This is a genomic window from Solidesulfovibrio alcoholivorans DSM 5433 (assembly GCF_000702665.1).
GTDB classification, from domain to species: domain Bacteria; phylum Desulfobacterota; class Desulfovibrionia; order Desulfovibrionales; family Desulfovibrionaceae; genus Solidesulfovibrio; species Solidesulfovibrio alcoholivorans.
On record NZ_JNJA01000014.1, the window covers coordinates 1 to 55018 of the forward strand.

The 55018-nt window shown below is 66.0% G+C and carries 59 protein-coding genes, 1 other RNA gene and 1 pseudogene; 17 read left to right on the forward strand and 44 right to left on the reverse strand.

What is annotated here, in order from left to right; genetic code table 11:
- Positions 1–302 precede the first annotated feature (302 nt).
- The 24 genes from tyrS to Q368_RS0118275 form a co-directional block, all read right to left on the reverse strand.
- Positions 303–1577: a tyrosine--tRNA ligase gene (gene tyrS, locus Q368_RS0118165; RefSeq protein ID WP_029460469.1), complete on the reverse strand. Its 1275-nt coding sequence runs from the start codon at positions 1575–1577 to the stop codon at positions 303–305.
- Between the two features lie 56 nt (positions 1578–1633).
- Positions 1634–1999 (reverse strand): SPOR domain-containing protein, encoded by a 366-nt coding sequence (locus Q368_RS0118170; RefSeq protein WP_029460470.1) that lies wholly within the window; start codon positions 1997–1999, stop codon positions 1634–1636.
- 10 nt (positions 2000–2009) lie between these two features.
- Positions 2010–2483, reverse strand: a complete 474-nt coding sequence (locus Q368_RS0118175; RefSeq protein ID WP_029460471.1) for a hypothetical protein — start codon at positions 2481–2483, stop codon at positions 2010–2012.
- Entirely contained in the window at positions 2480–3289 is an 810-nt protein-coding gene (locus Q368_RS0118180) for a TIGR00282 family metallophosphoesterase (protein WP_052360283.1), read from the reverse strand. The genes Q368_RS0118175 and Q368_RS0118180 overlap by 4 nt, the downstream gene beginning before the upstream one ends.
- Positions 3290–3316: 27 nt before the next feature.
- Positions 3317–4045 (reverse strand): DnaJ domain-containing protein, encoded by a 729-nt coding sequence (locus Q368_RS0118185; RefSeq protein WP_029460473.1) that lies wholly within the window; start codon positions 4043–4045, stop codon positions 3317–3319.
- A gap of 66 nt (positions 4046–4111) precedes the next feature.
- The gene (gene rny / locus Q368_RS0118190; protein WP_029460474.1) at positions 4112–5671 is read right to left on the reverse strand and encodes a ribonuclease Y; all 1560 of its coding nucleotides are present in this window, start codon (positions 5669–5671) and stop codon (positions 4112–4114) included.
- A gap of 166 nt (positions 5672–5837) precedes the next feature.
- Positions 5838–6019, reverse strand: a non-coding RNA gene (gene ssrS / locus Q368_RS24910) — 6S RNA.
- Positions 6020–6049: 30 nt separating this feature from the next.
- On the reverse strand, positions 6050–6304 hold the full coding sequence (locus Q368_RS0118195; RefSeq protein ID WP_029460475.1) for a cell division protein ZapA: 255 nt from the start codon (positions 6302–6304) through the stop codon (positions 6050–6052).
- A gap of 45 nt (positions 6305–6349) precedes the next feature.
- The gene (gene zapB, locus Q368_RS0118200; RefSeq protein WP_029460476.1) at positions 6350–6529 is read right to left on the reverse strand and encodes a cell division protein ZapB; all 180 of its coding nucleotides are present in this window, start codon (positions 6527–6529) and stop codon (positions 6350–6352) included.
- 43 nt (positions 6530–6572) lie between these two features.
- Positions 6573–7934: a bifunctional UDP-N-acetylglucosamine diphosphorylase/glucosamine-1-phosphate N-acetyltransferase GlmU gene (glmU, locus tag Q368_RS0118205; RefSeq protein ID WP_029460477.1), complete on the reverse strand. Its 1362-nt coding sequence runs from the start codon at positions 7932–7934 to the stop codon at positions 6573–6575.
- Between the two features lie 47 nt (positions 7935–7981).
- Positions 7982–8428 carry a F0F1 ATP synthase subunit epsilon gene (locus Q368_RS0118210; RefSeq protein ID WP_029460478.1) on the reverse strand — a complete coding sequence of 149 codons (447 nt, stop codon included), beginning with the start codon at positions 8426–8428 and terminating at the stop codon, positions 7982–7984.
- A 133-nt stretch (positions 8429–8561) separates the two neighbouring features.
- On the reverse strand, positions 8562–8987 hold the full coding sequence (locus Q368_RS0118215) for a F0F1 ATP synthase subunit epsilon (RefSeq protein ID WP_029460479.1): 426 nt from the start codon (positions 8985–8987) through the stop codon (positions 8562–8564).
- A gap of 5 nt (positions 8988–8992) precedes the next feature.
- Positions 8993–10405: a F0F1 ATP synthase subunit beta gene (gene atpD, locus Q368_RS0118220; RefSeq protein WP_029460480.1), complete on the reverse strand. Its 1413-nt coding sequence runs from the start codon at positions 10403–10405 to the stop codon at positions 8993–8995.
- 18 nt (positions 10406–10423) lie between these two features.
- Positions 10424–11308 carry a F0F1 ATP synthase subunit gamma gene (locus Q368_RS0118225; RefSeq protein ID WP_029460481.1) on the reverse strand — a complete coding sequence of 295 codons (885 nt, stop codon included), beginning with the start codon at positions 11306–11308 and terminating at the stop codon, positions 10424–10426.
- Between the two features lie 63 nt (positions 11309–11371).
- Entirely contained in the window at positions 11372–12880 is a 1509-nt protein-coding gene (atpA, locus tag Q368_RS0118230) for a F0F1 ATP synthase subunit alpha (protein WP_029460482.1), read from the reverse strand.
- 4 nt (positions 12881–12884) lie between these two features.
- Positions 12885–13436 (reverse strand): ATP synthase F1 subunit delta, encoded by a 552-nt coding sequence (atpH, locus tag Q368_RS0118235; protein ID WP_029460483.1) that lies wholly within the window; start codon positions 13434–13436, stop codon positions 12885–12887.
- Positions 13433–14017: a F0F1 ATP synthase subunit B gene (locus tag Q368_RS0118240; protein ID WP_029460484.1), complete on the reverse strand. Its 585-nt coding sequence runs from the start codon at positions 14015–14017 to the stop codon at positions 13433–13435. Before Q368_RS0118240 ends, atpH begins: the two co-directional genes overlap by 4 nt.
- 46 nt (positions 14018–14063) lie before the next feature.
- Positions 14064–14483, reverse strand: a complete 420-nt coding sequence (locus tag Q368_RS0118245) for a F0F1 ATP synthase subunit B family protein (protein ID WP_029460485.1) — start codon at positions 14481–14483, stop codon at positions 14064–14066.
- A 142-nt stretch (positions 14484–14625) separates the two neighbouring features.
- Positions 14626–15018: a bactofilin family protein gene (locus tag Q368_RS0118250; protein ID WP_052360284.1), complete on the reverse strand. Its 393-nt coding sequence runs from the start codon at positions 15016–15018 to the stop codon at positions 14626–14628.
- A 62-nt stretch (positions 15019–15080) separates the two neighbouring features.
- Positions 15081–16193, reverse strand: a complete 1113-nt coding sequence (rodA, locus tag Q368_RS0118255; RefSeq protein ID WP_029460487.1) for a rod shape-determining protein RodA — start codon at positions 16191–16193, stop codon at positions 15081–15083.
- 21 nt (positions 16194–16214) lie between these two features.
- On the reverse strand, positions 16215–18074 hold the full coding sequence (gene mrdA / locus Q368_RS0118260) for a penicillin-binding protein 2 (protein WP_029460488.1): 1860 nt from the start codon (positions 18072–18074) through the stop codon (positions 16215–16217).
- A complete protein-coding gene (locus Q368_RS0118265) occupies positions 18064–18534 on the reverse strand; it encodes a hypothetical protein (protein ID WP_029460489.1) in 471 nt (156 codons plus the stop codon). The genes mrdA and Q368_RS0118265 overlap by 11 nt, the downstream gene beginning before the upstream one ends.
- Positions 18531–19472, reverse strand: coding sequence for a rod shape-determining protein MreC (gene mreC, locus Q368_RS0118270; RefSeq protein WP_245611393.1), 942 nt, complete (start codon positions 19470–19472; stop codon positions 18531–18533). Before mreC ends, Q368_RS0118265 begins: the two co-directional genes overlap by 4 nt.
- A gap of 154 nt (positions 19473–19626) precedes the next feature.
- Positions 19627–20667 (reverse strand): rod shape-determining protein, encoded by a 1041-nt coding sequence (locus tag Q368_RS0118275; RefSeq protein ID WP_029460491.1) that lies wholly within the window; start codon positions 20665–20667, stop codon positions 19627–19629.
- A 107-nt stretch (positions 20668–20774) separates the two neighbouring features.
- Here Q368_RS0118275 and mnmL point away from each other — a divergent pair, with 107 nt between their 5' ends.
- From mnmL to Q368_RS0118290, 3 genes are all read left to right on the forward strand, one after another.
- Positions 20775–21692, forward strand: coding sequence for a tRNA modification radical SAM protein MnmL/YtqA (mnmL, locus tag Q368_RS0118280; protein ID WP_029460492.1), 918 nt, complete (start codon positions 20775–20777; stop codon positions 21690–21692).
- A 98-nt stretch (positions 21693–21790) separates the two neighbouring features.
- A complete protein-coding gene (locus Q368_RS0118285; protein ID WP_029460493.1) occupies positions 21791–22279 on the forward strand; it encodes a methylated-DNA--[protein]-cysteine S-methyltransferase in 489 nt (162 codons plus the stop codon).
- A gap of 7 nt (positions 22280–22286) precedes the next feature.
- Complete coding sequence (locus Q368_RS0118290; protein ID WP_029460494.1) at positions 22287–22940, forward strand: riboflavin synthase; 654 nt, start codon at positions 22287–22289, stop codon at positions 22938–22940.
- A gap of 86 nt (positions 22941–23026) precedes the next feature.
- Here the strand turns inward: Q368_RS0118290 and Q368_RS0118295 are convergent, their stop codons facing one another.
- The 11 genes and pseudogenes from Q368_RS0118295 to Q368_RS0118345 form a co-directional block, all read right to left on the reverse strand.
- Positions 23027–25123: a hypothetical protein gene (locus tag Q368_RS0118295; RefSeq protein WP_029460495.1), complete on the reverse strand. Its 2097-nt coding sequence runs from the start codon at positions 25121–25123 to the stop codon at positions 23027–23029.
- Positions 25068–25883 (reverse strand): tRNA pseudouridine(38-40) synthase TruA, encoded by an 816-nt coding sequence (truA, locus tag Q368_RS0118300; protein WP_029460496.1) that lies wholly within the window; start codon positions 25881–25883, stop codon positions 25068–25070. Before truA ends, Q368_RS0118295 begins: the two co-directional genes overlap by 56 nt.
- A 41-nt stretch (positions 25884–25924) precedes the next feature.
- A complete protein-coding gene (locus tag Q368_RS0118305; protein ID WP_245611394.1) occupies positions 25925–26548 on the reverse strand; it encodes a MotE family protein in 624 nt (207 codons plus the stop codon).
- 67 nt (positions 26549–26615) lie between these two features.
- The gene (gene fliJ / locus Q368_RS0118310; RefSeq protein WP_029460498.1) at positions 26616–27059 is read right to left on the reverse strand and encodes a flagellar export protein FliJ; all 444 of its coding nucleotides are present in this window, start codon (positions 27057–27059) and stop codon (positions 26616–26618) included.
- A gap of 72 nt (positions 27060–27131) precedes the next feature.
- On the reverse strand, positions 27132–27812 hold the full coding sequence (locus tag Q368_RS0118315) for an adenosylcobinamide-GDP ribazoletransferase (protein ID WP_052360287.1): 681 nt from the start codon (positions 27810–27812) through the stop codon (positions 27132–27134).
- Positions 27813–27869: 57 nt separating this feature from the next.
- Entirely contained in the window at positions 27870–28631 is a 762-nt protein-coding gene (locus Q368_RS0118320) for an SAM hydrolase/SAM-dependent halogenase family protein (RefSeq protein WP_342665715.1), read from the reverse strand.
- Positions 28632–29118: 487 nt separating this feature from the next.
- Positions 29119–29799, reverse strand: a pseudogene (locus Q368_RS0118325) (redox-sensing transcriptional repressor Rex); the annotation flags it as partial.
- Positions 29800–29887: 88 nt separating this feature from the next.
- Positions 29888–30229, reverse strand: a complete 342-nt coding sequence (gene atpE / locus Q368_RS0118330) for an ATP synthase F0 subunit C (RefSeq protein ID WP_029460502.1) — start codon at positions 30227–30229, stop codon at positions 29888–29890.
- A 62-nt stretch (positions 30230–30291) separates the two neighbouring features.
- On the reverse strand, positions 30292–31008 hold the full coding sequence (gene atpB / locus Q368_RS0118335; protein WP_029460503.1) for a F0F1 ATP synthase subunit A: 717 nt from the start codon (positions 31006–31008) through the stop codon (positions 30292–30294).
- A 3-nt stretch (positions 31009–31011) separates the two neighbouring features.
- Positions 31012–31464 carry an ATP synthase subunit I gene (locus tag Q368_RS0118340; RefSeq protein WP_029460504.1) on the reverse strand — a complete coding sequence of 151 codons (453 nt, stop codon included), beginning with the start codon at positions 31462–31464 and terminating at the stop codon, positions 31012–31014.
- A complete protein-coding gene (locus Q368_RS0118345) occupies positions 31448–31720 on the reverse strand; it encodes an AtpZ/AtpI family protein (protein WP_029460505.1) in 273 nt (90 codons plus the stop codon). Before Q368_RS0118345 ends, Q368_RS0118340 begins: the two co-directional genes overlap by 17 nt.
- A gap of 314 nt (positions 31721–32034) precedes the next feature.
- On the opposite strand from Q368_RS0118345, the gene Q368_RS0118350 reads away from it, so the two are divergent.
- Positions 32035–32460: a hypothetical protein gene (locus Q368_RS0118350; protein WP_029460506.1), complete on the forward strand. Its 426-nt coding sequence runs from the start codon at positions 32035–32037 to the stop codon at positions 32458–32460.
- A gap of 339 nt (positions 32461–32799) precedes the next feature.
- Here the strand turns inward: Q368_RS0118350 and Q368_RS0118355 are convergent, their stop codons facing one another.
- The 4 genes from Q368_RS0118355 to Q368_RS0118370 form a co-directional block, all read right to left on the reverse strand.
- Complete coding sequence (locus tag Q368_RS0118355) at positions 32800–34404, reverse strand: SidJ-related pseudokinase (RefSeq protein WP_029460507.1); 1605 nt, start codon at positions 34402–34404, stop codon at positions 32800–32802.
- Positions 34401–34778 carry a response regulator gene (locus Q368_RS0118360; RefSeq protein WP_029460508.1) on the reverse strand — a complete coding sequence of 126 codons (378 nt, stop codon included), beginning with the start codon at positions 34776–34778 and terminating at the stop codon, positions 34401–34403. The genes Q368_RS0118355 and Q368_RS0118360 overlap by 4 nt, the downstream gene beginning before the upstream one ends.
- A gap of 171 nt (positions 34779–34949) precedes the next feature.
- Positions 34950–36299 carry a C4-dicarboxylate transporter DctA gene (gene dctA / locus Q368_RS0118365; protein WP_029460509.1) on the reverse strand — a complete coding sequence of 450 codons (1350 nt, stop codon included), beginning with the start codon at positions 36297–36299 and terminating at the stop codon, positions 34950–34952.
- Between the two features lie 450 nt (positions 36300–36749).
- The gene (locus Q368_RS0118370; protein WP_029460510.1) at positions 36750–37622 is read right to left on the reverse strand and encodes a transaldolase family protein; all 873 of its coding nucleotides are present in this window, start codon (positions 37620–37622) and stop codon (positions 36750–36752) included.
- 171 nt (positions 37623–37793) lie between these two features.
- Between Q368_RS0118370 and rpiA the strand changes: the two genes are divergently transcribed.
- A complete protein-coding gene (gene rpiA, locus Q368_RS0118380; protein ID WP_029460511.1) occupies positions 37794–38519 on the forward strand; it encodes a ribose-5-phosphate isomerase RpiA in 726 nt (241 codons plus the stop codon).
- Here the strand turns inward: rpiA and Q368_RS0118385 are convergent.
- From Q368_RS0118385 to Q368_RS0118405, 5 genes are all read right to left on the reverse strand, one after another.
- Positions 38516–38956 carry an arsenate reductase ArsC gene (locus Q368_RS0118385; RefSeq protein ID WP_029460512.1) on the reverse strand — a complete coding sequence of 147 codons (441 nt, stop codon included), beginning with the start codon at positions 38954–38956 and terminating at the stop codon, positions 38516–38518. The genes rpiA and Q368_RS0118385 overlap by 4 nt on opposite strands.
- The gene (locus Q368_RS0118390) at positions 38953–39423 is read right to left on the reverse strand and encodes an arsenate reductase ArsC (protein ID WP_084158894.1); all 471 of its coding nucleotides are present in this window, start codon (positions 39421–39423) and stop codon (positions 38953–38955) included. The genes Q368_RS0118385 and Q368_RS0118390 overlap by 4 nt, the downstream gene beginning before the upstream one ends.
- A 131-nt stretch (positions 39424–39554) precedes the next feature.
- Positions 39555–40268, reverse strand: a complete 714-nt coding sequence (locus tag Q368_RS0118395; RefSeq protein ID WP_029460514.1) for a cytochrome c biogenesis CcdA family protein — start codon at positions 40266–40268, stop codon at positions 39555–39557.
- Positions 40269–40274: 6 nt separating this feature from the next.
- Positions 40275–40643, reverse strand: coding sequence for a thioredoxin family protein (locus tag Q368_RS0118400; RefSeq protein ID WP_029460515.1), 369 nt, complete (start codon positions 40641–40643; stop codon positions 40275–40277).
- A gap of 313 nt (positions 40644–40956) precedes the next feature.
- On the reverse strand, positions 40957–41418 hold the full coding sequence (locus Q368_RS0118405) for a sll1863 family stress response protein (RefSeq protein ID WP_029460516.1): 462 nt from the start codon (positions 41416–41418) through the stop codon (positions 40957–40959).
- 634 nt (positions 41419–42052) lie between these two features.
- Between Q368_RS0118405 and Q368_RS0118410 the strand changes: the two genes are divergently transcribed.
- The 12 genes from Q368_RS0118410 (at position 42053) to Q368_RS0118465 (ending at position 54829) form a co-directional block, all read left to right on the forward strand.
- A complete protein-coding gene (locus Q368_RS0118410; RefSeq protein ID WP_029460517.1) occupies positions 42053–43234 on the forward strand; it encodes an iron-containing alcohol dehydrogenase in 1182 nt (393 codons plus the stop codon).
- 485 nt (positions 43235–43719) lie between these two features.
- Entirely contained in the window at positions 43720–44280 is a 561-nt protein-coding gene (locus tag Q368_RS0118415) for a 4Fe-4S dicluster domain-containing protein (RefSeq protein ID WP_029460518.1), read from the forward strand.
- On the forward strand, positions 44277–45176 hold the full coding sequence (locus Q368_RS0118420) for a CoB--CoM heterodisulfide reductase iron-sulfur subunit B family protein (RefSeq protein ID WP_029460519.1): 900 nt from the start codon (positions 44277–44279) through the stop codon (positions 45174–45176). Before Q368_RS0118415 ends, Q368_RS0118420 begins: the two co-directional genes overlap by 4 nt.
- Before the next feature lie 3 nt (positions 45177–45179).
- Positions 45180–47138, forward strand: coding sequence for a CoB--CoM heterodisulfide reductase iron-sulfur subunit A family protein (locus tag Q368_RS0118425; protein ID WP_029460520.1), 1959 nt, complete (start codon positions 45180–45182; stop codon positions 47136–47138).
- Complete coding sequence (locus tag Q368_RS0118430) at positions 47126–47617, forward strand: hydrogenase iron-sulfur subunit (RefSeq protein WP_029460521.1); 492 nt, start codon at positions 47126–47128, stop codon at positions 47615–47617. The genes Q368_RS0118425 and Q368_RS0118430 overlap by 13 nt, the downstream gene beginning before the upstream one ends.
- Positions 47604–48575 carry a 4Fe-4S dicluster domain-containing protein gene (locus tag Q368_RS0118435; protein ID WP_029460522.1) on the forward strand — a complete coding sequence of 324 codons (972 nt, stop codon included), beginning with the start codon at positions 47604–47606 and terminating at the stop codon, positions 48573–48575. The genes Q368_RS0118430 and Q368_RS0118435 overlap by 14 nt, the downstream gene beginning before the upstream one ends.
- A complete protein-coding gene (locus tag Q368_RS0118440; protein ID WP_029460523.1) occupies positions 48575–49630 on the forward strand; it encodes a 4Fe-4S dicluster domain-containing protein in 1056 nt (351 codons plus the stop codon). The genes Q368_RS0118435 and Q368_RS0118440 overlap by 1 nt, the downstream gene beginning before the upstream one ends.
- 11 nt (positions 49631–49641) lie before the next feature.
- Positions 49642–50478 (forward strand): FAD/NAD(P)-binding protein, encoded by an 837-nt coding sequence (locus Q368_RS0118445; RefSeq protein WP_029460524.1) that lies wholly within the window; start codon positions 49642–49644, stop codon positions 50476–50478.
- Positions 50479–50605: 127 nt separating this feature from the next.
- Entirely contained in the window at positions 50606–51097 is a 492-nt protein-coding gene (locus Q368_RS0118450) for a ferritin-like domain-containing protein (RefSeq protein WP_029460525.1), read from the forward strand.
- A 108-nt stretch (positions 51098–51205) separates the two neighbouring features.
- Positions 51206–52054 (forward strand): hypothetical protein, encoded by an 849-nt coding sequence (locus Q368_RS0118455; protein WP_029460526.1) that lies wholly within the window; start codon positions 51206–51208, stop codon positions 52052–52054.
- A gap of 14 nt (positions 52055–52068) precedes the next feature.
- Positions 52069–53505, forward strand: coding sequence for a two-component system sensor histidine kinase NtrB (locus Q368_RS0118460; protein WP_245611395.1), 1437 nt, complete (start codon positions 52069–52071; stop codon positions 53503–53505).
- On the forward strand, positions 53498–54829 hold the full coding sequence (locus Q368_RS0118465) for a sigma-54-dependent transcriptional regulator (protein ID WP_029460528.1): 1332 nt from the start codon (positions 53498–53500) through the stop codon (positions 54827–54829). The genes Q368_RS0118460 and Q368_RS0118465 overlap by 8 nt, the downstream gene beginning before the upstream one ends.
- Positions 54830–55018 lie beyond the last annotated feature (189 nt).

A 55018-nucleotide genomic window follows, 5' to 3' on the forward strand; every position in this document is an offset into this window, starting at 1 on the left:
CTCTCCCCCCAGACCCCCCTCACCTTCCCCAAAAACTTTCAAAGGGGGGGATAAAGAGTCCTTTCGAAAAATTCTTCCTTCGCCGAAGGCGACGGGCCTGCGGTGCCGGAATCGGGCCGGCGAGCCAGGAGCGTAGCGACGGCATCGCCGGCCCGATTCCGGCACCGCCGACGCACTCCCGCGAACCACCACGCCTCCACCCGCTTCCCCAATTCCCCGTCCAGGGGGCCCGGGGGGGATGATCCCCCCCGGCCGCCGGAGGCATCTTCCCTCTTCTCTTGATTTTCTCTCCCCTACTCGCCCTACCCCAGCGTCACGACGCCGTAGTGCTTCTTGCCCTTGCGCAGGATGAGCAGATCGCCGCCGAGGAAGTCTTCGGGAGCGAGCGCCCGGTCTTCGGCGGTGACGCGCACGTTGTTGATGGAGATGGCGCCGGCCTTGATGTCCTTGCGCGCCTGGGAGTTGGAGGGGCAAAGGCCCATGTCGGCCAGGAGCCTGGGCAGGGGCGGCATGTCGGCCAGGGATTCGAAGGAGAGGCCCGGGGCGGCTTCCAGGGCGGCCTTGAGAGTCTTGGGATCGACGGAGGCCAGGTCGCCGCCGCCGAAGAGCGCTCCGGTGACGGCCTCGACCTTGGCCAGTTCGGCTTCGCCGTGGATCATGGCCGTGGTTTCGCGGGCGAGGCGTTTCTGGGCGGCGCGCAGGTGCGGCGCGGCCTCGGTCTGGGCAGCCAGGGCGTCGATCTCCTCCCGGGTCAGGAAGGTGAAGTAGCGCAGGTAGTTGACGACATCGCGGTCGTCGGCGTTGATCCAGTACTGGTAGAAGGCGTAGGGCGAGGTGAGCTCGGGGTTCAGGTAGATGGCCCCTTTCTCGCTTTTGCCGAATTTCGCGCCGGTCGCCGTGGTGATGAGCGGGAATGTCAGCGCGTAGGCCTGGTTGCCGGACTTGCGGCGGATGAGTTCGAGGCCGGCGGTGATATTGCCGAACTGGTCGCCGCCGCCGATCTGCAAGGTGCAGCCGAGGGTGCGGTTCAGGTGCTCATAATCCATGGACTGGAGGATCATGTAGCTGAATTCGGTGTAGGAAATGCCGGTTTCCTCGCGGCCGATGCGCGATTTCACGGAATCCTTGGCCATCATGTAGTTGATGGTGAAGTGCTTGCCGATGTCGCGCAGGAATTCGATGACGGAAAGCGGCCGTGTCCAGTCGAGGTTGTTGACGGGCGTGACCTCGCCCGCGACGCCGAGGTTCTCGAAGAAGGCCATGGCCTGGGCGCGGATCTTGGCGGCCGAGGCGGCGACGAGGTCGGCGGTCTTGAGCTGGCGCTCCTTGTCCTTGCCGCTGGGGTCGCCGATGAGGCCCGTGGCCCCGCCGAGGAGGAACAGCGGCTTGTGCCCGGCCTTGGCGAAGCGGGCCAGGGCGAGCAGCGGCACGAGATTGCCGATGTGCAGGCTGTCGGCCGTGGGGTCGAAGCCGCAGTAGAGCACGCGGCCGGGCGTCTCGAGGTGTTCGCGCAATCCGGCCTCGTCGGAAGTCTGGTGCACGAGGCCGCGCCAGGAGAGTTCGTCGTAAATATTCAAGGCGAATCCTTTTGCCGCAGGGGCGGTTGTACGGAGACGACGGGGACGGCGGCCGGTCAGATGTCCTTGGCGGGCACGGCCTGAACGGCCTTGGCCGGCGCGGCCTTGTCGGACTTGGGACCGCGCAGGTAGGGCTTGACGCCGCTGATGCGTTCGAGCCGCGTCAGGGTGTCCGGCGCGTGGTCGTACACGTCCACAAGCACGTTCAGGTAGAACTGGCCGTTTTTGATCTCGGTCTCGATACGGCTGTCGAAGCCATTTTTCTGCAATTTGCCTTTGAGCTCTTCGGCATTCTGGTATTTGCTGAACGAGCCCACCTGGTAGGTGTCGTGGGGGCGCTGCCAGTCGTAGACCGTTTCGTCGGCGCAACCGGCCAGACTCAGGGCGGCAAGGATCACGGCAAGCGCGAGCAGACGTCGCATGGAGACTCCCTTAAGGTTTGCCGGAACGACGCTGCTTGTCGTTGTATTCGATGATTTCGGTGCGGCCGTTCTGCTTTTCGGTGACGAGCAGCAGCTTGTCGCCGTCCACATTGATGTTGACCAGGCGCGAGCACTTGTTGATGCCCGGCACGACGGCGAAGTTCTTGTCCGCGCCCACGGTCACCAGGTCGTAGGTGATGGGGCATTCGGCGTTGCCCACGCCGTGGCGCAAAAGCAGCGCGTCGAAGCCGTCGCTCGGTTCGCCCACGCTCATGTAGGACTGGGCTGTGAGCGCCGCGCCGGGGGCCTGGTGGATGGGCCGGCCGTTCAAGGTAATGGAGGAGGACCCGCCGTCGCGGATGACCTCCAAGGGCCCGGCCACGGTCATGTAGATGGCCATGCGTTCGGGCGCGGCCCAGGCGGCAACAGCGACGAGGCTCAGGCAGACGGCGGCGACGAGGGTCGCGGCGCGGCGCAAGTTCATGGCGATTCCTCCGTTTGCCGGCGGCCGTTTTCCGGATGCCGCCAAGCAGCGATAGTTACGACCTTGCCCGTGGCCGCGTCAACATCCAGCAGCGCGCCCTCGAAGCGCGGCGCGGCGCGCGATACCGTAAAGCGCGCGGGCAGGCCCGTCAGGTAGCGGGCGATGACCTCCTCGGGGTCCATGCCGAGGGCCGAATCCGCCGGACCGGTCATGCCGCAGTCGGAGAGAAGCGCCGTGCCCCGGGGCAAAAGCTGGGCATCCGCGGTCTGGACATGGGTGTGGGTGCCGAGCACGGCGCTCACCCGGCCGTCCAGGTAGTAGGCCAGGGCCTTTTTCTCGGAAGTGGCCTCGGCGTGAAAATCCACGAGGCGCACGCGCACGTCGGCCGGCAGTTCGGCCAGGATGGCGTCCGCGGCGCGAAACGGGCAGTCCACGGCCTGCATGAAGACCCGGCCGAGCAGATTTATGACCGCGTACGGCGGCTTGTCCTTGGGGCGGTAGACCTGCCAGCCGCGCCCCGGCGCGCCCGGGGGATAGTTGGCCGGGCGCAGCATGCGCTCCTCGGTTTCCAGGAAGGCCGCAACGTCCTTGTGGCGAAAGGAGTGGTTGCCTCCGGTGAGGACATCGATGCCGGCGTCCAGCAACTGGCGCGCCGCCTTGGCCGTGACGCCGATGCCGCCCGAGGCGTTTTCGCCGTTGGCGACGACGAGGTCGCAGTCGCAGTCCCGGCGCACCTGGCGCAGGCGCTCGAAAACGATGCCCCGGCCCGGCCGGCCCACGATATCGCCGAGAAACAAAATCCGCATGGCGCGTGTGTCCCTTCTTTCCGTACCTCAATCCCGCCCGGCCCGGTTAAGGACCCTGGCCGCGAGCAGCAGGTCGCCGGATGGCGCGCCGCCCCGGCCCGGCTCCCCCGCGCCCGGGACCACGAGGGTGTCGCCCGTGGCCGTGCCGGCGGGCACGTGGACCACCACGACGCCCGGACCGAACGCCCTGCCACTCCCCCGGCAACTGGTGCAGGGTGTGCGGTCGAGCCCCTTGCCGGCGCAGGCCGGACAGGTGCGCAGGAGTGTCACCGGACCGGAGGGCTCGGCGATGCTCCCCCGGCCGCCGCAAACCCAGCAGACGGCCAGTCGCACGCCCGTGCCGGCGCAGGCCGGGCAGGTCAAGGCCGACGCGGCGCCGATATACAAGCGGCCGCCATCGTCGGCCACGTTTGCCGGAATGTCGAGGGTCCAGCGCACGTCGGCCCCGCGCCGGGGCAACGACGGCGCGACCACGAAAAAGCCGTCATCGACAGGGGGGGGCGCTCCGTCTTGCGCCGCTTCGAAGCGCACGACCGGGGCAGGCAGGCCACGCTCCATGTCGTAGGCGGCCCGGCGCAACGGATCGGCGAGCATGGCGTAGGCTTGCCCCAGGGCAAGGAAGCGTTCCACGGCCCGGGGATCGTCCGGGTGGACGTCGGGATGGCAGGCAAGCGCCCTGGCCCGGTAGGCCCGGCGAATGGTGGCGGCGTCGGCGTCGGCCGCTACGCCGAGCAGCGCATACGGGTCGTCCGGCACCCCATCCCCTTGCACCGACCCGGGAGACGCGGCCGCGCCCCCCGGGGATTGCGGCCTGCGGCCGGGTTATTTTGCGAATCCCACCGCGCGTTTCTCGCGGATGACCGTGACCCGGATCTGGCCGGGATAGGTCAGGTTGTCCTCGATGCGCTTGGCGATATCCTTGCAGAGCAGGAACGTCTTGTCGTCGTCCACGTTCTCGGAATCGACGACCACGCGGATCTCGCGGCCGGCCTGGATGGCGTAGGCCTTGGCCACGCCGTTGAAGTCCATGGCCAGGTTCTCGAGTTCCTCCAGGCGCTTGACGTAGCTTTCGAGCAGTTCCTTGCGCGCGCCCGGACGCGCGCCGGAGAGGCTGTCCGCGGCCTGGACCAGGGTCGCCAGCACGGACTTGGGCGGCACGTCCTCGTGGTGGGCCTGGATGGCGTGCAGGATGTCGGCGGGTTCGCCGTACTTCTTGGCGAGGTCCGCGCCGATCATGGCGTGGGGGCCTTCGATCTCGTGGTCCACGGCCTTGCCGATGTCGTGGAGCAGGCCGGCGCGCTTGGCGCGTTTGACGTCGAGACCGAGCTCGGCGGCCATGATGCCGGCGAGAGTGGCCACCTCGAGGGAGTGCTGGAGCACGTTTTGCGAATAGCTGGTGCGGTACTGGAGCTGGCCGAGCAGACGCACGAGTTCGGGATGGATGCCGTGGACGCCGCTGTCGAAGGTGGCCTGTTCGCCGATCTCGCGAATCTTGATGTCGAGCTCCTGCTCGCACTTTTTCACGATGTCCTCGATGCGCGCGGGATGGATGCGGCCGTCGGTGATGAGGCGTTCGAGCGCCATTTTGGCGATCTGGCGCTTGAGCGGCGAAAAGGCCGAAAGAATGACGGTCTCGGGGGTGTCGTCGATGATGAGGTCCACGCCCGTGGCGGCTTCCAGGGCGCGGATGTTGCGGCCTTCGCGGCCGATGATGCGGCCCTTCATTTCCTCGGAGGGCAGGGTCACGGCGGTGACGGTCTGCTCGGCCACGAAATCGCCGGCATAGCGCTGGATGGCCAGGGCGAGGATCTTCTTGCCGCTCTTGTCCGCGGTCTCCTTGGCTTCCATTTCGATCTGGCGGATCATGCGCGCGGCGTCGTGGCGGGTCTTGGACTCGATCTCGGCCATGAGGCGTTTTTTGGCCTCTTCCATGGTGAGGCCGGAAATTTCCTGCAGGCGCTTGTCGTGTTCCTCGGCCAGGCGGCCGAGTTCCTCGTTTTTCTCGTCGAGTTCGCGCTCCTTGCCGGTGAGGCGTTTTTCCACGGCGAGCAGCTCGGTTTCCTTCTGGACGATCTGTTCCTGCTTTTCCTCCAGGCGTTCGCGGCGGCGCAGCACCTGCTCCTCTTTTTCCTCCACGGAGGCGATCTTGTCGCGGAACTCCTTTTCCAGGTCCTGCTTCTGGCGGAACAGTTCGTCCTGGGCGGCGAGCACGACTTCCTTCTTGTGGGCGGAAGCCTCCTTGCGCGCCTCGTCGAGGATGCGGTCGGCGAGCGTTTTGGCCTCATTGAGGGTTTTCTGGGAAATCCACTTGTCGAGGTAGTAGCCGGCGGGGAGGCCGAGGCCCACGCCGAATATGCCCATGAATATGGTCGAGAATTCCATAGGTTCTCCCGAAGCGGGGAGAGGAAAGGGCACGCATGAAAAGAGTCGGATCCCGGGGGAATCCTGAGAGCAGGCCTTTGGTGGCCGCACGGGGAGTGGCGCGCTTCCAGGTGCCGCGTCCGCCGGCCGCCGCAAAGGCCGGGGTGCGGGGGTTCCTGGTTTATATAAAAGCCCCGGAGCGCCGTGTCGTTAATTCTTTTGAACCTTGGCAACCAAGGTGGACGCCCCTGTTTGACCTTCAGGCCACCCGGACGAAGCCGGGCACGCTCACCGGCCACGCGTCGCGGCATCCTATTTTTGAGTATCGGCTCAAAAATAAATTAACGATCACGCACACCCCAGGGAACTTTTCCCTGTAGCGCCGCCGTCCGGCGGCGTTCAATCTATCTTTGTCAGCAGCCTGGAGACCCGGGATTCCAGGTCGCCGAGCTGCCGGTGCGACATGAGCACATCGTCGGCCAGACCCAATGCGACAAAGGCCAGCAATTTCTCCTTGCCGAGAGCTTTCCCGCCCGCCTTCAACATGTTGTATCGTTGTTCCACCAATTCCTTGGCGGAATCGACGCGCTCCTGCGGCGCGTCCGTCTTAAACGACAAATCTAGGCCCAAAATGGACAAATTGTAGCTGGGCATCGACGTACCGGGAAGACCCACCCGACCGGCCTGCCGGCCTGGCGCTTACGAATCGAGTTCCGTCTGGAGCTTTTCCAGGAGGCTGTCGATCCTTTGAGCCACGGCTTTTTTCTCTTCGGCAAGCCGCGACGCCTCGGCTCGAAGCGCGGCGTTTTCCTCTTCCAGGGCCTTTTTACGGGCCAGAAGCTGTTCCACCCGATCTTCAAGCGTATCGAAAATGTCCATGTCCCTTCCTACAACGCAATGTCCCGAAAAGCAAGCAGCGGCCTCAATTGCGGGGTTTCGTCACCTGCCTGCCGCGCCCCAGGGCCAGCGCGCCTTCCGGCACATCGGAGGTAATCACGGAACCGGCCCCGACAAGGGCCCGGGCGCCAATGGTCACCGGCGCGACCAGGGCGCTGTTGGAACCGATGAACGCCCCCTCCCCGATGACCGTCTTGTGCTTGTGCGCGCCGTCGTAGTTGCAGGTGATGGTGCCGGCCCCGATGTTGCTTCCCGCGCCCACCTCGGCGTCGCCGAGGTAGGTCAGGTGGCTGGCCTTGGCGCCCTTGCCCAGGGTGGACTTTTTCATTTCCACGAAATTACCGACGCGCGCATCCTCTTCGAGCACCGCTCCCGGCCGCAGCCGGGCGTAGGGGCCGACCTGCGCGCCGCGCGCCACGCGGGCGTTTTCCAGGTGACAAAACGATTGCACGGTGACGTTTTCGCCGATTGCGGCGTCGATGAGGACATTGTGTGACCGCAAGATCGCGCCGGCGGCCACGGTCGTCGCGCCGTAGAGCTCGAGCGGCCCGCACAGTTCCACCCCGGGCGCGACGGAGGCTCGCGGCCCCACGCGCACGCTGTCCGCCGCGCGCACGAGGACGCCCGCGTCCAGCAGCCCGGCCACGATGCGCCTGCGCAGGCACTCTTCGGCCGCGACGAGCTCCGCCGGGCTGTTGATGCCGAGGTAGGCTGGATCGTCGCCCCGGTTGACGGCCAGCACCTTGCCGCCGGCGGCCTGGGCCAGGCCCACGAGGTCGGTGATGTAGTATTCGCCGCTTTTGTTGTCATTACCGAGTTGCGACAGCAGCGGCGCGATGGCGGCAAGGCGCAGCAGATAGACGCCGGCGTTGATCTCGCCGGTCGCCGGCCCGTCGCGGGAAGCGTCGTAGTCCTTGGCCTCGACGATGCGCACGGTTTCGCCCTGGCGCACGACACGGCCGTAGGCCCCGGGTTCGGGCAACTCGATGGAGACGAAGGCCACGTCGCTTGCGGCGGCTAGGGCGGCGTCGAGGAATGCGGCCAGGCTTTCCGGCGTGACGAGCGGCGCGTCACCGTTGACCACGAGCACGTATTCGTGGCCTTCCTGCGCAAGACGCGGCATGGCGGCCATGAGCGCATGCCCGGTGCCGCGCTGCTCTGCCTGGAGCACGAAACGCTCGGCGAGCTGCGGAAAAGCCGCCGCGACCATGTCCGCGCGGTGGCCGACCACGGTCAGCACGCGCGCCCCGCAAAGCGCGTGAAGCGCCTGCTGGCCGTACCACAGCATGGGCTCGCCAAGCAGGGTCTTGAGCACCTTGGGCGCGTCGCTCTTCATGCGCGTGCCCTTGCCCGCGGCCAGGATCAATGCGCCGATACGCTCGTACATGTCATTCTCCGAATGCTGTTGAACTGCTCGAAAAGGAGGGGAACCGCCTAGGCATGCCGGGGGAGACGCACCGCGCCCAGGCCCGAGGCGGAAAGTTCGTGCACCTTGATGCGGGTGACGGCCCGCTCGAGGGCGGCCTTGGCCCGGGCGTAGTCGACCTCTTCCTTGTGCATGGCCAGAATCCTGGCCAGAGCGCGCTCGCGGGCCTTGCGGGCGCGGTCCACGTCGATCTCCTCGGGAAGCTCGGCCACCTCGGCCAGGATGAGCACCTTGTCGCGCGTAACGTCGGCGAAGCCGCCGCTGACGAACACCGAGCCGTTTTGTGCCGCGTCTCGGTAGTGCAGGGACCCGATGCGCAGGGCGCTCAGAAACGGAATATGCAGGGGCAGGACCGTGAATTCGCCGACGACGCCAGGGGCGGTCACTGCGACGGCGTCACACTGGAGCACGACCTTGTCCGGCGTCACGATTTCAAGGCGTAGCGTCAGGGGCATAACACACCTTCGGGTGGATTCATTTCCCGCACGCTAACAGGAAAAGGAGGCGGACAAAAGACGGCGCGACCCCGAAAAAAACGGGCGGATCCGAAGATCCGCCCGTTGTCGACGCGTATTTTGCCCGATGCGGCTAGTGGGCGGTGGAGGCGATCGTGCCGGCGGTTTCCCGCACTTTCATGCGGTAGAACGCGCGCTGCATGGCGGCCTGCGCCCGGGCGAAGTCGACCTTCTCCTTCTCGCGTTCCAGGCGCTGCTTGGCGCGATCCTGGGCTCTGCGGGCGCGTTCGACGTCGATGTCCTCGGGACGCTCGGCCACTTCGGCCAGGACCGTCACCTTGTTGCCGGACACTTCCGCGAACCCGCCGGAGACGAAGACATAGTTCGCCTTGCCGCCGACCTTGTACATCAGGCTGCCGATGCCAAGGGCGGACAGAAACGGGATGTGGTTGGCCATGACGCCGAATTCGCCAAGCAGACCCGGCGCGCCCACGTACTCCACGTCCTGGGACAAGACGAGCTTGTCCGGAGTGACGATTTCAAGGAGAAGTTGGGCCATGGCGTTTATCCTTTGCTGGCTTTTTCAACGGCCTCGTTGATGTCGCCAACCATGTAGAAGGCACCCTCGGGGATCTCATCGTGCTTGCCTTCGATGATTTCCTTGAAGCCCTTGATGGTGTCCTCGAGCTTCACGTAGCGGCCTTCCTTGCCGGTGAACTGCGCGGCGACGAAGAAGGGCTGCGACAGGAAGCGCTGGATCTTGCGGGCCCGGGAGACGGTGAGCTTGTCCTCGTCGGAAAGCTCGTCCATGCCCAGAATCGCGATGATGTCCTGGAGGTCCTTGTACTTCTGCAGGATCTGCTGGACTTCGCGGGCCGTTGCATAGTGGTCGGCGCCAAGGACCAGCGGGTCGAGGATGCGCGACGTGGAGTCGAGCGGGTCCACCGCGGGGTAGATGCCGAGCTCGGCGATCTGGCGCGAAAGGACGAGCGTGCCGTCCAGGTGCGAGAACGTCGTGGCCGGCGCGGGGTCGGTCAAGTCGTCGGCGGGCACGTAAACGGCCTGCACCGAGGTAATGGAGCCCTTCTTCGTGGAGGTGATGCGTTCCTGCAGGGCGCCGAGGTCGGTGCCGAGCGTCGGCTGGTAGCCGACCGCGGAAGGCATGCGGCCGAGAAGCGCGGACACCTCGGAACCGGCCTGGGTGAACCGGAAGATGTTGTCAATGAACAGCAGCACGTCCTGGCCTTCCTCGTCGCGGAAGTATTCCGCGCAGGTCAGGCCGGTCAGGGCGACGCGGGCACGGGCTCCGGGAGGCTCGTTCATCTGGCCGTAAACAAGGCAGGCCTTGCCCAGGATGTCGGCTTCCTTGAACTCGTTGTAGAGGTCGTTGCCCTCACGGGTGCGCTCGCCGACGCCCGCGAAGACCGAGAGGCCGCCGTGGTGCTTGGCGATGTTGTTGATCAGCTCCATGAGAATAACGGTCTTGCCGACGCCGGCACCGCCGAACAGGCCCATCTTGCCGCCCTTGGGGAAGGGAATCAGCAAATCGACGACCTTGATGCCGGTTTCGAGCAGCTCGATGCTCGTGGACTGGTCGACGAAGGACGGGGCCGGGCGGTGAATGGGCAGATAGGTGGTCGTTTCGACCGGGCCCATCTCGTCCACCGGGCGGCCGACGACGTTGAGGATGCGGCCGAGAGCGGCCTTGCCGACGGGCACGCTGATGGCCGCGCCGGTGTCGACGGCGGGCATGCCGCGCACGAGACCGTCGGTGGAGTCCATGGCGATGCAGCGCACGACGTTGTCGCCGAGGTGCTGCGCCACTTCGACCACGAGGTCCTCGGCGTAGGGATTGTTGGTGTTCTTGATTTCGAGGGCGTTCAAAATACTCGGCAGCTTGCCCTCAGGAAACTCGACGTCGAGAACGGCGCCGATGACCTGCACGATTTTACCGACATTACCGCTTGTCGCGCTCATGTTATGGGGCCCCCTTGGTTATCCCTTGAGTGCTTCGGAACCGCCGACGATGTCCATCAGTTCCTTGGTGATGGCCGCCTGCCGGGCCTTGTTGTAGACCAGGGTCAGCGAACTGACGAGGTCGTCGCAGTTCCTGGTGGCATTGTCCATGGACCGCATGCGGGCGGCATGCTCGCTGGCCGAGGTGTCAAGCAGCCCACGGTAGAGCTGGACATTGATGAACCGGGGCAGCAGTTCGGCCAGCAGGCCTTCCACCGACGGTTCATACAGGTACTCGGCCTTGGGTCCGCTCGGCTCCGCCGCCACCTCGCCGGCCTCGGCCGGGGACAGGGGCAAAACCGGCAGCAGGGTGGCTTCCTGCCGGGCAAGGCTCACGAACTTGCCGAAGGCCATGATCACTTCGTCGTAGGTGCCGCCGACGTACCCGCCTATGACATCGCTGCCGATGCGGGTGGCCAGCGAGAAGTCGAACGAACCCATCTCGTTGACGTAGGCGGTCACGATCTCGAACTCGCTGTGGCGGAACACGTCGCGGCCCTTGCGGCCCACGCACAGCACCTTGACGGTTTTGCCTTCGGCGGCTTTGGCCTTGGCCACCTTGAGGGCGGCCGAAGCGATGTTGTGGTTGAAAGCGCCGCACAGGCCGCGGTCGGAGGTGATGACGACCATGAGGACGGTCTTCACTTCCTCGCGGGCTTCCAGCAGCGGATGGACCGAGGGATCGGCCCCCTTGGCCAGTTCGCCGAGCATTTCGTAGAACTTGTCGGCATAGGGGCGAAACCGCTCGATGCGCGCCTGGGCGCTGCGCAGCTTGGCCGAGGCCACCATGTTCATGGCCTTGGTGATCTGCTTGGTCTTTTTGACCGCGGTGATCTTGTTTTTTACGTCTTTGAGCGCAGGCATGGCTCCCCCTTTAGGCCTGTCGTTGCGTTGCGAAAAACGCGCTTGTTTTCGGCAACAGCCCGATTAAGCCTTGAAGCCCTTCTTGAACTCTTCGATGGCCGCGCCGATTTTGGCGATCAGGCCGTCGTCGAGTGCCTTCTTGTCCCGGATTTCAGCCAGGATGTCGCTCTTGGCGTTGTGGAAGTACTCCAGCATGGCTTCCTCGAACTTGCGCACCGACTCGACGGGCACTTCGTCCATGAAGCCGCGGGTGCCGGCGAACAGGGACAGCACCTGCTCCTCAACGGCCATCGGCTTGTACTGGGGCTGCTTGAGCAGCTCGACCATGCGCACGCCGCGGTTGAGCTTGAGCTGCGTGGCCTTGTCCAGGTCGGAACCGAACTGGGCGAAGGCGGCCAGTTCGCGGTACTGGGCGAGATCGAGGCGCAGCGTGCCGGCGACCTGCTTCATGGCCTTGATCTGGGCGGCGCCGCCGACGCGGGAGACGGACAGGCCGACGTTGATGGCCGGGCGGATACCGGCGTTGAACAGGTTCGGCTCGAGGTAGACCTGGCCATCGGTGATGGAGATGACGTTGGTCGGGATGTAGGCCGACACGTCGCCCGCCTGCGTTTCGATGATGGGCAGCGCGGTCAGGGAGCCGGCGCCGAGCTTGTCGGACAGCTTGGCGGCGCGCTCGAGCAGGCGCGAGTGCAGGTAGAAGACGTCGCCCGGGTAAGCCTCACGTCCGGGGGGACGGCGGAGCAGCAGGGACATCTGGCGGTAGGCCACGGCCTGCTTGGAAAGGTCATCGTAAATGATGAGGGCGTGACGGCCGTTGTCGCGGTGGTACTCGGCCATGGTGCAACCGGAGTAGGCGGCGATAAACTGGAGAGAGGCCGGTTCGGACGCGGTGGCCGAAATGATCGTGGTGTAATCCATGGCCCCGTAGCGGCGCAGGGTCTCGGCGACGAGGGCGACGGTGGATTTCTTCTGGCCGATGGCGACGTAGAAGCAGTACACGCCCTGCCCCTTCTGGGCCAGGATGGCGTCGAGGCAGACGGCGGTCTTGCCGGTCTGGCGGTCGCCGATGATCAGCTCGCGCTGCCCGCGGCCGATGGGCGTCATGGCGTCGATGGCCTTGAGGCCCGTGTTCATCGGCTGATGGACCGACTTACGGGCGATGATGCCGGGCGCCTTGATTTCGACCTCGCGGGTCTCCTTGGCGTCGATGGGTCCCAGGCCGTCGATGGGATTGCCCAGGGGGTCGATGACGCGGCCGGATACGGCTTCGCCGACGGGCACCGAGAAGATCTTGCCGGTGCGCTTGACCGGGTCGCCTTCCTTGATGTGGGTGTCCTCACCGAGAAGGGCCACACCGACGTTGTCCTCTTCCAGGTTGAGCACCAGACCCATGACGCCGCCCGGGAATTCCAGCAGCTCCATGGCCATGGCGTTCTGCACGCCATAGACGCGGGCGATCTGGTCGCCGACGGACAGCACCGTGCCGGTCTCGCTCATTTCCACGCGAGACTCGTAGTTTTGGATCTGCTGTTCGATGATCTGGCTGATCTCTTCCGCTTTGATTTGCATGGCCCTACTCACCCCTCTTGATTTGTTCTTTCAATATTTCAAGTTGGGCGCGAAGGCTCGCGTCCAACACCTTGTCGCCGACCTTGAGGAGCACGCCGCCGAGGATGGCGGGATCGACGCCGAAGGACAGCACCAGCTTCTTGCCGGACTGTTTCTCGAGCTTGGCCTTGATCTGGTCCTGACGCTGATCGGACAGCGTGTAGGCGGTGACGAGCTGCCCGCGCAGCACGCCCTCTGCCTCGTCCAGCAGGGTCCGGTAGTAGGCGGACACCTCGAGGACGATCGCCAGACGCTCCTTGTCGGCCAGAAGCGACAGGAAGTTGACCACCATGGGCTTCAGGCCCAGCTTGCCCACCACACCGGCCAGCACCGCCTTCTTGTCTTCGGCGGCAACGACGGGGTTGGCAAAGACCTTCAGCAGGTCCGGGGACGCCTCAAGGACGGAGGCGAACGCCTCCATGTCCTTGCCGTACTCCGCCGGAGCCTTCTTGCCGGCCTTCTTGGCCAGCGCGAAGAGCGCCTTGGCGTAACGGCGCGCGACGATGTTGCCGGTCAATTGAACACCACCTTTGTTAAGTATTCATCCACAAGCTTTTCCTGGTCCTTGGCAGTCAGCTTCTTCTCGAGCATGGCGCTGGCGGCACCGACCACGGCGTCGGCCAGCTCGGCGCGCAGCTTCTGCGCGGCGACGCGGCCTTCGGCCTCGGCGGCGGCGACGGCCTGCTCGCGGATCTGCACGGCCTTGGCTTCGGCGGCGGCGATGATGGAGTCGCGAAGGGCCTCGCCCTGCCGGCGATACTCTTCCTCGATCTTCGCCTTCTCCTCGGCCAGGTTGCTGATGGAAGCCTCGATGTCGGCCAGGCGCTTGGCAGCGTCGGCCTTGCGGACGTCAAGGTCGGACAGCTGGTTCTCGATGCCCTGGCTGCGCCCGCGGAAGAAGCCCACGATCTTCTTGCCCGCCAGCTTGGCGATGACGCCGAACACCAGCACGAAGTTGATCACCCGAAACAGGAAGTCCTTCCAGTTGAGCCCGTGATGTGCCGCTTCCGCGCCGCTCTCGGCGTCCCCCGAGGCGTAGGCCACGGCGGCCACGCCGAGGACGAGGGCCACGACGGCGATGAGGTGGAGCCTTTTCAATTGAACCCTCCCTTTCCTTGAGAAATCCACGTAAACCCCCGGAACCCTAGGCCGCCAACACTTTGGCCACAGCCTTGGAAGCCAGACCCGACACTTTGCCCTTGAGCGCCTTTTCCGCGGTCTCCGACTGGGCGGCGATGTCCGCCCGGGCGGCCTGCACCTTGGAGGCCGCTTCGGCGGCCGCGGCGTCCAGAATCGCCTTTTCCTTGGCCTGTCCCTCTTCCTTCATGGCCATGCGCCCGGCCGTGGCGGCCGCGCGCGCGGCGTCAAGGGCCGCTTCGTAGTCCCTGAGCTTGCCATCGGCGGAGGAGGTGAACGATTCGATGCCTTCCAGCTGGGAGGCCATGAATTCGGCCCGTTTCTTGAGCATGCGACGGATGGGCCCGATGAGGATGACGTTGAGCAGGATCAGGATGAGCAGAAAATTGACGACTTGGACGAAAAACGTGGCGTTTAAGTCAATCATCGGCACCCTCCGGGAGGTTGTGAAAATTTTTGCAAAGTCAGCAAGCGGCTGTAGCGAATTTGGCCCGACCTGTCCAGCCCTTTTTGACAAAATTCGCGACGGCCCCCGGCCGCTAAACCCGTATCCTGCAAGCCTTTACGACTTATTCTTCAAGGGGTTGCGGCGTTCCGGCGGGCAGGGACGCCTCCGGCGCGGACGCCGTCCGGCGAGCCGCATCCATGACAACGGCCCCCTCCAGGAAACCGCCTTCCTCCACTTCCAGAACCGGCGTGCGCACCGACCCTGTGAGCCGGCCCGTGCGCGTGACCGTGACCTTGGCCGCGGCGGCGACCTCGGCCGCGACGTCGCCGCCGCAGGACAGACGCCCCACCGCGACGCTGCCCGTGACCCTGGCGCTGCTGCCGACGATGAGCGTGCCGCCGGAGACGATCTCCCCGTCGAACACGCCGTCCAGACGCACCACGCCCTCAAACGCCAGCCGGCCCGTGAAAAACGTCCCGGCGCCCAGAAAGGCGTTGATGTCGTGCTTGCCCACGGAGGTCCTCCGGCAGCCGGCGTGGCGAACCACCCCGTGCGCCGTGCCGGACCCCTCCCGTGCTAGCTTTTCTTGAAAAGAAAACGCCGCATGGAGACGTTGACGACGATGCCCACGAGGGTGAAGTTCACGATGGTGGCGCTTCCCCCGTAACTGATGAACGGCAGGGGGATGCCAACGACCGGCATGATGCCGAGCACCATACCCATGTTGATGAGGATTTGCCAGAAGAAATAGAAAAAGACCCCGGCTGCGAGATAGCTGCCGAAACGGTCTTTCGCGTTCCTGGCCGTCATGTAGAACTGAAGCAAAAACAGGCAGAAAAGCGTGAGCAAGACAATGCCGCCGATAAAACCCCATTCCTCGGCGAAGACGGCCACGGCGAAGTCCGTGTGTTTTTCCGGCAGGTAGCGCAACTGGCTCTGCGTACCTTCCAGAAAGCCCTTGCCCCACATCTGTCCCGAGCCGATGGCGATCTGGGACTGGATGATGTGGTAGCCCGCGCCGAGCGGGTCGCGCTCGGGATCGAACAGCGTCAGGATGCGGCCCTTCTGGTAGGGCTTGAGGAAGAACCAGCCGCAGGGGATGAGGATCGGCCCGGCTATGGCCAGGGTCTTGAACACCGGCCCGGTCAGGCCGCGGTAGAGGATCAGGCCGCACACCAGCAGCAGGACGTTGAGGCCCGTGCCGAGGTCGGGCTCGACGATGATGAGCCCGGCAATCGGCAGCGACGCGGCCAGAATGCCGGCCAGCTCCAGCCAGCCCAGGCGCTCGGAGCGTTTGGAAAGCAGCTTGGCCGCCAGCAGGAGCATGGCAATCTTGGCCAGCTCGCTCGGCTGGAAGGCGTAGCCGCCGATCGGCAGCCAGCGCTTGGCCCCGGACACGGTCTTGCCGAAGATGAGCACCATGGCCAAAAGCACGGCCACGGAGAGGGCCAGGGGCCAGGCGATGGTGCCAAGGTGCCGGTAGTCGAACAGCACCATGCCGACCATGCAGCACAGCCCTCCGAGACCCCAGATAAGCTGCTTGTTGTAGAAGGGCTGGAGCGACAGCTCGTCACCCATGCGGAAACCGCTGGCCGAATAGAGGTTGAGCACACCCACGCCGAAGAGCAGCGCGGTCAGCCCCAGAAGCGGCCAGTTGATGCAAAAGATGAGTCGTCTGTCGAACGGCATGGGTCTTCCTGAAAAAGGCGGCTAATCGCCCACGTCGCCGGGTTCGGCGGCTGCCGGCTGGGCCTCCGGGGCCGGCGCGGCGGCGCGGGATCTGGCCGGGGCCGGTCCGAACAGCTGCTCGAAGATCTTGCGCTCGATGGGGCCGCAGATCTCGCCGCCGTGGCCGCCGCCGTGCTCCACGATGCAGACCACGACGTACGTCTTGCCGTCCTTCTTGCCCCAGCTCGCCATCCAGGCGTGGTCGCGCTGCTCGTAGGGCATGAACTTGCCCTTGATGCGCACGTCGGGGTTGATGAGCTTGACCACCTGCGCCGTGCCGGTCTTGGCGCCGGTCACCACGTCGGAACGGTAGAGCGACTTGCCCGTGCCGCGCTCGACCGTGGCGACCATGGCGTCGAGGATGAACTGGCGGTCGCCCTCCTTGAGCGGCAGCAAGGCGTCCACCTTGGGCTCCTCGGTTTCCACCAACTCCGGCTTGCGCAGCTTGCCGTCGCCGACCAGGGCCGAGAGATAGCGCGCGACCTGCAACGGCGAAGTGAGCACGTAGCCCTGGCCGATGGAGGCGATGACGGTCTCGCCCCGGGACCAGGCCGCGCCGAAACGCTTGCGCTTCCATTCCTTGGACGGGATGAGCCCGGCCTTCTCGTGGGGAAGGTCGATGCCCGTGCGCGCGCCGAAACCGCTGGCCAGGGCGTACTCGTGGAGGTTGTCAATGCCCATCTTGTCGCCGAGCTTGTAGAAATACACGTCGCAGGAGTGCACCAGGGCGTCTTTCATGGCCAGCGCGCCGAACCCGGACTTCTTCCAGTCGTGGAATTCCCGGTTGCCGACCTTGTACGCCGGCGGGCAGCTCACGACGTCGCCCGGTTTGATGAAGTTGCCGGAAAGCCCGGCCGCGGCCATGAGCAGCTTGAACACCGACCCGGGCGGATACACGCCCTGGGTGACGCGGTTCTGGATGGGATGGCGCGGGTTGTCGCGCAGTTCCTTCCACTTGTCGACCGGCACGCCGAGCACGAACATGTTGTTGTCGTAGCTCGGTTCGCTGACCATGGCCCGTATCTTGCCCGTGTCGGGCTCCATGACGATGATGGCCCCGGCCTGGCCTTCGAGGAGCTTGGCGCACTCGCGCTGGAGGTTGATGTCGATGGCCAGGCGCACGTCGCTGCCGGCCTGCGGCGGTTCCAGGATCTGTTCGTTGTGCTGGCGGCCGAAGGCGTCCACCTCGACCTGCTTGCGGCCCTTGGACCCGCGCAATTCGTCCTCCAGAGTGTACTCCAGGCCCTGCTTGCCCACGGAGTCGCCAAGGGAGAGGTCCGGGCGCTTTTCCAGCTCCTCCTCGTTGGCCTCGGCCACGTAGCCGAGCACGTGGGCCATGAGCGGACCGGTGGGATAGAAACGCTTCTGGCGGATGACGATCTCGAGGCCCGGGTAGAGCATGGCGTTGGCCTCGATGTGGGCCAGGGCCTCGTAGGAGAGGTCGGTGATGAGCGTGAGCGGCTCGAAGGGTTTGACCCGCTTCTTGCCGCGGCGAAACGTCTCGAGCAACTGCGCCTTGTCCACGCCGGTCCACTCCGAGACCTTGGCCAGGGTGGCGTCCACGTCGGCGCAGTCCTCGCGCACGAGGCCCAGGGCGAAGGAGGGCTCGGACACGGCCAGGGGCACGCCGTTGACGTCCACGATGCGGCCCCGGGCGGAATTGATGCGCACCTGGCGCAACTGGTTGTCCCGGGCCATTTCCGCGAACTTGCCCCCTTTGTGCACCTGCAGATACCACAGGCGCAGGGTGAACAGGCAGAAAAGCCCGAGCACCAGCACCTGGAGCAGGATGAGCCCGGAACGGGGGGCGTGTTGTTGCGGGGTTTCGGTTTCAAGCCGCATGTGCGCTGTCCGGCAGGTAGTGGTGGATGAGATAGACGACACCCCATTCCACCGGGAAAATCAAGGCTTGCAAGGCGCTCTCCGTCAGCAGCCGCTCGACCGGCACGGTCTGGTCCTGGAGCAGGACCATCACACCGATGAGCAGGAAATGCATCGCCCCGAGGCTCGCGCCGAGGATGAACACGAACAGGAAGTTGCGCGCCTCGAACAGGCAGTGGCCGAAGAAATACAGCCCGGCCAACGTCCCGTACCACAGCAGGCTCGCCCCGAACGGCAGACTGCCCGTACCCTCCTGGAGAAAAAGCCAGAGCACGCCCAGCCACAGGGGCACGGTCCATTTCTCTTCCTGCATGGCGAGGATAAGGCCGGGCGCCAGGAAGTCCACCCCCGGCATGACGTTTTGGAGCCACAGGCCGCACAGGGTGAAGACCGCCCAGAAGGTGATGCGGGCCGGCTTCATTGTGCCTCGGGGCGGGGACGTTTGCGGCTTTTCTTCCGCTCCGTCCCGTCGGCGGGGGGCGCTTCGCGCTTTTGCCCCGCACTCACGGCTTCGCGCTTTTTCGGGGCCGGCGCGGGCTGGACCGCCGGGGGCGCGGTCACGGCCGGGGCCGGCGCGGGCGGGGCCGGGCGCTGGGGCGGGGCCATGGCCGCCGGGGTCTTGGGAAATTTGCCGGGCTTGCCCGGGGCGCTGGCCGGTTCGGGAGTGCCGTCCGCGCCGGGCTGGGGCAGCGGCGCAGGCGTGCCCTTGAAAAGCAGGGCCACTTCCTCCAGGCGCATGGAGCCGAAAAGCGGCGCGGCATGGACGACCTGAAACAGCGACGAGCCCGAGCGGCCCACGGACGTGACCCGGGCCACGGGCAGGCCCTTGGGAAAAATCTCCTCGAGGCCGGAGGTGACGAGGATCTCCCCCTCCTCCACGGGTACGCCCTGGGGCACGTATTGCAGGGAGAGCTCGCGGTCCGGGCCTTCGCCCTTGAGGATGCCCTGCGCCCTGTTTTTTTGCGAAATCACGGGGATGCGGCTATTGGGGTCGGTGATGAGCAGGACCGTGGCCGCGCTCGGGGAATAGCGCAGCACCCGGCCGACCACGCCGTCGGGAGAGACGACCGGGGTGTTGGTGGACACGCCCGAGGCGCTGCCCTTGTCGATGACGAAGGTCTCCAGCGCGGCGTTGGGGCCCAGGCGGTGGGAAATAACCCGCGTCCCCTGGCGCGTCCATTCGTCCGGCGGGACGATGGAAAGCAGCCGGCGCAGCCGTTCCACCTCCGCGGCGTTCTCGCGAAGCTGGGACAGTTCGTCTTTCGCGGAGGCGAGCTCCCGACGCAGCACGTCGTTTTGCTCCCGGATGCCCACGAAATACAGATAGCGGTTCCAGAACGACGACGTCTGCTCGCTCACCCATCTCCCCGGCGCAAGCGCCCACCTGGCGAATTCCAACCCGGTATGGCTCGCCAGCGTATCGACGTAGCCTGTCCGGATGTTCCAGGTAAAAAGGCCGAGATAAAGGAAGAGGACGACGAGCAGGCCTATCGCGATCCGCTGGGGGGACGGTTTAATCTATCGTGACCTCCTTCAGCACGTCCAGGTTGTCCAGGGCCCTGCCGGACCCGAGGACAACCGTCGACAAGGGGTCCTCGACGACGGTGATGGGCAGCGAGGTTTCCTCGCGAAGGAGCTGGTCGAGCCCGCGCAAAAGCGCGCCGCCGCCCGTGAGCACGATGCCCCGGTCCACGATGTCCGCGGCCAGTTCCGGGGGGGTCTGCTCCAGGGCGATGCGCACCGCCTGCACGATGCTCTCCACCTGCTCGGATATGGACTTCTGCACTTCCTCGGCGCTGATGGTGATGTTCTGGGGAATGCCCGTGACGAGGTCGCGGCCCTTGACTTCCATTTCACCCTGGCTGGTCGAATGGTGGGCCGAGCCGACCTGGATCTTGATCTGCTCCGCCGTGGATTCGCCGATGAGCATGTTGTACTTGCGCTTGACGTACTGCATGATGGCTTCGTCCATCTTGTCGCCGCCCACGCGCACGGACTTGGAGTAGACCACGCCGGAAAGGGAAATGACGGCCACTTCGGTCGTGCCGCCGCCGATGTCCACCACCATGTTGGAGGTGGGCTCGGTGATGGGGAGGTTCGCGCCGATGGCCGCGGCCATGGGCTCCTCGATGAGGTAGACCTCGCGCGCGCCGGCGCTTTCCGCCGATTCCTTGACCGCGCGCTTTTCCACCTGCGTGATGCCCGTGGGCACGCAGATGATGATGCGGGGCCGCACCAGGCGCCGGGAATTATGCACCTTGGAGATGAAATGGCGCAGCATGGCCTCGGTCACCTCGAAGTCGGCGATGACGCCGTCCTTCATGGGCCGAATCGCCACGATGTTGCCCGGGGTGCGCCCGAGCATCCGCTTGGCCTCGAGCCCCACGGACAGCACCTTGTTGCCCCCCCGGGGGTCCTTTTTCACCGCAACGACCGATGGCTCGGACAGGACGATGCCCTTGCCCTTGACGAATACCAGCGTGTTCGCCGTCCCCAGGTCGATGGCCAGATCGTTGGAGAAAAGGCCCAAAATCCTATCCAAAATCCTGGACATACCGCCTCGCTTGCCGCAAACTCGGCCAACTTGATCTCGCAAACGCGTTGTGTTTGCCGATTCGCCCCGTGTTGTCAACGGTTGATTTCGCCCCCCGCCGCGACGCCATGAATGCGCGCTACCTGACACTCGCCGCCGCCTACCGAAAGCGTTTCGGATGCCGCGCCAAAAAGATTCCCCTGGATGCGGGCAGCGCCTGTCCCAACCGGGACGGCACGCTGTCCAGGGGGGGCTGCGCCTTTTGCAACGCGGCCGGATCGGGGACGGGCCTGTACCATAAGGGCTTCGGCCTGCGGGCGCAATGGGACCGGCTGGCCGCCCCTGCGCGTGCGCGCGGCGAAGCCCTTGTGGCCTATCTCCAGTCCTTTTCCAACACGTACGGGCCGCCTGCGCGCCTTGCCGGGCTTCTGGCGGAGCTCGCCGCCTTGCCGGACGTCGCCGGCATCTGCCTCGGCACGCGGCCGGACTGTCTGGACGCGGAAAAAATCGCCCTGCTCGCCACCGCGCCCGTGGCCCACGTGCAGCTCGACCTCGGGCTGCAATCGGCCTGCGACGCCACGCTTGCCCGCATCCACCGCGGCCACGACGCCGCATGTTTCGCCCGGGCCGCGCAGGCCGCCGCCGCCGCGGGCATCCGCGTCACGGCCCACCTCATGGCCGGGCTGCCCGGCGAGGGCGTGGAAGATTTCCTGACCAGCGTCGATTTCGTCAGCGCCCTGCCCGTGACCGGCGTCAAATTCCACAATACGCTGGTCGTGGCCGGCGCGCCGCTGGCGGCCCTTTATGGCACTGGCGACTATGTCCCCATGGCGCGCGAAGACTTCATCGCGGCCGTGTGCCAGGGCATCGCCCGGCTGCGGCCGGGCATCGCCGTGGAACGCCTGAACGCCGACCCGGCCCCTGGCGAACTCGTGGCCCCGGCCTGGGCCGCGGACAAGCAGGGGCTTTTGCGCGACATCCGCGCGCGCCTCGATGCCGAGGACCTCCGCCAGGGTTGCCGGTTGGCCCCTGACGGGCTTTCCTGAGCGAAGGGGACCGTTCCCTCCCTGGCGCGCCGGGACGAAGTCGCGTAAGCTGTATCCAGCTGCCTGTCGCAACCGCAACGGCGGCACCGGAGGCCGACATGACCCACGCGACCGAAACCTGTCTGGCCGGTCCCCTGGCCCTGACCATTCAGTGGCGGGACGGGGAAGTCGCGAACATGTCCTTAACCTGGTCCAAGGGGAAAACCCGCACCCTGGCCACGGAAGACGGCGAGGCGATGCAGGCGGCGCTCGAACGCTACGTCGCGGGCGAGGAACCGCGCTGGCCCGATCTCCCCTACCGCTGGCAAGGGCTGTCGGAGTTCGCCCGCACGGTGCTGGACGCGCTTTCCCGCGTGCCCCGGGGACAGATGGTCAGCTACGGCTGGCTGGCGGCCAAGGCGGGACGCCCCAAGGCGGCCCGGGCCGTGGGCCGGATCATGGCGCAAAACCCCTTTCCGCTCGTCATCCCTTGCCACCGGGTCGTGGGCGCAAACGGCGCGCTTACGGGATTCGGTCCGGGGCTCGACATGAAACGCTATCTGCTCGGGCGCGAGGGCGCGCCGACGGACAAGCTGCAAAAGGATTGACCCGACGATGTTTACCGGACTGGTGATGGGACTTGGCCGCATCCTGGAGGCGAAAGCGCGCGGCGGGGAGACCCGCTTCCGCATCCGCACGCTTTTCGACCTCGACACAATTGTCCTTGGAGAATCCATCGCCGTAAACGGCGCCTGCCTGACCGTGGAAACGGCGGGCAAAAACGAGTTCACGGCCTACGCCTCGGCCGAGACGCTTTCCAAGACGGGACTCGGAGCGCTGCGGCCCGGGGACACGGTCAACCTCGAACGCGCCCTGGCCCTGGGCGACCGGCTCGGCGGACATCTGGTCGCCGGGCACGTGGACTGCCAGGCCGTGATCGAATCCGCCGTGCCCGACGGCCAGTCCACGCGGTTCCGCCTGACCTTTCCGGAGGAATTCTCGGCCTACGTCGTGCCCAAGGGCTCGGTGGCCCTGGACGGCATCAGCCTCACGGTCAACGACTGCGGCGAGGGCTATCTCACGGTCAACATCATTCCTTCGACCATGGGCGCCACGACCATCGGCTCCTGGAAGCCGGGCCTCACGGTCAACATGGAGACGGACATGCTCGGCAAGTATGTGCTGCGCATGCTCGGCCCCTGGCGCGCGGCCGGCGAGGACAAGACCTCGCGCATCACCGAAGACTTCCTGCGCGACAACGGCTTCTAACTCCCGCCTCTATCTCTTTCCCTTTCGGGGTGGGCCAGGAGGGGCCCTCGGCCCCTCCTGGCCGCCGGAGGCATTCTCCCCTCCCCCTACGCTCTGCCATCGACCAGCCAGTTCGTGCGTTCGAGGTCCGCGGCCGTGCGGCGCACGGCGACGCGGCCGAGGTGCGTCGTCTCGGGCGTAAGATACTGCGACGCCCCGTCCGCGCGCAGGCTTGCCACCGTGCGTTTCCAGGCCGGCACGAGGCTTTCCGGCGTGCCCGCGAGCGTTTGCCCGGTCCTGTCGGCCTCGTTGTAAAACGCCCGCCAGAATTCGCTCGACGACACCCAGAGCAGATCCGCTTTGCCAATTTTAGCAAAACCCATGGCGGCAAGCCCGTCCCAGTTCGCGATCACGGGTTGGGCGAGGCTTTCCGCTATCGTCCCGGAAAACACGTCGGCATTGGCGGCAAGGTATTTGCGCAGGTCGTTGTAGGCATCGACCACCGCATCGAGGCGCGAGGACACGGCGTCCATGGAGCGGGTGACGGCAAGGGGCAGCGCCACGCCCGTTTCCGCCTGGGCCGATAGCGCCACACGGCCGGATTGCAGGCCGTAGGCGTCGTTTTCCGAAGCCTGCGCCTTGCCGTTGACGGTAATCTGTCCGTCCTGCCCGGGCAGGCCGACGTCCATGCCTAGGGCTTCGAGCAATCCCGAGGGGCCGTCGGTAAGCGTCATGGATTCGCCCAGGCGGCGATTGAGCAGCGTCAGCGAGGCGACGAGGTCCCGGGTTGGCAGGCGCGCCCCGGCCACGGCGTACGACGGCACGGTGGCTTCCTGCGCCGTTGCCGCAACGCGCGCCGTGGTTAGCGCCGTCTCGCTTTTCACCGTGCCGAGCACGTCCTCCCAGGTGTCGCCGGCGGCCACGGGCACGGACACGACCCGCCCCGTATACGCCGTGGTCAGGCCCAGGGCCGCAAGCAGGCCGCCGGAACCGTCGGCAAGGCGCAGCGGCTGGTCCGTATAGTCCGAGGCCGTGGTCACGGCGAGTTCGCGCGCGGACACGGTCTTTCCGTCCGCCGTGGGCAGCGTCACGGCGTGCAGCGACGACGTAAGCCCCGGCAGGGAAAAGCCCGACGTGCCCACGAGTTCCGTGGACTGGCCGTCCGCCGCCCAGACGCCCGTCGGCTGCCCGTTGAGCTGGGCATTGACCGCGGCGAGCACGCTGCCCCAGGTCCAGCCGGATTTCACGGTGACAGCAAGCTCCCGCGACGCGTCGCCGACGCTCGCGGTAAACGTGTATTTCCCCGGCGCAAGGGTCGTTGCCGTATCGGGATCGAGGGCCGTGGACACATAGGACGTGTGCTGCGCGCCGGTTCCTGTGGCCACGGAAAAGCGGTGCAGGCCCACGTCCGGGGTCGCGGCCGCGCCGGAATCGAAGGACGAGGAATGGACGAAGGCCGGCTGGGCCAGCCGGTCCACGGACGTTTCGTAGACGGCCTGCGCCGCCGGCGCGGCCACGTTCGCCGCAGCGCGCATATCGAGCGTCTCCAGGAGATCGCCCTTGACGTCGGCGAGCCTCACGTCCTGCGCAAGGTGCGCCCGGTTGACGGAGAGCGCGAGCACCGTGCCCGTGGCGGCAAGCGACGGGTCCAGGCTGAAGGCCTGCTGCTGCCGCGTGACCGTTGCGCGCACGCTGAGCGCTTCCGAGCCGTTTACGGCGTCGGCCACCTTGCCGAGCACCGTGCGCCAGGTGTCGTGCGCACCGACCGTGACGGAAAAATCCTCGCTGACCGAGCCCTGCCGCACGCGGAAGCGGTAGGTGCCGGCATCGACTCCCGAGGCGGCGAGGCCGCTTTTGCCCGTGGAGAAAAACTTGTTCGGATTGACCGCCGTGCCGGCATCGACGGTTGCGACGCCCAGGCGACCGGTCAGGCCGTCGTCGCGCAGGGCCAGACGGGCATTGAAAAGCGACGAGGTGTCGGAAGGCCAGACGAAGCGCGCCAGCGCCGTCTCGAAGCGGGCCAGACGTGCGTCCAGGCCGGCGGCCAGGGCGCTGACAACCGCCTCATGACCGGTGGAAGTGTCACTTGTGGAAATCGTCGCAGCGGCACGCCGCAGGCGCGCCGGCGCGGCAGCCTCCGCGACGGATTCACCCTTGGCCAGCCGCAAGCTGGTGAAGTAGATGTCGCTTACGCCCCCGGCCATCGTTTCCGTACTCCACGGCGACGAGGCACAGCCCCCGTGCCGGCGCGGTCCCCGGGGCGAGCCTTCTTTGCCCTGACGTCAATACGGATCGGATGTCCTCGGGGGAAACTTTACCGCTGCCCACGGCCACGAGCGCCCCGGTCAGGTTGCGCACCATCTGCTTGAGAAAGCCTTCGGCGCGAAATTCCCAGACCATCTCCCCGGGCGACGCGGACGGGATGCGGCAGACGGCATGGACCTGCCGCGCGGTGGTGCGCACGGCAGAGCCGGCGTTCTGGAACGCGGCGAAGTCGTGAAAGCCGACGAACAAGGCGGCGCAGGCGTCCATGGCCGCGACGTCGAGGGGGCAATAGCGCCCCACGTCCCAGACATAGGCCCGCCGCCAGGGCAGGATATGCCCGGGCGCGATCCAGAGCGTATAGCGGTAGATTTTGCCCGTGGCTGAAAAACGGGCGTGGAAATCGTCGGCAACCGGCGCGGCGTCCACGACGGACACGTCGTCCGGGAGCAGGGCGTTGAGCGCGCGCTGCCAGGGGATGGCGGCACGGTGTTCGGGCACGTCGCAGTGGGCCACCTGGGCCATGGCGTGGACGCCGGAATCGGTGCGCCCGGCCCCGTGCACGCGCACGGGTGCGCCGCAAAGCCGTTCCAGAGCCTCTTCCAGGCAGCCCTGGACCGTGCGGCCGCCGCCCGGGGCCTGCAACTGCCAGCCGGCGAACTGCGTGCCGTCGTAGGCAAGGGTCAGGCGAAGGCGCGGCATGCGCTGCTTCTATCCGCGCCTTCGCCGTAGTGCAACCGGTGCTACCCGTTGGGCCCTGCGGGATTGTCCGTCGTGGGCAGTTGCAGCTTGGTGAGCATTTCCGTGAGCCCGGCCGCCTTCTTGGCTTCCATGTTGTTGAGGATGTCGCCGGCCTGACGCCCGCGCATGCCCGCCAGAATTTTGACCGCGATGGTGTTGTCGAGGGTCTCCAGCACCTTGGCCGCCTGCTTGGCGTTCATGTTGGAGTAGACGTCGATCAGGTGCTTGAGCTTCTGGTCCTTGACGCCCTTGGCTTCTTCCAACAGCTGCTTGATGCTCGTCTCCATCTCCTTGAGCTTGGCCACGCGCGTGTTGAGGTCGGTTTCCAGGGCCTTGAGCGCCTGTTCGCGCTGGTCGAGCTCATCCTGGCGTTTGAGCAGCGCCTGGGCGTCGGGGGTTGCCGCAACGGGCGCGGCCTTGGCCGGAGCGGCGGCGGGCGCGGCGGCCGGAGCCTGTTGGGCCAGGGCCGTCGCCGGGCCGGGCAGGACCACGGGCAGGGTCACGGACGGCGCGGCGGCAACCTGCGCGACGTTCCGCACCGGCGGTTCGGGCAATAGCATGTCCAGGCCCATGAAAACGAGGATGCCGATCTTGACCGCGGCGATCATGACGAAAACGCCCAGCACCTTGGTGGCCCGGGGCGCGATACGCCCGGCCAGGCTGTCCCAGCGCGAATGGAGCCCCGAAAACAGCTTAATACGCGGGCGGCTGGTAACGAACCGAAGCCATTTCGTCGTTTTCGTTTTGTTCCGCGATGTTTTGTTCGATGACATGGCGGGCCGCCTTCTTGGTTTTGAGTTTGTCGAGGAGCTTGCGTTCCTTGGACCGGGCCACGGCCGCCTCGCGGCAACGCTCACGGGCTTGGGCCAGTTTTTCCAGCTTCAATTCCGCCTGGGCGATGTCGTAGACCAGCCGTTCGCGGTAGGCCCGCCACAGCCAGAAATCCCCGGGCGTGGGGTCCTTTTTCTGCGCCATGGACGCCTCGCGCGCGGCCAGTTCGTTTCTAAGGCGCTGGACTTCGCGCTCCTGGGCGTGATGCGCGGCAATGGCCTTGCCAAGCTCCATCCTGGCCCGCTCCTCAAGCTGGGTGCGGATGTCCAGGATGCGTTCGAGATTGAAGCGAAACGGCTTGGCCATGCGCGGTCGGTCTCCCTGTGGCGACGGTTTTCCGTCGGTCGGGCGGTAAACAGCAATTCCCGGGCCAGTCCGTCAGAAGAGGCACCCGGCCGTCAACGCCGCCAGCTCGCAGCCGACGATGGCCGCGCCCAGGAAATCGCCGTTGACGCCGCCGTTTCGCCGCGCAAGCCGCGCGAGCTTCCAGACGACCACCGAGCCGATAATGCACGCGGTTACGGTCGTCGCCGCCCCGGCCCAGAAAAAACCCAGCACCAGCGCCACGGTGCAGGCGACCAGCGTATTGGCCCAGGTCGCGCCGGGCAGGCACAACGACCCGAGCCCGGGCCGCGCCAGATCGCGACAGGCGCGCATGAGCGCCACCGCTCCGGCCCGGCCGAACACAGGCGCGAAAGCCAGCGTCCACACCCGGCCCGCGGCAAGCAGCTCCGCTCCGAGCAGAAACGCGCCGCCCATGGCCGCAACCAGCGCCATGCCGCCGAACGCCCCGATGCGGCTGTCCTTCATGATGGCGAAAAACCGCTCCCCACTCGTGAAACTGCCCCAGGCGTCGGCCACGTCGGCAAAACCGTCGCAGTGCAACCCCCGCGTCAGCCAGACATTGGCCAAGCCGTAGTAGAAGCCGCCGGCCAACGGATGCCCGGCGAAAAGCCCGAGCGCCAGCGGCGCGGCCAGCACCAGTCCCAGCGTCGCGCCGACCACCGGGAAAAGCGGCACGCACGCCGCCATGTCCGGGTCGCGCACAGCCGGCCCCATGCGCGTGAGAAACCCGAGTGCGGCAAGATAATGACGGAAAATCAAACGTCTTCCTCCCTATGGCCAGGCGAGCGTCACCGCGTCGCGCACGCCGAGTCCCAGTCGTGCCGCCGCCGAGCCGCCATTGACCGCCAGTTCCAGATAGCCCTGGCTGCCGGCCAGTATGCCCACCGCGCCGGACGGAATCTCGCCATACGTGCGCGACGGCGCAAGAACCTGCCCCACGGGCGCAACCAGCGCAACCCCCTGCGGCACCTCGCCGAATCGCCCGAGATCGAGACTCAAAATGCAGTTGCCGAACCGGTCCACGGAAAGCACCCGCGCAGTCACCCGCCCGCCTTCGCGCACCGGCTCGAGCCCCTCGAGCAAGAACGGCTCCACGCCATCGAGCACCGTGGCCACGTCGCGCGCCTCCTCGCCCATAGCCAGCCGCGCGGCCAGAGGCGCGAACACGTCGCGGCCATGAAACGTGGCGCTCGCCGGCACGTACCGCGGCGTGGCGTCAAGGATGCGGCACCCCTCCGCCCGCCCGAACACCAGCGTCAGCAAGCCGTTGTCCGGAGCCAGTATCCGCCGCGACGCCGTCTCCACGAGCAACACCCGGCGCTGCGTGCCGACGCCCGGGTCCACCACGGCGCACACCACCGAACCCGGCGGCAGCCAGGGCAATGTCGCGGCCAGGAAAAACCCCGCCTGCCAGACATCCCCGGGCGCGACCTCGTGGCTGACGTCGAGCAGCGGCACCCCGGGCGCGGCCGCCAGCAGCACCGCACGCATCTGCGCCACGTACGGGTCCGCACGGCCGAAGTCGGTGAGCAAGGCGATCAGCGGTGCGGGGGAGGAGGAAGAGGGATGAGGGGAGGACGATGGGCGGGAGTTGGGTGTAGGTATGGGTATGGGCATAGGAAAGATGCCTCCGGCGGCCGGGGGGGATAATCCCCCCCCGGACCCCCTTGATGGGGACGTGCGGGGGAACGTCGGGACCGTCAGGCGGCGTTGCGGCGGACCATGTGGTCGCCAGCGGCGAAACGCCGCATTTTAAGAAATAAGGTCAGTAAAATTCCTTCAAACTCGCCCCGGAGGGGCGACGGGCCTGCGAGGCCGGAATCGGGAAGGCGAGCCAGGAGCGCAGCGACGGCATCGCCTTCCCGATTCCGGCCTCGCCGACGGACTCCCGCCCGCGCCGACACTTCCGCCCGCCTCCCGCTCCCCCGTCCAGGGGGTCCGGGGGGGATGATCCCCCCCGGCCGCCCGAGGCGTCTTCACTTCGCCTCGCCTCGTCTCGCCTCGCCTCGCCGCGATTCGACTACGCGTCGTCGTCGGACGGGTCTGCGCCGGGGCGGTCCTGATTGCGGTCGATGGTAATGGAGAAGGCGACGGAATAGAAGTGGTGAAAGAAGTCGACGTATTCGACGAAGACGTCGCTCGGCACGGAGAGCATGGCCGGGGAGTAGTTGATGATGCCTTTGACGCCGGCTTCGATGAGGAAATTGGCGGCGCGCTGGGCGCGGTTGACGGGCGTGGTGATGAGCCCGATTTCGATGCCGAGTTCCTTGACGGCGTCCTTGAGACGACGGGTACAGACGACTTCGAGGCCGGAGACTTCCTCGCCGATCTTGAAGGGGTCGCAGTCGAAGGCACCGACGATGTCGAAGCCGCGAAATTTGAAGTCCTGGTGGCGCAGGAGGGCCTTGCCCAGGTTGCCGACGCCGACGAGGGCGCATTTCCAGACGCGATCGACGCCGAGGGAGTGCTTGATGGAGTAGATGAGGTCCTGGACGTGGTAGCCTACGCCGCGCACGCCGAATTCGCCGAAGTATGCAAGGTCCTTCCGGATCTGGGAAGGATTGACGCTGCAGGCCCGTGCGAGGAGTTCCGAGGAGACGACCTGGGAGCCTTCGCGCTTCAGGGTTTCCAGCACTTGCACGTACATGGCCAGGCGCTTGATGGTGGCCTTTGGGATGTGCTCGCTCTTCAAGGCGTCATCCTTTGGTGCGTGCTGGTGAGGCGGGTTCTTCCAAAAAGAAAGGAGGCCGGAAACATGGCCCGGCCTCCTTTCCGGGACGAGTCGTTACTTAGCCGGTGATGATCTTCGCGAACGGGTGGGCGAAGAGCAGGATCAGGCAGACGACCAGGGCGTAAATGGCCAGGGATTCGATGAAGGCCAGACCAAGGATCAGGGTGACGGTGATTTTACCACCGGCCTCGGGGTTGCGGGCGGTGCCTTCGCAGGCGGCCTTGAGGCCCAGACCCTGACCAAGACCGCAGCCGGCGGCGGCCAGGCCCATGCCGATGGCGGTGGCCCAGGAGATGGTGCCGATGGCGCCCATGGCGCCGGCGGTGTCGGCGGCGAAAGCGACGGAGGCCAGGGCCAGCAGGGCGGCGGTCGAGAAGATGGTCATGAAAGCCTTACGCATGTCGATCCTCCTGAGAACAGGTGTTTAAAGTTACGGTCCTAAGGACCATTTCCCCCGGAATTCTAGTGGGCGTGTTCCAGCGAGCCCTTGAGGTAGATCATGGCCAGCATGAAGAACACGAAGGCCTGGATGCAATCGGCCAGCGAGAACAGGAAGTACATCGGGAAGGTGCCGACGACAGGAGCCAGGGCAAAAAGGAGCACCAGGACGATTTCCTCACCGCGCACGTTGCCGAAAAGACGGAGCGTGAGCGAGAGCGGCCGGGCCAGGTGCGAAATGATTTCGATGGGCAGCATCAGCGGCACGAGCCACCAGAACGGGCCCATGAAGTGTTTGATGTAGCTCGGGCCCCACATACGGATGCCCCAGAAGTTGTAGTAGACGAACACGGTCAGCGCCATGGCGGCGTTGGTGTTCACATTGTTGGTCGGGGAGTCGAGGCCGGGCACGAGGCCGATCAGGTTGCCCGTGATGATGAACAGGAACAACCCGCACAGGAACGGGAAGACCTTGCGGCCTTTCTCGCCGATGTTCTCGACGACGAAGGATTCGAGACCGCCGACCACGACCTCGAAGAAATTCTGGAATCCGCCGGGAACCATCTCGAGCTTGCGGGTGGCCAGCATGCCCAGGATGATGAGCAGGATCATGGCGAACCAGGCGTAGATGACGTTGGAATCGATGACCTGGGCGTGGAAAGCGTCGTTGAGCTTGTAGAGCCCAACGGCCTTCGCGGCCTCGTCGACGAGAAGAACCGGATGCGGCAACCCACCAGCCATGTCCTATGCCTCCTTTCCCGTAAGCGTTTGGTGCGTCTTGGAGCCGGCATGGCGCCACACGCCCCAGACGAGGAAGTTAACCACCACCGTCGTGATGCCGGCCAGAAGCGGCAACGGCGCAGCCCCGAACCATACGATGCAGGCGAAAAGCGCCGCTCCCGAGAGGGCCAGCCGGAAATAGAACCGAGCCAGCACGGCCGCCACGGCTTCGCGCCTGTTTGCGTATCCCGTGATCCGCTGGCCGAACTTGGCCAGGGAGCAGAAATTGGCCGAGATGATGACCGTGCCCGCGGCCAGCGACCAAGCCGCCACGGACACTCCCGCGAACGGCAAGGTGGCCACGAGCACCAAAGCGGTCAGGAGCAGCTGGTTGCGCACAAGCTCCCGCACCTCAGGGTGGACATACCCCCGGCGCAGCAGCCAGCGATCCAGCTTGTCCCTAAGATTTTTCATCATCCCCGCCCTGCTTTTCCTGTTCGCCCGCGTCGGCCTTCTGGATCTTCCTGACTTCCACAATCACGTTCTTGAATCCCGCGACGATGCCCAGGATCAGAAACGCAAGCAAAAGCCATGGCTTGGTATCCAGCCATTTGTCCAGCCACCAGCCGATGAAAAGACCGACGAACGTGGCCGACACGAGATTGAGCCCCACCACCGAAGCCGAGGCGATGGACTCGCGAACGCTTTTATCCTTGATGAGTCGGCCGAACACCCTGTCCCTCCCGTCCTGCGACAGTCCCCGGACCCGCCTGGGCCGGACCCAAACGAGCGGGCGCTCGTGCACAACTTCACAAGTCGCGATCGACTAGCACGGCACCCCGGCAAAAGTCAACGGGCCTAGCCCATTTTCAACCGGTTTCCCCGCGCGCCGACACCTGCGAACCAAGGTCGTCTACGCCCGAGCCTGCTCCGCCACAAGACTTTTTCATGGAAGCTTTCCCGATTTTGTGATTCCCTCATGACAACGTCAACGACTTCCCGTAGGAAACGACATAGCGGAAGCCTTTGCCCGCAAGGAGGGAAAACATGAAACGTCCCCTGTTCATCGCCCTTGTCCTCACCCTGGCCCTGGCCGCCGCTTCGGCCGCCCTGGCCCAAACCCAGCTGTATTGCGTCAAGCCCGACGGTTCCGCCGTCGCCGCGATCTCCCTGCCCTACGGCGACCGGCACGACCCGAGCGTGGTCTGCAACGCCGTGGTGCCCCAATGCTACCTGACGTGCAGCGCGGTCATGCAGGTCCAGGACGGCTACGCCGCCCAGGCCGCCAATGTGCCCGTCATCCAGGTCACACAACAAATGCTCCAGCGCCTGGGCAACCCGGCCCCGGAAACCCCGGCCATGTGCGCCCAGCAATACCAGCAGTGCGTTTCCCAATGCCGCGGCGACAAGGCCTGCATCGCCTACTGCAAGTCCGTGCGCTCCGGCTGCGGCACCGGCAATCGCGGCCAGTAGGAGGAGAGGGAAGATCGGGGCGCTGCCCCGAACCCCGCCGGGGGGGATCATCCCCCCCGGCCCCCCTGAGCGGGGGGAACGGGAAGCGGATGGAAGCGCCGCATTTGAAGAACTGTCTTTTAAGGTCTTTTGCCTGCAACAGGCTTCCAAAAAAATTCCTTTGAATTCGCCCCGCAGGGGCGACGGGCCTGCGAGGCCGGAATCGGGACGGCGAACCAGGAGCGCAGCGACGGCATCGCCGCCCCGATTCCGGCCTCGCCGACGCATTCCCGCCCACGCCCACGCCTCCACCCGGCCCCCGTCTCCCCGCATCCCCCGTCGAGGAGGTCCAGGAGGGGGTCACCCCCTCCTGGCCGCCGGAGGCATCTTCCTCTTCTCCCCTCCTTCTTCCCCTCCCCCTCCCCTGTCCCGCTCATGACGGGCGGCGAGGCAGGCGGCGACCATGGCCGCGGCGGCTTCGCTCAGTTCCGGCAGGCTGGTGCGGTTGTTGAAATCTCCGAGATGCGGCCCGGTTTCGAGCGCCACGTCGGCTTCGCCGCGGCGGTGGCGGGCGGCGGCTGCGGGGGACAGGCCGCGCGAGGTCAGAAACGCCGCAAAGGCCGCGTCGGTCATGCCCTCCTGGTCGGCCACGCGCAGCAGTTCGGTCATGTGGCGGTCCACGCCCATTTCTTCGACCATGCGCCGGGCGAGCGCCTCGGGGCACAGGGGCATGACGGCGGGCGGCGCGCCGACGAAGCCTTCGTGGTAGCCGGCGAATACGGCGGCCACGATGCGGGAGAGAAGCGGCGGATCGAACAGATGGCGGGCGTCCACGGGATGGCCCTTCCCGTCGCGGCCGACGAGGGCCGGGTCGCGCATGCGGAAAGCGCTGCCGGCCACGAGCAGCAGGCTGACCACGTGGTCGCCCATGCGGCGGTAGAGCCTGCCGCCGCCCGTCGTTCCGGGGGAAACGGCGGCGAGGTGTTCGAAATCGCGCAGGCCCGACGCGCCGAAATTGGGGTGCGCCGCCGAGTACAGCCAGCGGTCCAGACGGCCGGGCAGGCGCCAGTCGTAGACGCCGCCGTCGTCGCGCCGTTCGCGCTGGACCCGGTTGTGGAAAAGGGGAATGGCCGCCTCGTGCACGATGCCCCGTCCGGCCAGCCAGCCGAGGAGCAATGCGGCCCGGGCCATGACGGCGACGAGCGCCTCGCCGTCCAGGGGCCGGCCCGGCTCGTTGGGATAGCGGAAATAGTCGGTCGTCGCGCGGTAGGCCAGGCAGCGGCCTTCGGGATCGAGGCCGGGCAGCGCGTGGGGAGCGTCGGCAACGGCGAAGAGCCGCGCCGCACCGTCGCGGCAGGGCGTCGGCACATGGCAGGGCGCGGGAAAGGGCAATCCGGCGCAATGCTCCATCCAGGCCGCTTCCAGGGCCAGGCCGCGCGGATCCTCACCGCGGCGCAGGCGCTTTATGACCACAAGTTCCCCGGGGGCGCGACCGGGGACGAGGAGGCTCCTGCCGGCGACGCGCGGCGGGGCGTCGGGGGCGGCCCCGGCCCGGCCCAGCAGCATGGCGAAGGTCGCGGGCGCGGCCTCGGCGGTCGCCTCGGGGGATTGCGGCCCGCGCACGCCCGGCAGCGGCAGCGCACCCACGGCTTCGGCCGTGGCCAGCCGGGGCTTGCCCGGCACGGCCAGGGCCTTGCACAGGGCGTCGCGCGAGGCCGCGGCCAGGGGGGCCGGGCCATGGGCGAGCAGCGCCACCAGTACGCCGGCGGCATCGCGGTAAAGGATGCGCGCCTGGGTCTGGCGCGCGTGGTCGTTGCGGGAAAGCAGCCCGGCCAGGGCGTCCACGGCGGCCAGGGACACGCTCGCTGGGTCGCGTGCGGCCATGTCGGCCACACGCCGCGCGGCGAGATAGGCGGCGGTGAAGTCGCCGTCCAGGCCAAAGGCCTCGAAGCCCGGTCCGGTCAAGGCGCGACGGCTCCGGAGAGGCGGTCCATGAGCGCGTGCAGGTCGTACTCGTCGAGGGGCTTGGGAATGAAGGCAAAGGGACGGGTTGCGGCGGCGCGGCTGCGGGTTTTCTCATCCACGTAGGCGGAGACGAAGACCACCGGCACATCGCTGTCGCGCCGGATGACCAGGGCGGTTTCGATGCCGTCCAGCTCGCCGTCCAGGCGGATGTCCATGAGCACGAGATCGGGAGTCTGGCGGCGAAAGGCCTCCAGCGCCGCCTCGCCGGACGAGACCGAAGCCGTGACCACATGGCCCAGGCGCTTGAGCATCGCGCCGGTGGCCATGGCCGTAATGGCTTCGTCTTCCACGATCATCACCCGTGCTTGCGTCATGGCCCCGCCTCCCCCGGGCAAGCGATAGAACATGCCTTGTCAGATAGGGATGCTTCGCGAGGAAGGTTTTGTCAATGCGCCGCGCACAAAAAAAGCCGCCGCCCGAACCGGGTCGGGTGACGGCTTTTCTCCTGGCCGGCGCAAGGTGCCGCCAACCCTCGGGGTATAGTCCTATTTCGCGTCGCCGGCGGCTTCCTCGTCGATGAGGGCATCTTCGGGATCGTCGGCGTATTCGTCGTCGCGGCCGGCGAGCACGGCAGCCAGCTTCCGTTCGTCCAGGGCGTTTTCCCACTTGGCAACGACGATGGTGGCGATGCCGTTGCCGATGAGGTTGGTGATGGCCCGGGCTTCGGACATGAAACGGTCGACGCCAAGGAGCAGCGTGAGCGAAGCAACGGGAATGGTGCCCACGGTTTGCAGCGTGGCGGCCAGCGTGATGAAGCCGCCGCCCGTGACCGCGGCCGCACCCTTGGAGGTCAAAAGCAAAATGAAGAGCAGGTAGAGCTGGTGGCTGATGTCGAGCGGCGTGTTGGTGGCCTGGGCCAGAAACACTGCGGCCATGGTCAGGTAGATGCAGGTGCCGTCCAGGTTGAAGGAATAGCCCATGGGCAGGCACAGCCCCACCACGGACTTGTCGGCCCCGGCGATTTCGAGCTTGGCCATCATGCGCGGCAATGCCGCCTCGGACGAGGACGTGCCGAGCACGAGGAGGATTTCCTCCTTGATATAGCAGAGGTAGCGCCACAGCGAGAAACCGGCCAGCTTGCAGACCACGAAGAGCACGCCGAAAATGAAGAGGATGCAGGTCGTGTACACGCCGAGCATGAGGTACAGCAGCTTGAACAGCGCCTCCGCCCCCTGGGAGGCGACCACGTAGGCCATGGCGCCGAAAGCGCCGAACGGCGCGAAATACATGATGTAATGGACGACTTTAAAGAGTCCTCTTGAGAACTCGTCGATGATCTTCACGAAATTTTTCGCTTTTTCACCAAGCTGCGCCAGCGCGACGCCGAAGAGGATGGAGAAGAAGAGCACCTGCAGGATTTCGCCCTTGGCAAAGGCGTCCACGACCGAGGTCGGCACGATGTTCATGAGGAAGTCCACGGTGGACATCTTCTTGGCCTTGCCGGCGAAGTCCTCGACCTTGGCGATTTCCTTTTCGTTGGACTGCATCTTGGCGGCGTAGTCGTCCATGCCCGAACCGGGCTTGTAGAGGTTGACCACCACCATGCCGATGGCCAGGGCAAAGAGCGTCATGGTCCAGAAGTAGAGCATGCACTTGATGCCCACGCGGCCGACCTTGCCCATGTCGCCCATCTTGGCGATGCCCGTGACCACGGTGCAGAAAATGATCGGTGCGATGATCATCTTGACCATGCGGATGAACGCTGTGCCGAACGGCTGCATGCTTGTGGCGAAGGATTTCGTGGCCGGGACAAGGCCCAGCACGACGCCGAGAACAATACCGAATATAACCCAGAAGTAGAGAGACTTGTAGATCGGTCTGCTGCCGATGGACATGCGATTGCTCCTCGTGCTTCTTTTCGTTCGACGCATCGTTGGATGATCATGGTGCTCGGACGACAAATCGGTAACGGCGACTCGCGCGTCAGGACCTTCCCCATCCTTCAGCCTTTGAAACGCGTATGCTTGTGAAATCCTCCTTGTCGAGACATCCATCATTCGGCATGCTGTCACGGCACTCCGTAGAGTCGACAGTGTTTTAATGCGTTAGCATATTCCTGTCCCTTGTAAAATTCCCATCCCACTGCGCTCAGGTCATCTGATGATTCACCATTCCAACCGATTCTTCTATTGCTTGCGCGGATTCACGCATCCGTTGCAACGATTACGAGGCTCGCCTCGCCTTCATTTCATTTCTGCAATAATACAGTCGCAAGCGGACACTGCCCCAAACAAAACGGCCCGCCGCTTGCGCGACGGGCCGTCGAAACGAAAAGGCCGGCCGGATCAGGAGGCCATGTCGATCAGGGAGTTCCAGTCCGCCGCGAACTTGGCCAGACCCGCATCGGTGAGCGGGTGGCCGATGGCGTAGGAGGCGTAGGGTGCGTCGAGGCTCAGGGGTTCGTAGGGAATGGGTTTGAGCCCCGGGGCCTCGTAGACGTAGGTGCTGCCGGGAATGGGCATGCCGGCCTCGACCCACTCCAGGAGGATGGACGCGGGCGCGGTGATGATGTCACTGCCGTAGGCCAGGGCGCACAGGAAATGCTCCATGGAGCGCACGCTTGCCGTGAGCACCTCCACGTGGCGGTCGCCGCCGGCGTACAGCTTGAGGATGTCAGCGATGAGTGCCATGCCGTTTTCACCCCGATCGTCGAGACGGCCGACGAAGGGCGAGAGGAACACGGCGCCGCGCGCCGCGCCTTTCGTGGCGGCGTAGACCGCAGCGGCCTGGGCCTGGGTGAAGACGAGGGTCATGTTGACGCGCCGGCCTTCCCCGGTGAGGATGTTCGCGGCTTCGAGGCCGGCGGTGGTGGTCGGCAGCTTGATGTGGGCGTTTTTGATCCAGGTGTCGAATTCCCGGGCCTGTTCGAGCATGGCCGCCACGGTGGTGGTCTCGTCGGCATAGACCTCGATGGAGACGGAGCCGTCCGGCAGAAGGCCGGAAAGCTCCTGGCAGAGTTTCTCGTAGAACTGGTAGATGGCCTTGGCGGAGAATTTGTTGCCGTCCACCTTGTGGGACTGGGCCTCGGGATTCTTGGCCAAAAGGCTCGGATTGGTGGTCTGGCCGTCCAGGAAGCCCAGGGCTTTGATGACCCGTCGGGTCTCCTCGGGGTCGGCCCCGTCCAGGAAAATGCGCGTATTGAGGATCTCGGGTCGCATGGTCGCCTCGCAGCTCGGTTGTTCGGTCGTTTTCGCGACGCCCGCCCATCGGGCGACACGCTTCGAGACTAAACACTCTTTGGCGGCAAAAGGCAAACCGCAGCGGGCAATTTCCCCGTTTCGAACACGAAAACCTGCTCCGCCGCCGCTTGAATGAGGTATTGCGCAGCCATGAACAAGACATCCTTCTCCAGTCTCGAGGAAACGGCCGCCTTCAAGCGCGCCGCAGCAGCGCGGGCCGCGACCCTGGTCGCACCGGGTATGGCCGTGGGGCTCGGCCACGGCTCCACGGCCGTGGCCGCCGTGCCCTTTCTCGGCGAACGCGCCAGGCGCGGCGAGCTTGACGGAACCGTGTTCGTGCCGGCGGCCCATTTCATGGCCGTGGCGCTACGCCGGGAAGGATTGCCTGTGGCGAGCCTCGACGACGCGCCCGAACTCGCCCTGGCCATCGACGGAGCCGACGAGATCGACCCGGACGGCAACTGCGTCAAGGGCGGCGGCGGGGCGCTGCTTTACGAGAAGATCGTGGGACAGGCGGCCAGGAGGCTGGTCATCGTCGCCGACGCGGGCAAGCTCGCGCCGCGACTTTGCACGCGCCACGCCCTGCCCGTGGAAATCACGCCCTTCGCCCTGGCGTCGGAACTGCGTTTTCTCGCGGCGCTCGGCGGCAACCCGGGCCTGCGCCTGCGCCCGGACGGCGACCCCATGCGCACCGAACGCGGCAACGTCATCGCGGACTGCGCCTTCGCGCCCCTGGCCGATCCGGCGGAACTGGCCGCGGCATTGGACGCCCGGGCGGGCGTGGCCGGACACGGGCTCTTCGTCGGCCTGGCCTCGCGCATCATCCTGGCCGGGCCGGACGGCGTGCGCGAGATCGTGCCGCCCGGGAAAGGCTAGACGTCCGCTTCGAGGCTTTGCGGCAGCCCGGCCACGAAGACGCGGATGGCGTCGCGCACCTCGCGGTAGCGCGCAAGCGCCTCCTCTTCGGTCGCCGCGCCCGCGGCCAGCGCCGGCGGGTCCTCGAAGGGCGCATGAACCTTTTTGACCGGCCCCGGGAAAAAGGGGCAAAGGTCGTGGGCCGAGCCGCAAAGCGTCACAACATAATCGAAGGCGACATCGGGCAGTTCCGCGACGAGCTTGGAAGCCTGCCCGGAAATGTCCACGCCGGCCTCGGCCATGACGGCCACGGCCCGGGGATTGACGCCGTGCTTTTCCACGCCCGCCGAATACGCCTCGAGGACGTCGCCCCGGTCGGCCCGGGCGAAACCCTCGGCCATTTGGCTGCGACACGAGTTGCCCGTGCACAGAAACAGGATTTTTTTCTTGTCGCTCAAACCGGTCCCCCCTGCTCCCAGGCGTCGCCGGGGCGCCGCCCCTTGCCGGCCTTGATCTCGTCGGCCAGCACGACCATGCGTTCCTTGATCCGGTCGCGGATGGCGCGCACCTTGGCCAGTTTCTCCTCGTCCGTACCGACCACGCCGGCGGGATCGGGAAACGGCAGGTGCAGCCGGTGGGTCACGCCCGCAAAAACCGGGCACTGCCCTTCCAGCGATTCCTCGCACACCGTGACCACGTAGTCGAACAGCCGTCCATCCTTATAGAGATCGAAAACCTTGCGGGTCTTCTTGGCCGAGAGGTCCAGGCCCTCTTCGGCCATGACGGCGACAACCAGGGGGTTGATGTCCGTCGGAGCGAGGCCGGCGCTCGTCACCTCCGCGGCATCGCCGCAAAATTGTTGCAGATAGGCTTCCGCAATCTGACTTCTCGCGCTGTTGTGCACGCAGATGAAAAGCACCCGCATCATGGTCGTCCTCCTTGGGGAATTCCGTCCTCGCTTCTTACGGACCGGATGTGGCGATTGCGTGGCGCAGCGGACAAACAGGCCGCAGGCCCCTCCGGGCCGGAAAACGTCCTGGGGAGGGGGCGTCGCGCTCATCCCCCGGCGAGGGTCGTCGTCAGGACATAGGCCCCCATGCCGAGGACCAGGACGCCGCCGCCGCGCCGCAGCCAGACCGCGCCGTCCCGGACCTCCCGCCTGGCCAGCCACCGGCCGGCCTGTCCGGCGAAAACGCCCGCCAGGAGCAGCGGCAGGCAGTGTCCCAGCGCGAAAAGCGTCAGCAATGCCATGCCGGATGCAACCCGGCCTTCAAGAGCCACCACGGCCAGCAGCGGGGCCAGGAACCCGAAGGTGCACGCCCCGGTCGCCCCGCCGTACGTCAACCCGAGCAACAGCGCGCCCGAAGCCCCGCGCAAACGCGGCGGACGGGCCCCGGTCCTCGACGCATGCCGCCGCCACGGCGCCAGCCCCGCCATCTCGAGGCCGGCCAGGCAAAGCGCCACCCCGACCGCCACGGGCAACACCGCGCCAAGATCGCCGAGCATGCGGCCCAAGGCGACGCACAGCAGGCCCACCGCCACGATCATCGCGAAAAGACCGCCGACAAAGGCCAGGGAACAGCGTAGCGCGACGGCCCCGGTGGCCAGGCCTCCCTGCCCGGCCACATAGCCGACCAGGAGCACCATGGCGGCCAGATGGCAGGGACTGAAAAGCACGCTGACCATACCCCATAAAAACGCCCCGGCAGCGGCGATCCAAAACGCTCCGGACAACCAGCCATGCACCAGGGTGAAAAGCGCTTCCGTCATCGCCGCCTACTCGGCCAGGAGACGGTCGAGGACCGCCGCGATGCCGGGCTCGTCAAGATAGCCCTCGTGCCGCCAGGCCTCCTTGCCGTCCCGGCCGAAAAACACCTGCGTGGGAATCAGGCGGATTCCGTAAGTCGTAGCCGCGTCCGGTTCCTTGCGGATGTCGATGAACACCACCTCGGCCCGGCCGCCGTACCGGGCGGTTACGGCCTCGAGCACAGGCTGCATCATCTTGCACGGCACGCAGGCGCCCGAACCGAGATCGACCAGGGTCACGCGTCCGGCCTTGGGCACGTCCCCGCCTGCGGCCCCCGCGCAAAGCGGCGTCAAGGCAAGGGAAAACAGCATCCACGCCACGACAACGCCCCGCCTCATGCCGCCGCCTCCGCAACGCCAGCACCCGGATACGATTTCCCGGCCACCCCGGCAGGGGCGCCTTCCCGGGGAACGCCTCCCCTCTCGCGTCGGACAATCCGGGCAACGGGATATCCTGAAACCATGCGGCACCTCCATGCGTGCGGAAGGCATTTATTGTTTATTTGGCAAAATTGCCAACAATAATGTCCCACGTCAAGCCTGCCCGTGCCCTTTTCCCTTCCTTCCCAAACGACCCGGGCCGCGCCCCGTCCACGGAAGACGGCGGCGCGACCCGGGCGGAGTTCCGTCCGGACGGCGAAAAACTCCCGGCTTATTGCCCCAGATCCTTCTTGGCCGCCTCGTAGGCCTTGCCCAGGCTGTCCATGGCCGCGTCGTAGCCGGCCTTTATGTCCTTGCCCGCGGCGGTGCTGGCGGTGCCGAGATCCTTGAGCTTGGCCTGCGCCTCGGCGCGCTTGGCCTTGAGGTCGTCCAGGGCTTTTTGCGCCTGCGCCTTGCCCTGGTCGCCAAGCGTGGCGGCCTTGGCCTGCAGGGCGTCGATGTCCTTGTCCATGGCCGCCATGCGCGCGGCCGCGTCCTGCCGGGCCTTGGCGAGCTGGTCCGCGGTGTAGGCCGCCGTGGTCTGGGCCGCCTGGCTGATGTCCTTCTTGACGTCCTGTGCCGTCGGCGTGGCGGATTTGGTTTCCGTCTTCTTTTCCTCTGACTTGCCGCAACCGGCCACAGCCAGGGCGGCGAGGAGCAACAGGGTGGCAAGGATCGCAAGCTGCTTTTTCATGAGACCTCCTTTGTGTGGCATGCCCTGCATTGTGGCATGCCCATTATAAGGAACTGGCTCACGGGTAACACATCCCGGCGCGGCGGCAAACCCGAAACGGGAAAAAGCGGGGTGTGCGGGTGACTGTCCGGACGCGAGCGCGACATGTTTGCGACGTCGCTTCCAGCCGTCCGGCAGGGCGTTTCCGGCCCCGGGGAAGGCCCCGTGTCATCTTGTCCCGCATGGACAGCAGTGGCGACATTTTTCCAACATACTTGAATAAAACAACTAATTTTGAAGTATTTTCGCTCCTGCGGGGACAACTCTACCCCCGGCAGACCCCTGTGACCTTTTTACCCAATCCACGCACGCGTGTGGGACAACTTGTCCATGACGCCGCAACCCCCGGAATTGGCCGCTTTTTACCCACCTCTGTTTCGGCTGTGTCCCTTTGCGACACCCAAACGCGGCGCGCAAACGGCCAGACTGCCCCGGCGCGACGGCGCCGATGCCGATAACACGTTGAAATAACACACCACAAAAACTGGCCCGGGAATTGCTTTACAGGGGGAAGCGTTTACCCAAAAGCCGCAAGGAAATCAGGTTTGGGGTCCGTTCGCAAAACCATAACCTTAACCCAAGTGAGGTTGGCACCATGGCAGTTCGCGAGCAAGTTTACGGTTTCTTCATTCCCAGCGTGACCCTTATCGGCATCGGCGCCGCCAAGCAGATCCCTGAGAAGATCAAGGCTCTCGGCGGTTCCAAGCCGTTGATCGTCACGGACAAGGGCGTGGTGAAAGTCGGCATCTGCAAACAGATCACCGACCTGCTCGACGCCGCCGGCATGAAATATCATGTCTATGATGAGACCATCCCCAACCCCACGGACAAGAACGTCCACGACGGCGTCGAAGTCTACAAGAAAGAGGGTTGCGACAGCCTCATCACCCTGGGCGGCGGTTCCTCGCACGACTGCGGCAAGGGCATCGGCCTCGTCGTCTCCAACGGCGGCAAGATCCATGACTTCGAAGGCGTGGACAAGTCCTCCAAGCCCTTCATGCCCTACCTGGCCGTCAACACCACGGCCGGCACCGCCTCTGAAATGACCCGTTTCTGCATCATCACCGACCTGTCCCGCCACGTGAAGATGGCCATCGTGGACTGGCGCGTGACCCCGCACATCGCCATCGACGACCCGGTCCTGATGGTCGGCATGCCCCCGGCGCTGACCGCCGCCACCGGCATGGACGCCCTGACCCACGCCGTCGAGGCCTTCGTGTCCACCATCGCCAACCCGATGACCGACGCCTGCGCCATCGAAGCCATCAAGCTGATCTTCAAGTACCTCCGCAAGGCCGTTGCCAACGGTCAGGACATGGAAGCCCGCGAAGGCATGTGCTTCGCCGAATACCTGGCCGGCATGGCCTTCAACAACGCCAGCCTCGGCCACGTGCACGCCATGGCTCACCAGCTGGGCGGCTTCTACGACCTGCCGCACGGCGAGTGCAACGCCATCCTGCTGCCCCACGTCGAGAGCTTCAACCTCATCGCGAAGGTCGAGAAGTTCGCCGCGATGGCCGAGATCATGGGCGAGAACATCACCGGCATGGCTCCTCGCGACGCCGCCGAACTGTGCCTCAAGGCCATCCGCCAGCTGTCCACCGACGTCGGCATCCCGGCCGGCCTGGTCGAGCTCGGCAAGCGTTATGGCAAGGAAGTCAAGGCTTCCGACATCCCGACCATGACCGGCAACGCCCAGAAGGACGCCTGCGGTCTGACCAACCCGCGCTGCCCGACCGACAAGGACGTGGCCGCCATTTACACGGCCGCCCTGTAACACGGACGACCACGCAAGGGGGGGGCCTTCGGGCCCCCCCTTTGAGCATCCGGCTCCTGCCCGTCCCAAGGCGGGAAGGCTCTTCGGACGGGGCGGTGGCAGACGCCCCGCAAGAAGGGTGCAGCGACCAGCCTGCACAGGGTCGCCGGGAATGCGGGCGACGGCGGTCTTGGGCCGACGGACGCGTTTTGCCACCGATTTTTATCCCAGGCAGACATAAAATACGTCCAATAAGCAACGCAATTTTTCACATTTGTTCTAGATCGATACAAGGTGGCGAAGGCTAATCAGACTGAGATAATTAGTATTTCTTTGACTTTTTTAGGGAATTTATCCTCCAGGTGCGACACCCGGTCCGGGGTGGTCAAGTACTGACCGCCATGCTATCCACCCCGGACCGCGGTTGTCGTTTCTCCTGCCTCCGGGCGTCAGGGCGAACCGCTTGAGATAGACCAGTTTCTTTCACGTCAACCGGATAGGAACGTATGCAGACCATCAATCTCACCCGCGACTACGACGGCGATTTCGTTCACAGGGTGGAGGAAGAGTCCGGGCAGAACGTCAGCCTGTGCTACCAGTGCGGGAACTGCACGGCCGGCTGCCCGTACACTTTCGCCTACGATATCCCCGTCAGTCAGATCATGCGCCTGGTCCAGGCAGGGCAGAAAAAGACCGTGCTGGCGTCGAAGTCCATCTGGCTTTGCGCCACCTGCGAATCCTGCACGACCCGCTGCCCCAACAACATCGACGTGGCCTGCGTGATGGACGTGCTGCGGCACATGGCCCGCCGCGAGGGCCTGGCCGCCGTACCGCAGGTCAAGACCTTCTGGGACAGCTTCCTGGATTCGGTCAAAGCCCACGGCCGCGTCTTCGAACTGGGGCTCACCGTCAATTACGTCATGCGCACCGGTCGTTTCTGGACCGACCTTGACCTCGGGCCGAAAATCTTCCCCAAGGGCAAGCTCTCCATGAAGCCCCACGAGATCGCGGGCAAGGAGCACGTGGCCCGCATCTTCGAGCGTTTCGAGAGGGAGTCCAACTCATGAGCGAAGCGATTGCCTACTACCCGGGCTGCTCGGGCCTGGGCACTTCCAAGGAATACGACGCCTCCACCCGGGCCGTCTGCCGGGCGCTGGGGCTGTCCCTGGTGGACATCCCGGACTGGAGTTGCTGCGGCTCCACACCGGCCCATACCAAGGACCACGTGCTCTCCGCCGCCCTGTCCGCCCGCAACCTCCAGCTCGTGGCGGGCATGGGCATCGGCGCCGCCGCCACCCCCTGCCCGAGCTGCCTGACCAACCTGCGCACGGCCAACCACCGCATGGCCGCGCCGGCCATGGCCGCAAAGGTCAACAAGCTCCTCGACGATCCCTACGCCGGCGGCGTGGAAGCCATCTCCATCCTCCAGGCCCTGGTCGAGAAGATCGGCCTCGACGAGATCAAGGCTGCCGTGCGCACGCCGCTTTCCGGCCTCAAGGTCGCCTGCTACTACGGCTGCATCATGAACCGGCCGCCCGAGCTCATGGCCTTCGACGACTGCGAGAACCCCATGGCCATGGACAACGTCCTCGCGGCCATGGGGGCGACCATCCTGCCCTTCCCGCTCAAGGTCGAGTGCTGCGGCGCCTCCTACGGCATCCCGCGCCAGGACATCGTGGCCAAACTCACGGGCAAGCTCCTGGACGCGGCGCGCTCCATCGGCGCGGACGTGGTCGCCGTGGCCTGCCCCCTGTGCCAGATGAACCTCGATCTGCGCCAGGGACAGGTGAACAGGGCCCTGGGGACCAATTTCCGCATCCCCGTGGCCTATTTCACCCAGCTCATGGGCGTGGCCCTCAATATCGCGGACGCGGAACTCGGCTTCGACAAGCTGTGCATCGACCCGAGGCCCGTCCTCAACAAGGCCCTCTCGGGCGCGGACACCCAGGCGAAGGGAGCATAGGCCATGCGAATCGGCGTTTTCATCTGCCACTGCGGCAGCAACATCGAAGGCACGGTGGATACCGCGGCCGTGGCCAAGGCCTCCCTGGAGTTCCCCGAGGTCGTGTACGCCACGGACACCATGTACGCCTGCTCGGAACCCGGCCAGGACGGCATCATCCAGGCCATCAAGGACAAACACCTCACCGGCGTGGTGGTGGCCTCCTGCACCCCGCGCATGCACGAGCCCACTTTCCGCCGGGCCGTGGAGCGCGCCGGGCTCAACCGCTACATGTTCGAAATGGCCAACATCCGGGAGCACGTCTCCTGGATCGGCAAGGACCGCGAGGCCAACACCAACAAGGCCCTGGACCTCGTGCGCATCGCCGCGGAAAAACTGCGCCGCGACGCGCCGCTGGCCCCGAGCAAGTTCTCCATCAACAAGCGCGTGATGATCATCGGCGGCGGCGTGGCCGGCATCCAGGCCGCGCTCGACTGCGCCGACGGCGGGCTGGAAGTCGTGCTCGTCGAACGCGAATCCTCCATCGGCGGCAAGATGGCCAAGCTCGACAAGACCTTCCCCACGGTTGACTGCTCGAGCTGCATCCTCGGCCCCAAGATGGTGGACGTGGCCCAGCACCCCAACATCACCCTGCACGCCTACTCCGAAGTCGATTCCATCGGCGGCTACGTGGGCAACTTCCAGGTGCAGGTCAAGAAAAAGGCCACCTACGTCGACTGGACGCTGTGCACCGGCTGCGGGGCCTGCATGGAGAAATGCCCGAGCAAGAAGAACCCCGACCGGTTCAACGAGAAAATCGGGCCCACCACCTCCATCAACATCCCCTTCCCCCAGGCCATCCCGAAAAAGGCGGTCATCGACCCGACCACCTGCCGCCAGTTCGTCAAGGGCAAGTGCGGCGTGTGCGCCAAGGTCTGCCCGACCGGGGCCATCAAGTACGACATGGCCGATGAGATCGTGACCGAGGACGTGGGCGCCATCGTCGCGGCCACGGGCTACGACCTCTTCGACATCTCCAAGGTCACGGAGTACGGCGGCGGCCGCTACCCCGACGTCATCACGGGCCTGCAGTACGAGCGCCTGCTCTCGGCCTCCGGCCCCACGGGCGGGCACGTCAAGCGCCCCTCCGACGGCAAGGAGCCCAAGACCGTCGTCTTCATCCAGTGCGTGGGCTCGCGCGACAAGTCCCTCGACCGTCCCTACTGCTCGGGTTTCTGCTGCATGTACACGGCCAAGCAGGCGATCCTGACCAAGGACCACATCCCGGATTCGCAGTCCTACGTGTTCTACATGGACATCCGCTCGCCGGGCAAAATGTACGACGAGTTCACCCGCCGGGCCATGGAAGAGTACGGCGCGCGCTACATCCGCGGCCGCGTCGCCATGGTCTACCCGAAAGACGGCAAGATGATCGTGCGCGGCGCGGACACCCTGGCCGGCACGCAGGTCGAGGTCGAGGCCGATCTCGTGGTCCTGGCCGCCGGCGCGGAAGCCGCCAAGGGCGCGCCCCAGCTCGCCGAGAAGCTGCGCATCTCCTACGACAAGTACGGCTTCTTCATGGAGAGCCACCCCAAGCTCAAGCCCGTGGAGACCAACACCGCCGGCGTCTACCTGGCCGGCTCCTGCCAGGGACCCAAGGACATTCCCCAGTCCGTGGGCCAGGGCAGCGCCGCCGCGGCCAAGGTGCTCGCGCTGTTCTCCAAGGACATGCTGGAAAGCGACCCGCAGATCTCGCGCGTGGACATCAAGCGCTGCGTGGGTTGCGGCAAGTGCATCCTCACCTGCCCGTTCAAGGCCATCAAGGAAGTGGAGTTCCGGGGTCAGAAAAAGGCCGAGGTCATCGAGACGGTCTGCCAGGGTTGCGGCCTGTGCACCTCGACCTGCCCCCAGGGCGCCATCCAGCTGTCGCACTTCACGGACAACCAAATCCTCGCGGAGGTCAACGCCTTATGCCAGTCCTGACCGGCAAGGAACTGCGTATCGTCGGATTTCTGTGCAACTGGTGCTCGTACGGCGGCGCGGACACGGCGGGCGTGGGGCGGTTTGGCCAACCCACGGACCTGCGCATCATCCGCGTCCCCTGCTCCGGCCGCATCGATCCGCTTTTCATCGCCAAGACGCTGCTTAACGGCGCCGACGGCGTGCTCGTCTCCGGCTGCCATCCCCGCGACTGCCACTATGCCGAAGGCAACTTCTACGCCCGGCGTCGCCTGGAAGTGCTCAAGCGCTTCCTGCCCATCCTCGGCATCGACCCGGGCCGTTTCGACTACACCTGGGTTTCGGCTTCCGAAGGGCAGCGCTGGCAGAAGGTGGTGACGGTTTTCACCGAACAGATTCACGCCCTGGGCCCCGCGCCGCGCTTCGACGCCGTTTCGGCGGAGATGCTGGCCAAGGTCGCCGCCGGGGCGCTCGGCCAAGGAGGCAACCGTGTCGCGGCTTGATGAGCTCAAAACCCGCATCAAGGAGGCCCTGCCCGGCCTTGAATGCGTCATCGGCTGGCAGAAAGGCTTCGATTCCCTCCACAACACGCCGCTTTTCATGCGCAGCGACGCGGACGTGGACAAGCTCGAATGGGGGCCGCTCAACGTCCACAACCCCGCCGTCTACCTGCCCCCCTTCCGGGGCAAGAAGGTCGGCATCGTGGTCAAGGGCTGCGACTCCCGCTCGGTGGTGGAGCTGCTCCAGGAAAACCTCATCGACCGCGGCGACGTGGTCATCTTCGGCATGCCCTGTGAAGGCGTGATCGACCTGTCCAAGGTCAAGGCCAGGCTCGCCGCGGCCGGCGCGACCGCCGGCAAGGTCACGGCCGTGGCCGAGGACGGCAAGACCGTGTCCGTCACGGCCGACGGCCAGACCGTCGCCATGCCCCTGGCCGAGGTCCGGGCCGACAAGTGCGGCCGCTGCCAGTTCCCCAACGCGGTGCTGGCCGATACCTACGTGGGCGACCCCATCGCCCCCACCGCCCCGGCGACCCCCATGGACGCCGACCTGGCCGCGCTTGACGCCATGAGCGTGCCCGAGCGCATGGCCTTCTGGCGCTACCACATGGAGCGCTGCATCCGCTGCTACGCCTGCCGCAACGCCTGCCCCATGTGCGTGTGCCGCGACCACTGCATCGCCCAGAGCCGCGAGCCGCACTGGCTGACCCAGGAGGACACGGCCACGGAAAAGCTGATGTTCCAGGTCGTGCACGCCCTGCACCTCGCCGGGCGCTGCACGGAATGCGGCGAATGCCAGCGGGCCTGCCCCATGGATATCCCGATCCTGGCGCTCAAAAAGCACTTGAACCGCACCATCCACGATCTGTTCGACTACCAGGCCGGCACCGATCCGCAAGCGATCCCGCCGCTGCTGCAATTCAAGGTCGAGGAAGACAACATCAAGGAGCGTAGCTGGTAATGGCCGCTGTCAAATATATCGCGAGCGACAAGCTCCCCGATTGGCTCAAGTCCCTGGCCGAGAAAAGCCGGGTGCTCGTCCCTGTCGCGGAAGGCGGCGGCGTGGTGTTCCGGCGCTATGCGCCGGGCTGCCAGCCCGTCTTCGGCTCGGATGCGACGGCGCCGCCCAAGTCGGCCATCTTCCCGGCCTGCCAGGAACTGTTCCGCTACGAGCAGGGCAAGGACGCGGAAGACCCGGGCAAACCCACCCTCGAACTGATTCCGAACACCGCGGCCGAACCGACCGTGGTCTTCGGCGCAAAACCCTGCGGCGCACGCGGATTCCTGATCTTCGACCGCGTCTACATGGGCAAGAAGTACCCCGATCCCTATTACATTGCCGCGCGCGAAGCCACGGTCTTCGTGACCATGGCCTGCTCGACCGCGAACGTCGAAAACACCTGTTTCTGCAACTGGGTCGGCTCCGGCCCGGCGGACGGGGCGGGTTCGGACGTGCTGCTGACCCCGGTCGCCGGCGGCTACGCCGTGGAGGCGGTCAGCGACAAGGGCGCGGCGCTGCTCGAGAGCCCGGTCCTTGCCGACGGCGCGGCCAAGGCCGAGGAAGCCGCGGCGGTCAAGGCCGCGGCCCAGGAAGCCCTGGGCGAGGCTCCGGACATCAGCACCTCCAAGGAAGCGCTGCTCGCCGCCTTCGACGATATGGACTTCTGGCGCGACCAGTCGGACAAATGCGTGAGCTGCGGGGCCTGCACCTACCTGTGCCCGACCTGCTACTGCTTCACCATCACCGACGAGGCGGCCGGCATGTCGGGACGGCGCATGCGTTCCTGGGATGCCTGCATGCACTTCCAGTTCACGCTGGAAGCCTCGGGCCACAACCCCCGGCCGACCAAGGCCCACCGCTTGAAAAACCGCGTCGGGCACAAGTTCAGCTACTATCCGACCCTGCATGACGGGCTCATCGCCTGCTGCGGCTGCGGCCGGTGCATCAAGAGTTGCCCGGTCTCGGTGGACATCCGCGAGATCGTGCAAAACGCCGTGGCCAGGGCCAAGGGCTAGGGGGCACAACCATGACCGATCCGTTCAATCCGTATCTTCCGGAAGTGGCCACCATTCTGGAGACCGTCCAGGAGACCCACAACATCAAGACCTTCCGGGTGCGTTTCGACGACGAGGCCAAGATGGCCGCGTTTACGTTCGAGCCCGGCCAGGTGGGCCAGCTGTCCGCCCCGGGCATCGGCGAATCCACCTTCGTCATCAATTCGCCCCCCACGCGCATGGACTACCTCCAGTTCTCGGTCATGCGCGCCGGCGAGGTGACCGCGCGCCTGCACGGCCTGGACGCCGGCGACAAGGTCGGCGTGCGCGCCCCGCTCGGCAAGCCGTTCCCCTACAACGACATGAAGGGCAAGGACATCGTGTTCGTTGGCGGCGGCATCGGCATGGCCCCGCTGCGCACGCTGTTCCTCTACATGCTCGACAACCGCGCCGACTACGGCGACATCACGCTCCTTTATGGCGCGCGCTCGCCGGCGGACATGGCCTTCTCGGCCGAGCTGCCCGAGTGGACCTCGCGCAAGGACGTGAAGACCACGCTGACCATCGACCGCGAGGCCGACGGCTGGGAGCACAAGGTGGGGCTCATTCCCAACGTGCTGCTCGAGCTTGCGCCGTCGCCGAAAAACTGCGTGGCCATCACCTGCGGCCCGCCGATCATGATCAAGTTCACCCTGGAAGCGCTCAAAAAGCTCGAATTCCAGGACGAGCAGATCTTCACGACGCTGGAAAAACGCATGAAATGCGGCATCGGCATCTGCGGCCGCTGCAACATCGGCTCAAGCTACGTCTGCGTGGACGGGCCGGTGTATTCGTACGCCCAGCTCAAGGCCCTGCCCAACGAACTGTAAACGGCACGGCTCGACGCAGCGTACGCGACGGAAAGACATGGGGGGGCCATAAGCCGCCCCTCGCCCGGGGGGTCCGGGGGGGATGATCCCCCCCGGCCGCCGGAGGCCTCTTATAAAGGAGACGCACATGGCACGCTTTTTCAGCGCCAGCGATATCGTGGGCACCGCCATCGAAATCGAACGGCGGGGCCGCAACGTCTACAGCAAGGCGGCCGCGGCCGCGACCAATCCGGACGTCAAAAGCTTCCTCCAGTTCTTCGCCGGCGAGGAAGCCCGCCACCAGTCCATCTTCGAGGCCATGGCCGGACGCATCGCCAAGATCGAGATCCCGGCCGGCAGCGACGAAGAGGAGTACATGGACTATGTCCAGGCCCTGCTCGACTCCCACGCGCTTTTCTGCGGCGGGGCTCCCGAAAAAGACCTGGCCGACGCGGCCGACGCCGTGGCGGCCATCGAGCTGGCCAGCCGTTTCGAGAAGGACACCATCCTCTACTTCCGCGAGATGATGGACCTCCTGCCGGCGGCGGAGTCCAGCATCGTCAAACAGTGTCTCGACGAGGAACGCGGCCACCTGCGGCAGCTTCGCGGCATGCTGGCCACGTTGCAGAAGAAGGCGTAACGCGCGAACGCGGCGGGCCGTACCCTTTTGCGTCGGCCCGCCTTTTTCCACCGCCGTCCGCGCCGGGCGCGCCCCGGGGCCTGCGGCACGAGGCAGGGGGGAGCTACCATGTACCACGACGAAATCGCTTTCGACGCCATGCCCCTGGCCAACCCGTTCGACGCCGAGGCGCGTCCCGGTCCGGCCGAAGCCCTGGAAGAGGGTTTCGCCGACCGTTTGGCCGGCCTCGTCCTGGCCTCGGACCTCTTTTCCGCACGCAATCCCGGTCCCCGGACCCGGCTCGAAGAAGCGCCCGTTGCCTCTTGCTGGGACGGCGCGACCATCCGTTTCTGCGGCGAGCGTCTGGACCAGGACGACCTGGATGCGTTCCTCGGCTGCGTGCTGCTCGCCTTTCGCGAATCCGGCCGTTCGGGCGCGGCGCGTTTCCGCCTGCGCGACCTCACGCGCCTGATCCGCCCCAAGGGACGGCGCTTCGACGCCAGAAGGCTCGAACGGTCGCTGTGGCGGCTGGCCAGCGCCCGCATCGAAATCGAGGAGGAGGCCGGATGCGTGCGCATGCAGGCACGGCTGCTGCACACCCTGCTGTGCGACCGCGCCGCCGGCATCTGCGCCCTGGACGTGAGCCCGCGCCTCATGCAGGGGCTGCGCAGCGCCCAGGCCGTGGAACGCCTGCTCGCCGCGCGCGCGCCGCTTGGCTCCGCCGCTTTCCCCCGCTGGCTCGCGGCCCTGCTCCTTAACGGCCCGGCCACCCAGCGCCTGGACATGACCGCCCTGCGCCGCCTGTCCGGACTGACGCGCCAGCCCATGCCGGCCTTCCGTGTGCGGGCCATCGCCGCCTTGCAGGATTTCCTGGACCTGGGTTATCTTGCCGCCATCGAGCCCGCCGGACCGGACAGACTCGTGGCCAAGCGCCCCGTGGCCCGGGGCGAGGAGCCGGCCTGCCTGCTTCTGTCCTGATCCCACGTGCGCCTATGGACGGCATCATGTCTTCCCAGGAGAACAAGGAGCATCCCGGACAAGGCGCGTCGCCGCAGCCGTTGCAGGTCGCAAGCTTCGTGGCGGCGTTTCCGCGCACGCTGCCGTTGCGCCGTCTGCCCCTGGACGTGGCCCGCGACGGCCGCGAATCCTTCCGGATGCCCTCCCGGCTGCGGGCCTGCCCCTTCCCCCGGGTCCCGGTCTATCTCCCGCCCGAAGCGTCGTCGCACCCGACCACGCTCGAGGACCTCATCGGCATCGAACACAGCAAGCTCGGGTTCTACCAGGAACTGCGCCAGAAGGTGCAGGAGCTGCGCGAGGCCCACGAGGAATCGGAACTGCGCCGCCAGGAGATCGCGGCGATCCTCGACGGCATCACCGACATCATGATGGTGCTCACCAAGGACCTGCGCATCATCTCGGTCAACCACGTCTTCCACGAACTCTTCAGCGTGCCGCGCCCCGAAGGCCAGCACTGCTACAAGCTCTTCCGCGACGCCGACCGGCCCTGCCCCGAGTGTCCGGCGCACCGCTCGTTCAAGTCCAATGCCGTGTGCCGCTGCGTGGGCAACTTCAAGATCGGGGGTGTGACGCGCCAGTTCGAAATGGTGGCCTCGCCCATCCACAACCCCGACAGTCCCGAGTCGCGCATCCTCATCTTCAAGCGCGACGTGACCCTGGAGCAGGAATACCAGGCCAAGTACTACCAGGCCGAAAAGATGGCCACCATCGGCATGCTCGCCGCGGGCGTGGCCCACGAGATCAACAATCCCCTGACCGCGGTCTACGGCCTGGCCGAGGGCATCCGCCGCCGCCTGCCGGTCATCCGCGCCGCCGTGGAGGACGACCTCTACGCCGACGTCTCGGAATACACCGAGACCATCCTCATGGAATGCCGGCGCTGCCGCGACATCGTGCGCTCCATGCTCTCGTTCTCCCGGCCGCACACCCTGGCCTTCTCGCCGGTGTGCTTAAACGAAGTGGTCACCGACACGCTCAACATCCTGCGCAGCCGGCTGGACGAACGCGCGAAAAACGGTCTGACGCTTACGGTCAACCTCTACGAGGGGCTGCCCACGGTCCCCGGCGACGAGGCCCAGCTCAAGCAGGTGCTGCTCAACATCCTGGCCAACTCCATGGACGCCATCAAGGGCGAGGGCGAGATCACCATCACCACCCACCCGGAAAACGACAACACCGTCAACCTGTCCGTGGAGGACACCGGCTGCGGCATTCCGCCGGAGAACATGGACAAGCTCTTCAATCCTTTTTTCACCACCAAGCCCGTGGGGCAGGGCATCGGCATCAACCTCGCCGCATGCTACAGCATCGTGCGCGAACACCACGGCGTCATCGAGGTGGCCAGCGAGGTGGGCCTCGGCACGCACTTCACCGTGAAACTTCCCCTGGACAGCGGCAACACCCGTGAATAGCCCCTACTGCGTCCTCGTCGTCGACGACGAACCCTCCATCGGCAAGCTCCTGCTCAAGGAACTCACGACGCCGGCCCGCACCGTCCACGTGGCCTCCTGCGCTCGCGAAGCGCGGGAACTGCTCGCGAAAAACGAATACGAAGTGGCGGTCCTCGATATCCGCCTGCCCGATGCCAACGGCATCGAACTCATGGTGGAACTGCGCACCAAGCAGGAAGACCTGGAAACGATCCTGGTCACGGGCCACGGCGCCATCGACACCGCGGTCGAGGCCATGAAGCTCGGTGCCTTCGACTACGTGACCAAGCCCTTCAACCTGGCCGAGCTCGAACTGCTCATCGAGCGGGCCTACCAGCGCACGTTCCTGCGCCGGGAAAACCGGCGGCTGCGCCATTTCCAGGGCCAGACCCCGCCGGTCAAGCTCATCGGCAACTCCCCGGCCATCAAGCAGGTGCGCTACCTCATCGAAAAGGTCGCGCCGACCGAAGTCCCGGTGCTCATTACCGGCGAGTCCGGCGCGGGCAAGGAGGTGGCGGCCCACCTCATCCAGTCGCTGTCCAAGCGCGCGGACAAGCCCTTTTTCATCAAGAACTGCGCCACACTGCAAAAGGAACTCGCGCGCAGCGAACTCTTCGGCCACCTGCGCGGCTCGTTCACCGGCGCGGTGGACAACAGCGAAGGCTTCATGGCTTTCGCCAACAAGGGAACGCTGTTTCTCGACGAGATCGGCGAGCTGCCCATCGAGGTGCAAGCCGCGCTCCTGCGCGTGCTCGAGAACAAGACCTACCGCCGCGTGGGCGAAAAAGAGGAACGCCGCGCCGACATCCGGCTCCTGTTCGCCACCAACCGCGAACTCGTGCGCGAAGTGGCCGAGGGGCGCTTCCACGAGGCGCTTTTCCACCGCATCAACGTCTTCAACATCGAGATGCCCTCGCTGCGCGAACGCCGCGAGGACATACCGCTGCTCGTGGAATTCTTCCTGTCGCGCCTGACCGCCGGGCAGGCCCCCTACCGCATCTCGGACCGGGCCATGAAATGCCTGACGGGCTACGACTGGCCGGGCAACGTGCGCGAACTGCGCAACGTCATGGAGCGCTCGATCATCCTGTCCGAAAACAACCTCATCACCGAGCACGCCCTGCCGCGTGAGTTCCTTGAGCCGGCCCGCGCCGAGGAGGAAATCCTGACGCTCGAGGCCAAGGAAAAGGAGCACATCGCCAAGGTGCTCAACTTCTACGACAACAACCGGTCGCTCGCGGCCGAAGCGCTCGGCATCTGCCGCAAGACGCTCTACCGCAAGATCCGGCAGTACAACCTGTTCTAGTCCGCGGCCGGTCGGGCGACGCCCCTCGCCCGGCTTCGCGCCGCCGGCGGCCGCCGGCCGGGAGCCCGACCCTGCCTGCCCGGCCGGCATGGCCGCATGCCATGCCGCTTTCCGCCACGACGACATCTCCGCCCGCGTTTCCCGTTCTCCTGGAGGAGGGCGGGCGTGGCTCCCGTCTTTTCCCCACCG

Excerpts from the sequence above, each read along its gene's own strand:
- Q368_RS0118390 (WP_084158894.1), bottom strand. The coding sequence starts at position 39,423 with ATGCGGGTGCTTTTCATCTGCGTGCACAACAGCGCGAGAAGTCAGATT.
- Q368_RS0118180 (WP_052360283.1), bottom strand. The coding sequence starts at position 3,289 with ATGCGGATTTTGTTTCTCGGCGATATCGTGGGCCGGCCGGGCCGGGGC.
- Q368_RS0118225 (WP_029460481.1), bottom strand. The coding sequence starts at position 11,308 with ATGCCTGCGCTCAAAGACGTAAAAAACAAGATCACCGCGGTCAAAAAG.
- Q368_RS0118285 (WP_029460493.1), top strand. The coding sequence starts at position 21,791 with ATGACCCACGCGACCGAAACCTGTCTGGCCGGTCCCCTGGCCCTGACC.
- Q368_RS0118400 (WP_029460515.1), bottom strand. The coding sequence starts at position 40,643 with ATGAGGCGGGGCGTTGTCGTGGCGTGGATGCTGTTTTCCCTTGCCTTG.
- Q368_RS0118275 (WP_029460491.1), bottom strand. The coding sequence starts at position 20,667 with ATGTCCAGGATTTTGGATAGGATTTTGGGCCTTTTCTCCAACGATCTG.
- Q368_RS0118350 (WP_029460506.1), top strand. The coding sequence starts at position 32,035 with ATGAAACGTCCCCTGTTCATCGCCCTTGTCCTCACCCTGGCCCTGGCC.
- Q368_RS0118215 (WP_029460479.1), bottom strand. The coding sequence starts at position 8,987 with ATGGCCCAACTTCTCCTTGAAATCGTCACTCCGGACAAGCTCGTCTTG.
- Q368_RS0118290 (WP_029460494.1), top strand. The coding sequence starts at position 22,287 with ATGTTTACCGGACTGGTGATGGGACTTGGCCGCATCCTGGAGGCGAAA.
- Q368_RS0118170 (WP_029460470.1), bottom strand. The coding sequence starts at position 1,999 with ATGCGACGTCTGCTCGCGCTTGCCGTGATCCTTGCCGCCCTGAGTCTG.
- mnmL (WP_029460492.1), top strand. The coding sequence starts at position 20,775 with ATGAATGCGCGCTACCTGACACTCGCCGCCGCCTACCGAAAGCGTTTC.
- Q368_RS0118360 (WP_029460508.1), bottom strand. The coding sequence starts at position 34,778 with ATGACGCAAGCACGGGTGATGATCGTGGAAGACGAAGCCATTACGGCC.
- Q368_RS0118210 (WP_029460478.1), bottom strand. The coding sequence starts at position 8,428 with ATGCCCCTGACGCTACGCCTTGAAATCGTGACGCCGGACAAGGTCGTG.
- atpE (WP_029460502.1), bottom strand. The coding sequence starts at position 30,229 with ATGCGTAAGGCTTTCATGACCATCTTCTCGACCGCCGCCCTGCTGGCC.
- Q368_RS0118245 (WP_029460485.1), bottom strand. The coding sequence starts at position 14,483 with ATGATTGACTTAAACGCCACGTTTTTCGTCCAAGTCGTCAATTTTCTG.
- Q368_RS0118195 (WP_029460475.1), bottom strand. The coding sequence starts at position 6,304 with ATGCCCAGCTACAATTTGTCCATTTTGGGCCTAGATTTGTCGTTTAAG.
- atpD (WP_029460480.1), bottom strand. The coding sequence starts at position 10,405 with ATGAGCGCGACAAGCGGTAATGTCGGTAAAATCGTGCAGGTCATCGGC.
- Q368_RS0118450 (WP_029460525.1), top strand. The coding sequence starts at position 50,606 with ATGGCACGCTTTTTCAGCGCCAGCGATATCGTGGGCACCGCCATCGAA.
- dctA (WP_029460509.1), bottom strand. The coding sequence starts at position 36,299 with ATGTCCATCGGCAGCAGACCGATCTACAAGTCTCTCTACTTCTGGGTT.
- zapB (WP_029460476.1), bottom strand. The coding sequence starts at position 6,529 with ATGGACATTTTCGATACGCTTGAAGATCGGGTGGAACAGCTTCTGGCC.
- mrdA (WP_029460488.1), bottom strand. The coding sequence starts at position 18,074 with ATGCGGCTTGAAACCGAAACCCCGCAACAACACGCCCCCCGTTCCGGG.
- rodA (WP_029460487.1), bottom strand. The coding sequence starts at position 16,193 with ATGCCGTTCGACAGACGACTCATCTTTTGCATCAACTGGCCGCTTCTG.
- Q368_RS0118440 (WP_029460523.1), top strand. The coding sequence starts at position 48,575 with ATGGCCGCTGTCAAATATATCGCGAGCGACAAGCTCCCCGATTGGCTC.
- Q368_RS0118315 (WP_052360287.1), bottom strand. The coding sequence starts at position 27,812 with ATGGGGCCGGCTGTGCGCGACCCGGACATGGCGGCGTGCGTGCCGCTT.
- truA (WP_029460496.1), bottom strand. The coding sequence starts at position 25,883 with ATGCCGCGCCTTCGCCTGACCCTTGCCTACGACGGCACGCAGTTCGCC.
- Q368_RS0118410 (WP_029460517.1), top strand. The coding sequence starts at position 42,053 with ATGGCAGTTCGCGAGCAAGTTTACGGTTTCTTCATTCCCAGCGTGACC.
- Q368_RS0118340 (WP_029460504.1), bottom strand. The coding sequence starts at position 31,464 with ATGATGAAAAATCTTAGGGACAAGCTGGATCGCTGGCTGCTGCGCCGG.
- glmU (WP_029460477.1), bottom strand. The coding sequence starts at position 7,934 with ATGTACGAGCGTATCGGCGCATTGATCCTGGCCGCGGGCAAGGGCACG.
- Q368_RS0118430 (WP_029460521.1), top strand. The coding sequence starts at position 47,126 with ATGCCAGTCCTGACCGGCAAGGAACTGCGTATCGTCGGATTTCTGTGC.
- Q368_RS0118445 (WP_029460524.1), top strand. The coding sequence starts at position 49,642 with ATGACCGATCCGTTCAATCCGTATCTTCCGGAAGTGGCCACCATTCTG.
- rpiA (WP_029460511.1), top strand. The coding sequence starts at position 37,794 with ATGAACAAGACATCCTTCTCCAGTCTCGAGGAAACGGCCGCCTTCAAG.
- Q368_RS0118370 (WP_029460510.1), bottom strand. The coding sequence starts at position 37,622 with ATGCGACCCGAGATCCTCAATACGCGCATTTTCCTGGACGGGGCCGAC.
- rny (WP_029460474.1), bottom strand. The coding sequence starts at position 5,671 with ATGGAATTCTCGACCATATTCATGGGCATATTCGGCGTGGGCCTCGGC.
- Q368_RS0118420 (WP_029460519.1), top strand. The coding sequence starts at position 44,277 with ATGAGCGAAGCGATTGCCTACTACCCGGGCTGCTCGGGCCTGGGCACT.
- Q368_RS0118175 (WP_029460471.1), bottom strand. The coding sequence starts at position 2,483 with ATGAACTTGCGCCGCGCCGCGACCCTCGTCGCCGCCGTCTGCCTGAGC.
- Q368_RS0118415 (WP_029460518.1), top strand. The coding sequence starts at position 43,720 with ATGCAGACCATCAATCTCACCCGCGACTACGACGGCGATTTCGTTCAC.
- Q368_RS0118265 (WP_029460489.1), bottom strand. The coding sequence starts at position 18,534 with ATGAAGCCGGCCCGCATCACCTTCTGGGCGGTCTTCACCCTGTGCGGC.
- Q368_RS0118455 (WP_029460526.1), top strand. The coding sequence starts at position 51,206 with ATGTACCACGACGAAATCGCTTTCGACGCCATGCCCCTGGCCAACCCG.
- atpB (WP_029460503.1), bottom strand. The coding sequence starts at position 31,008 with ATGGCTGGTGGGTTGCCGCATCCGGTTCTTCTCGTCGACGAGGCCGCG.
- Q368_RS0118460 (WP_245611395.1), top strand. The coding sequence starts at position 52,069 with ATGGACGGCATCATGTCTTCCCAGGAGAACAAGGAGCATCCCGGACAA.
- Q368_RS0118295 (WP_029460495.1), bottom strand. The coding sequence starts at position 25,123 with ATGGCCGGGGGCGTAAGCGACATCTACTTCACCAGCTTGCGGCTGGCC.
- Q368_RS0118425 (WP_029460520.1), top strand. The coding sequence starts at position 45,180 with ATGCGAATCGGCGTTTTCATCTGCCACTGCGGCAGCAACATCGAAGGC.
- atpA (WP_029460482.1), bottom strand. The coding sequence starts at position 12,880 with ATGCAAATCAAAGCGGAAGAGATCAGCCAGATCATCGAACAGCAGATC.
- Q368_RS0118395 (WP_029460514.1), bottom strand. The coding sequence starts at position 40,268 with ATGACGGAAGCGCTTTTCACCCTGGTGCATGGCTGGTTGTCCGGAGCG.
- fliJ (WP_029460498.1), bottom strand. The coding sequence starts at position 27,059 with ATGGCCAAGCCGTTTCGCTTCAATCTCGAACGCATCCTGGACATCCGC.
- Q368_RS0118405 (WP_029460516.1), bottom strand. The coding sequence starts at position 41,418 with ATGAAAAAGCAGCTTGCGATCCTTGCCACCCTGTTGCTCCTCGCCGCC.